54 protein-coding genes are annotated in these 57,340 nt (G+C 42.5%); 17 read left to right on the plus strand and 37 right to left on the minus strand.

Annotated elements, in window-relative coordinates; all coding sequences use genetic code 11:
• Positions 1-858 (minus strand): YifB family Mg chelatase-like AAA ATPase (locus GLP24_RS16725; protein WP_232577885.1); only part of this gene is annotated, 858 nt, incomplete at its 3' end.
• Between the two features lie 373 nt (positions 859-1,231).
• On the opposite strand from GLP24_RS16725, the gene ilvG reads away from it, so the two are divergent.
• The 5 genes from ilvG to ilvA all read left to right on the plus strand — a co-directional run bounded on the left by ilvG (position 1,232) and on the right by ilvA (position 7,555).
• Positions 1,232-2,878 carry an acetolactate synthase 2 catalytic subunit gene (gene ilvG, locus GLP24_RS16730; RefSeq protein WP_232616287.1) on the plus strand — a complete coding sequence of 549 codons (1,647 nt, stop codon included), beginning with the start codon at positions 1,232-1,234 and terminating at the stop codon, positions 2,876-2,878.
• Positions 2,879-2,881: 3 nt separating this feature from the next.
• Entirely contained in the window at positions 2,882-3,130 is a 249-nt protein-coding gene (ilvM, locus tag GLP24_RS16735; protein WP_152654195.1) for an acetolactate synthase 2 small subunit, read from the plus strand.
• Between the two features lie 21 nt (positions 3,131-3,151).
• Positions 3,152-4,084 (plus strand): branched-chain-amino-acid transaminase, encoded by a 933-nt coding sequence (gene ilvE / locus GLP24_RS16740; protein ID WP_152654196.1) that lies wholly within the window; start codon positions 3,152-3,154, stop codon positions 4,082-4,084.
• Between the two features lie 71 nt (positions 4,085-4,155).
• Positions 4,156-5,997, plus strand: a complete 1,842-nt coding sequence (gene ilvD, locus GLP24_RS16745; protein ID WP_232616288.1) for a dihydroxy-acid dehydratase — start codon at positions 4,156-4,158, stop codon at positions 5,995-5,997.
• Between the two features lie 4 nt (positions 5,998-6,001).
• Positions 6,002-7,555, plus strand: a complete 1,554-nt coding sequence (gene ilvA, locus GLP24_RS16750) for a threonine ammonia-lyase, biosynthetic (protein ID WP_232598940.1) — start codon at positions 6,002-6,004, stop codon at positions 7,553-7,555.
• A gap of 60 nt (positions 7,556-7,615) precedes the next feature.
• Here the strand turns inward: ilvA and GLP24_RS16755 are convergent, their stop codons facing one another.
• The 21 genes from GLP24_RS16755 to GLP24_RS16855 all read right to left on the minus strand — a co-directional run bounded on the left by GLP24_RS16755 (position 7,616) and on the right by GLP24_RS16855 (position 28,089).
• On the minus strand, positions 7,616-7,990 hold the full coding sequence (locus GLP24_RS16755; protein ID WP_152654199.1) for a helix-turn-helix transcriptional regulator: 375 nt from the start codon (positions 7,988-7,990) through the stop codon (positions 7,616-7,618).
• 293 nt (positions 7,991-8,283) lie between these two features.
• Positions 8,284-10,119 (minus strand): glutamine--fructose-6-phosphate transaminase (isomerizing), encoded by a 1,836-nt coding sequence (gene glmS, locus GLP24_RS16760; RefSeq protein WP_232616289.1) that lies wholly within the window; start codon positions 10,117-10,119, stop codon positions 8,284-8,286.
• Between the two features lie 36 nt (positions 10,120-10,155).
• A complete protein-coding gene (locus GLP24_RS16765; RefSeq protein ID WP_232576243.1) occupies positions 10,156-10,929 on the minus strand; it encodes a DeoR family transcriptional regulator in 774 nt (257 codons plus the stop codon).
• Positions 10,930-11,163: 234 nt separating this feature from the next.
• Positions 11,164-12,522 carry a bifunctional UDP-N-acetylglucosamine diphosphorylase/glucosamine-1-phosphate N-acetyltransferase GlmU gene (gene glmU, locus GLP24_RS16770; protein WP_232577890.1) on the minus strand — a complete coding sequence of 453 codons (1,359 nt, stop codon included), beginning with the start codon at positions 12,520-12,522 and terminating at the stop codon, positions 11,164-11,166.
• Between the two features lie 249 nt (positions 12,523-12,771).
• Entirely contained in the window at positions 12,772-13,194 is a 423-nt protein-coding gene (locus tag GLP24_RS16775; protein ID WP_101769692.1) for a F0F1 ATP synthase subunit epsilon, read from the minus strand.
• A gap of 17 nt (positions 13,195-13,211) precedes the next feature.
• Positions 13,212-14,618, minus strand: a complete 1,407-nt coding sequence (atpD, locus tag GLP24_RS16780; protein WP_101769693.1) for a F0F1 ATP synthase subunit beta — start codon at positions 14,616-14,618, stop codon at positions 13,212-13,214.
• A gap of 32 nt (positions 14,619-14,650) precedes the next feature.
• Positions 14,651-15,517 (minus strand): F0F1 ATP synthase subunit gamma, encoded by an 867-nt coding sequence (gene atpG, locus GLP24_RS16785; RefSeq protein WP_045037208.1) that lies wholly within the window; start codon positions 15,515-15,517, stop codon positions 14,651-14,653.
• Between the two features lie 45 nt (positions 15,518-15,562).
• Positions 15,563-17,104 carry a F0F1 ATP synthase subunit alpha gene (gene atpA, locus GLP24_RS16790; RefSeq protein WP_101769694.1) on the minus strand — a complete coding sequence of 514 codons (1,542 nt, stop codon included), beginning with the start codon at positions 17,102-17,104 and terminating at the stop codon, positions 15,563-15,565.
• Positions 17,105-17,120: 16 nt separating this feature from the next.
• Positions 17,121-17,654: a F0F1 ATP synthase subunit delta gene (atpH, locus tag GLP24_RS16795; RefSeq protein ID WP_101769695.1), complete on the minus strand. Its 534-nt coding sequence runs from the start codon at positions 17,652-17,654 to the stop codon at positions 17,121-17,123.
• Between the two features lie 16 nt (positions 17,655-17,670).
• Positions 17,671-18,141, minus strand: a complete 471-nt coding sequence (gene atpF / locus GLP24_RS16800) for a F0F1 ATP synthase subunit B (RefSeq protein WP_101769696.1) — start codon at positions 18,139-18,141, stop codon at positions 17,671-17,673.
• An 82-nt stretch (positions 18,142-18,223) separates the two neighbouring features.
• Positions 18,224-18,481: a F0F1 ATP synthase subunit C gene (atpE, locus tag GLP24_RS16805; protein ID WP_012551447.1), complete on the minus strand. Its 258-nt coding sequence runs from the start codon at positions 18,479-18,481 to the stop codon at positions 18,224-18,226.
• A 65-nt stretch (positions 18,482-18,546) separates the two neighbouring features.
• A complete protein-coding gene (gene atpB / locus GLP24_RS16810; RefSeq protein ID WP_152654202.1) occupies positions 18,547-19,350 on the minus strand; it encodes a F0F1 ATP synthase subunit A in 804 nt (267 codons plus the stop codon).
• An 8-nt stretch (positions 19,351-19,358) separates the two neighbouring features.
• A complete protein-coding gene (locus GLP24_RS16815; RefSeq protein WP_045029754.1) occupies positions 19,359-19,748 on the minus strand; it encodes a F0F1 ATP synthase subunit I in 390 nt (129 codons plus the stop codon).
• A 175-nt stretch (positions 19,749-19,923) separates the two neighbouring features.
• Positions 19,924-20,823, minus strand: a complete 900-nt coding sequence (locus GLP24_RS16820; protein WP_232616291.1) for a ParB/RepB/Spo0J family partition protein — start codon at positions 20,821-20,823, stop codon at positions 19,924-19,926.
• Between the two features lie 8 nt (positions 20,824-20,831).
• Entirely contained in the window at positions 20,832-21,626 is a 795-nt protein-coding gene (locus GLP24_RS16825) for a ParA family protein (RefSeq protein ID WP_232604355.1), read from the minus strand.
• Between the two features lie 16 nt (positions 21,627-21,642).
• Positions 21,643-22,263 (minus strand): 16S rRNA (guanine(527)-N(7))-methyltransferase RsmG, encoded by a 621-nt coding sequence (gene rsmG, locus GLP24_RS16830; RefSeq protein WP_045037246.1) that lies wholly within the window; start codon positions 22,261-22,263, stop codon positions 21,643-21,645.
• 10 nt (positions 22,264-22,273) lie between these two features.
• Positions 22,274-24,163 (minus strand): tRNA uridine-5-carboxymethylaminomethyl(34) synthesis enzyme MnmG, encoded by a 1,890-nt coding sequence (gene mnmG, locus GLP24_RS16835; protein ID WP_101769699.1) that lies wholly within the window; start codon positions 24,161-24,163, stop codon positions 22,274-22,276.
• Between the two features lie 426 nt (positions 24,164-24,589).
• The gene (gene mioC, locus GLP24_RS16840) at positions 24,590-25,036 is read right to left on the minus strand and encodes an FMN-binding protein MioC (RefSeq protein WP_101769700.1); all 447 of its coding nucleotides are present in this window, start codon (positions 25,034-25,036) and stop codon (positions 24,590-24,592) included.
• Positions 25,037-25,389: 353 nt separating this feature from the next.
• Positions 25,390-26,157 carry an ABC transporter ATP-binding protein gene (locus GLP24_RS16845; protein WP_221944853.1) on the minus strand — a complete coding sequence of 256 codons (768 nt, stop codon included), beginning with the start codon at positions 26,155-26,157 and terminating at the stop codon, positions 25,390-25,392.
• Positions 26,154-27,194 carry a FecCD family ABC transporter permease gene (locus GLP24_RS16850; protein ID WP_232584200.1) on the minus strand — a complete coding sequence of 347 codons (1,041 nt, stop codon included), beginning with the start codon at positions 27,192-27,194 and terminating at the stop codon, positions 26,154-26,156. The genes GLP24_RS16845 and GLP24_RS16850 overlap by 4 nt, the downstream gene beginning before the upstream one ends.
• Positions 27,172-28,089, minus strand: a complete 918-nt coding sequence (locus GLP24_RS16855) for an ABC transporter substrate-binding protein (RefSeq protein ID WP_101769703.1) — start codon at positions 28,087-28,089, stop codon at positions 27,172-27,174. The genes GLP24_RS16850 and GLP24_RS16855 overlap by 23 nt, the downstream gene beginning before the upstream one ends.
• Positions 28,090-28,229: 140 nt before the next feature.
• Between GLP24_RS16855 and GLP24_RS16860 the strand changes: the two genes are divergently transcribed.
• Entirely contained in the window at positions 28,230-28,769 is a 540-nt protein-coding gene (locus GLP24_RS16860; RefSeq protein ID WP_101769704.1) for a cobalamin adenosyltransferase, read from the plus strand.
• 65 nt (positions 28,770-28,834) lie between these two features.
• Here GLP24_RS16860 and mnmE read toward each other — a convergent pair whose 3' ends face one another.
• From mnmE to GLP24_RS16900, 8 genes are all read right to left on the minus strand, one after another.
• Positions 28,835-30,202, minus strand: coding sequence for a tRNA uridine-5-carboxymethylaminomethyl(34) synthesis GTPase MnmE (gene mnmE, locus GLP24_RS16865; protein ID WP_152654205.1), 1,368 nt, complete (start codon positions 30,200-30,202; stop codon positions 28,835-28,837).
• A 116-nt stretch (positions 30,203-30,318) separates the two neighbouring features.
• On the minus strand, positions 30,319-31,959 hold the full coding sequence (yidC, locus tag GLP24_RS16870) for a membrane protein insertase YidC (protein ID WP_101769706.1): 1,641 nt from the start codon (positions 31,957-31,959) through the stop codon (positions 30,319-30,321).
• Positions 31,960-31,961: 2 nt separating this feature from the next.
• Positions 31,962-32,219: a membrane protein insertion efficiency factor YidD gene (yidD, locus tag GLP24_RS16875; protein ID WP_082056862.1), complete on the minus strand. Its 258-nt coding sequence runs from the start codon at positions 32,217-32,219 to the stop codon at positions 31,962-31,964.
• Positions 32,186-32,542, minus strand: coding sequence for a ribonuclease P protein component (rnpA, locus tag GLP24_RS16880; protein ID WP_080159045.1), 357 nt, complete (start codon positions 32,540-32,542; stop codon positions 32,186-32,188). The genes yidD and rnpA overlap by 34 nt, the downstream gene beginning before the upstream one ends.
• A 15-nt stretch (positions 32,543-32,557) precedes the next feature.
• Positions 32,558-32,692, minus strand: a complete 135-nt coding sequence (gene rpmH / locus GLP24_RS16885) for a 50S ribosomal protein L34 (RefSeq protein ID WP_045037224.1) — start codon at positions 32,690-32,692, stop codon at positions 32,558-32,560.
• 186 nt (positions 32,693-32,878) lie between these two features.
• Positions 32,879-33,613: an amino acid ABC transporter ATP-binding protein gene (locus tag GLP24_RS16890; RefSeq protein ID WP_101769707.1), complete on the minus strand. Its 735-nt coding sequence runs from the start codon at positions 33,611-33,613 to the stop codon at positions 32,879-32,881.
• Positions 33,610-34,281 carry an amino acid ABC transporter permease gene (locus GLP24_RS16895; RefSeq protein ID WP_152654206.1) on the minus strand — a complete coding sequence of 224 codons (672 nt, stop codon included), beginning with the start codon at positions 34,279-34,281 and terminating at the stop codon, positions 33,610-33,612. The genes GLP24_RS16890 and GLP24_RS16895 overlap by 4 nt, the downstream gene beginning before the upstream one ends.
• Positions 34,282-34,361: 80 nt before the next feature.
• Complete coding sequence (locus GLP24_RS16900; protein ID WP_101769709.1) at positions 34,362-35,117, minus strand: amino acid ABC transporter substrate-binding protein; 756 nt, start codon at positions 35,115-35,117, stop codon at positions 34,362-34,364.
• Positions 35,118-35,591: 474 nt separating this feature from the next.
• Between GLP24_RS16900 and dnaA the strand changes: the two genes are divergently transcribed.
• The 4 genes from dnaA to gyrB are packed head-to-tail and all read left to right on the plus strand — an operon-like array spanning position 35,592 to position 41,612.
• Positions 35,592-36,989, plus strand: a complete 1,398-nt coding sequence (gene dnaA, locus GLP24_RS16905) for a chromosomal replication initiator protein DnaA (protein WP_101769710.1) — start codon at positions 35,592-35,594, stop codon at positions 36,987-36,989.
• Between the two features lies 1 nt (position 36,990).
• Complete coding sequence (dnaN, locus tag GLP24_RS16910; protein ID WP_101769711.1) at positions 36,991-38,091, plus strand: DNA polymerase III subunit beta; 1,101 nt, start codon at positions 36,991-36,993, stop codon at positions 38,089-38,091.
• Between the two features lie 2 nt (positions 38,092-38,093).
• Positions 38,094-39,176 (plus strand): DNA replication/repair protein RecF, encoded by a 1,083-nt coding sequence (gene recF, locus GLP24_RS16915; RefSeq protein WP_152654208.1) that lies wholly within the window; start codon positions 38,094-38,096, stop codon positions 39,174-39,176.
• Positions 39,177-39,191: 15 nt separating this feature from the next.
• Positions 39,192-41,612 (plus strand): DNA topoisomerase (ATP-hydrolyzing) subunit B, encoded by a 2,421-nt coding sequence (gyrB, locus tag GLP24_RS16920; protein ID WP_232616292.1) that lies wholly within the window; start codon positions 39,192-39,194, stop codon positions 41,610-41,612.
• A gap of 101 nt (positions 41,613-41,713) precedes the next feature.
• On the opposite strand, the gene GLP24_RS16925 is transcribed toward gyrB, so the two are convergent.
• The 3 genes from GLP24_RS16925 to glyQ all read right to left on the minus strand — a co-directional run bounded on the left by GLP24_RS16925 (position 41,714) and on the right by glyQ (position 46,191).
• Positions 41,714-42,964 carry a valine--pyruvate transaminase gene (locus GLP24_RS16925; RefSeq protein WP_232616293.1) on the minus strand — a complete coding sequence of 417 codons (1,251 nt, stop codon included), beginning with the start codon at positions 42,962-42,964 and terminating at the stop codon, positions 41,714-41,716.
• A gap of 236 nt (positions 42,965-43,200) precedes the next feature.
• Positions 43,201-45,270 carry a glycine--tRNA ligase subunit beta gene (gene glyS / locus GLP24_RS16930; protein ID WP_232616294.1) on the minus strand — a complete coding sequence of 690 codons (2,070 nt, stop codon included), beginning with the start codon at positions 45,268-45,270 and terminating at the stop codon, positions 43,201-43,203.
• 9 nt (positions 45,271-45,279) lie between these two features.
• Positions 45,280-46,191 carry a glycine--tRNA ligase subunit alpha gene (glyQ, locus tag GLP24_RS16935; protein WP_101769716.1) on the minus strand — a complete coding sequence of 304 codons (912 nt, stop codon included), beginning with the start codon at positions 46,189-46,191 and terminating at the stop codon, positions 45,280-45,282.
• Between the two features lie 293 nt (positions 46,192-46,484).
• Here glyQ and GLP24_RS16940 point away from each other — a divergent pair, with 293 nt between their 5' ends.
• Together GLP24_RS16940 and GLP24_RS16945 are read left to right on the plus strand one after the other, a co-directional pair.
• Positions 46,485-47,174 (plus strand): OmpA family protein, encoded by a 690-nt coding sequence (locus tag GLP24_RS16940; RefSeq protein WP_101769717.1) that lies wholly within the window; start codon positions 46,485-46,487, stop codon positions 47,172-47,174.
• 245 nt (positions 47,175-47,419) lie between these two features.
• Positions 47,420-47,665, plus strand: coding sequence for a hypothetical protein (locus tag GLP24_RS16945; RefSeq protein WP_101769718.1), 246 nt, complete (start codon positions 47,420-47,422; stop codon positions 47,663-47,665).
• 45 nt (positions 47,666-47,710) lie between these two features.
• On the opposite strand, the gene tusA is transcribed toward GLP24_RS16945, so the two are convergent.
• A complete protein-coding gene (tusA, locus tag GLP24_RS16950; protein WP_101769719.1) occupies positions 47,711-47,962 on the minus strand; it encodes a sulfurtransferase TusA in 252 nt (83 codons plus the stop codon).
• 139 nt (positions 47,963-48,101) lie between these two features.
• On the opposite strand from tusA, the gene GLP24_RS16955 reads away from it, so the two are divergent.
• Both GLP24_RS16955 and GLP24_RS16960 read left to right on the plus strand, forming a co-directional pair.
• Entirely contained in the window at positions 48,102-48,284 is a 183-nt protein-coding gene (locus GLP24_RS16955; RefSeq protein ID WP_101769720.1) for a hypothetical protein, read from the plus strand.
• Between the two features lie 125 nt (positions 48,285-48,409).
• On the plus strand, positions 48,410-49,351 hold the full coding sequence (locus tag GLP24_RS16960) for a LysR family transcriptional regulator (RefSeq protein ID WP_101769721.1): 942 nt from the start codon (positions 48,410-48,412) through the stop codon (positions 49,349-49,351).
• Between the two features lie 94 nt (positions 49,352-49,445).
• On the opposite strand, the gene acuI is transcribed toward GLP24_RS16960, so the two are convergent.
• The 3 genes from acuI to fadB all read right to left on the minus strand — a co-directional run bounded on the left by acuI (position 49,446) and on the right by fadB (position 53,933).
• Positions 49,446-50,426 carry an acrylyl-CoA reductase (NADPH) gene (acuI, locus tag GLP24_RS16965; protein ID WP_232579521.1) on the minus strand — a complete coding sequence of 327 codons (981 nt, stop codon included), beginning with the start codon at positions 50,424-50,426 and terminating at the stop codon, positions 49,446-49,448.
• A 163-nt stretch (positions 50,427-50,589) separates the two neighbouring features.
• Entirely contained in the window at positions 50,590-51,756 is a 1,167-nt protein-coding gene (gene fadA / locus GLP24_RS16970; protein ID WP_232616295.1) for an acetyl-CoA C-acyltransferase FadA, read from the minus strand.
• A 2-nt stretch (positions 51,757-51,758) separates the two neighbouring features.
• Positions 51,759-53,933 (minus strand): fatty acid oxidation complex subunit alpha FadB, encoded by a 2,175-nt coding sequence (gene fadB, locus GLP24_RS16975; RefSeq protein WP_232616296.1) that lies wholly within the window; start codon positions 53,931-53,933, stop codon positions 51,759-51,761.
• A gap of 264 nt (positions 53,934-54,197) precedes the next feature.
• Here fadB and GLP24_RS16980 point away from each other — a divergent pair, with 264 nt between their 5' ends.
• The 3 genes from GLP24_RS16980 to hemG are packed head-to-tail and all read left to right on the plus strand — an operon-like array spanning position 54,198 to position 56,865.
• The gene (locus GLP24_RS16980) at positions 54,198-54,824 is read left to right on the plus strand and encodes a YigZ family protein (RefSeq protein WP_232616297.1); all 627 of its coding nucleotides are present in this window, start codon (positions 54,198-54,200) and stop codon (positions 54,822-54,824) included.
• 48 nt (positions 54,825-54,872) lie between these two features.
• Positions 54,873-56,330, plus strand: a complete 1,458-nt coding sequence (locus GLP24_RS16985; RefSeq protein WP_221944867.1) for a TrkH family potassium uptake protein — start codon at positions 54,873-54,875, stop codon at positions 56,328-56,330.
• A 10-nt stretch (positions 56,331-56,340) separates the two neighbouring features.
• Positions 56,341-56,865 (plus strand): menaquinone-dependent protoporphyrinogen IX dehydrogenase, encoded by a 525-nt coding sequence (gene hemG / locus GLP24_RS16990; protein WP_101769727.1) that lies wholly within the window; start codon positions 56,341-56,343, stop codon positions 56,863-56,865.
• Positions 56,866-57,340: the final 475 nt, after the last annotated feature.

Below are 57,340 nucleotides of genomic sequence, written 5' to 3' on the forward strand. Positions count from 1 at the left end.
TCCTCCGCCAACTAAGGCTGCCATTGAACTTGAATGATGTGGCGTCCGAAAAGGACGATTAAGCCAATTACCTTGGTGCAAGGATTGCTGGGTCAAAGAAGCAACCGCTGCAGTTTCAATGGCTTCTTGATGAGTCATTGGTGGTAATAAATCTCGCAATCGAGATGCCAACATTGTTTTACCCGTACCTGGTGGGCCCAATAATAATAGATTATGACTACCTGCTGCCGCGATTTCTAACGCCCGTTTACCTTGTTGCTGACCAATTATATCTTGCATGTCACGTTGGTCATTAACCTCTACTGATGGGGTTATCACCCGTGGCTGAAGATGTAATTGCAACTGTTGCTGGCCACATAAAAAACCACAGACCGCTAACAAAGAAGGGGCTGATTTATGTTGTTTTTGTGCCACTAATGCCACCTGATCACCATTTTGATCCGGTACAATTAAACAACGTTTGGCTTTCAATACTGCCAATGCCGCAGGTAATGCGCCTTTCACTGCACGCAAATCGCCTGATAATGCTAACTCACCAATAAACTCATATTGTGCTAATCGATCAGTAGGAATTTGCCCAGAAGCGGCCAAGATACCAAGGGCAATAGGCAAATCAAATCGTCCTCCTTCTTTAGGTAAATCAGCAGGGGCTAAATTAACCGTAATACGCCGTGATGGAAATTCAAATTGGGCATTAATAATCGCACTACGAACCCGATCTTTGGCTTCTTTTACGGTCGTTTCAGGCAAACCAACCAATGTAAAACTTGGCATCCCATTACTTAAATGTACCTCAACGGTTACTGGTGGGGCTTCTACGCCCACACAAGCTCGACTATGAACAATAGCAAGTGTCATTGATGACTCCATTGACTGGCAACTTACACCATTGGGTTAATGAAATTTATATACGGTGTTACATCAAAGCACCATTAATGCTGCGAATTTACTAATAAAACCAGATTTTTTTCTTGTCATGTGACAGAGATCCGTGTTACCACTTATATATAGCAACAACTAAACAATAAAAGTTGGACAATTATGCGCATAACAGCAACATCCCTAATACTCATTATTAATGTCATCGTGGTGATTATTTCACCGCGCAGGGGATGTGCAGGCGTAAGTTAACGCGACCAAGACACAAAAAAGCCCCCGCACTGAAAAGTTCGGGGGCTTTTTTAAATCAACGAATTTAAATCCGCATTTTAACCACACACAAGGAGCAGCGATGACAGGGGCAGAGTTAGTCGTACAAGCGCTGCAGCAGCAGGGAATAACAACCATCTTTGGCTATCCGGGAGGCGCGATCATGCCCATCTATGATGCACTTTATGATGGTGATGTTGAGCATATTTTATGTCGCCATGAGCAAGGGGCAGCGATGGCGGCAATTGGTATGGCACGATCAACCCAAAGTGTTGCCGTCTGCATGGCAACATCAGGACCCGGTGCAACCAATTTGGTCACGGGCTTAGCCGATGCCTTAATGGACTCAGTGCCTTTAGTCGCCATTACAGGTCAAGTCGCCAGCTCACACATTGGTACTGATGCCTTCCAAGAAATGGATGTGATTGGAATGTCACTTTCATGTACTAAACACAGCTATTTGGTGACGGACATTAACGATCTTGCACCGACATTAGCAGAGGCTTTTGTGGTGGCCCAAAGTGGTCGTCCAGGGCCAGTAATTGTTGATATAGCTAAAGATGTACAGTTGGCTACGGCACCAACAACAGTATTGCCTAGCGTCACTCCGCCACCATTACCGATAGTCTCTGTTACCGCTATCGAAGTGGCACAACAGTTATTAGCTCAATGTCAGCGACCCGTTTTATATGTTGGCGGCGGTGTTCAAATTGCTAAGGCAACCGCAACCCTGCGCCAATTTCTAACCCTCAACCCAATGCCGTCAGTCAGCACCCTCAAAGGTTTAGGTTCAGTCGCCCGTCACGATCCGCATTACCTTGGAATGCTAGGAATGCATGGCACTAAAGCGGCAAATCTAGTTGTACAAGAGTCTGATTTATTGATCGTTGTTGGCGCGCGGTTTGATGATCGGGTTACCGGAAAATTGGATACCTTTGCCCCTCTCGCGAAGGTGATCCACATTGATATTGATGCAGCTGAATTTAATAAATTACGCTATGCCAACGCACCGTTGCGTGGTGATATTAATGTTATTTTACCGCAGCTTGAACTAGGACAAGACATCAGTCGCTGGTTAACCCATAGCGAACATTTACGCCACATTGGTAAATGGCGCTACGACCATCCGGGTGAATTAATTTATGCGCCACTATTACTAAAACAACTGTCAGACATGATGCCCGATAACAGCATAGTCTCGACCGATGTAGGGCAACACCAAATGTGGGCGGCACAACATATTCAACCGCGTGAGCCACAAAACTACATCACTTCGGCTGGACTTGGCACTATGGGCTTTGGCTTACCCGCCGCGATGGGAGCCAGTGTTGCACGCCCTGATTCTCAATCGATACTGATCTCCGGTGATGGCTCATTTATGATGAATGTACAGGAACTTGGCACTCTTAAACGCCGCCAAATTCCAGTCAAAATGGTACTGATTAATAACCAACGCTTAGGCATGGTGCGTCAATGGCAATCGCTGTTTTTTGATGGTCGCCATAGCGAGACGATTTTGGATGATAACCCTGACTTTGTAATGCTGGCGCGGGCGTTTGATATTCCTGGTAAAACCATCACCCGCAAAGAGGAAGTCGCACCAGCACTGGCTGAAATGCTCGCTAGCGACAGCGCCTATTTATTGCACGTGATGATTGATGAAGAACAAAATGTATGGCCATTAGTACCACCGGGCGCTGCCAATCAAGACATGCTGGAGAACACGTAAATCATGGATAGATATTTACTCGACATCAAAGCTAACGATAAACCAGTATTACTTGAACGTATTTTACGGGTGATTCGCCACCGTGGATTTGTGATCAAAAAAGTGGATGCGACCCAAAACCATCATAGCAATATCGCCACCATTGCAATTATTGTTGATAGTGATCGTCCGATTAGCATTCTGATCAATCAAATAGAAAAACTCTGGGATGTAACCACCGTTATCACCTCACAAATCGAAAATTTGGATTAAATTTTAAGAAAGGAACTCGTCATGGCAAACACAGCTGATTTTATTTGGTTTAACGGTAATATCGTTCCTTGGGCGGAAGCGAATGTTCACGTTCTTACCCATGCAATGCACTACGGCACTTCTGTTTTTGAAGGCATTCGTTGTTACAACACCCCCAAAGGACCGGCAATTTTCCGCCATCAAGAACACATGCAACGGTTACTTAATTCGGCCAAAATTTATCGCTTCCCAATTCCTTATCACTGCGATCAACTGATGGAAATTTGCCGTGAAACCATTCGCGTCAATAAACTCGATTCGGCCTATATTCGCCCATTAGGCTATGTTGGTAATGTAGGTTTAGGTGTCTGCCCTCCGGTTGATACCATTATGGATCTGATTGTAGCGGCCTTTCCATGGGGTTCATATTTAGGTGAAGAAGCGTTAGAAAATGGTGTCGATGCAATGATTTCAAGCTGGAACCGCGCGGCACCTAATACCATTCCAACCGCAGCTAAAGCTGGTGGTAACTACTTATCATCATTGCTTGTTGGCAGTGAAGCCCGTCGCCACGGTTATGCAGAAGGGATTGCGCTAAGTGTTGACGGTTACCTTTCAGAAGGTGCAGGTGAAAATATTTTCGTGGTCCGTAACGGCGTCCTTTCAACCCCACCAACCACCAGTGCAATCTTACCGGGTATTACTCGCGACACCATTATGGTGCTCGCCAAAGAACGTGGCTATGAAGTACGCGAAGAAAATATAGCTCGAGAAGCACTCTACCTTGCCGATGAAGTATTCATGACAGGCACCGCCGCTGAGATTGTCCCCGTACGCAGTGTTGATCAGATCTCGGTTGGAGCAGGTAAACGCGGACCAATCACTCACCAACTACAAACCGATTACTTTGGCTTATTTAATGGCGAAACTGACGACAAATGGGGTTGGTTAGACTACGTATACCCAGCTAAGTAACTGCGTCGATTAAATTAATTAATGACATCAGCCATCGCTATGATGGCTGAACTAAAAAGGATTTTATTGCTATGCCTACGTATCGTTCAGCAACAACAACCCATGGCCGAAATATGGCAGGCGCACGTGCATTATGGCGCGCAACTGGGGTTAAAGACGAAGATTTTGGTAAACCGATTATTGCGGTGGTGAACTCATTCACTCAATTTGTACCGGGCCACGTACACTTAAAAGATCTCGGGCAATTGGTGGCCAAGCAAATTGAACAAGCAGGCGGGATCGCCAAAGAATTCAATACCATCGCCGTTGATGACGGTATCGCAATGGGTCATGGCGGTATGCTGTATTCATTGCCATCCCGCGAACTCATTGCCGACTCAGTTGAATACATGGTCAATGCCCATTGTGCTGATGCAATGGTGTGTATTTCTAACTGTGACAAAATTACCCCCGGAATGCTAATGGCATCATTGCGATTAAACATTCCGGTGATTTTTGTTTCTGGTGGCCCAATGGAAGCAGGAAAAACTAAACTTTCAGATCAAGTGATCAAACTCGATTTAGTGGATGCGATGATCCAAGGTGCGGATCCTTCCGTTTCTGACGAACAAAGCGAACAGATCGAACGATCCGCCTGCCCAACCTGTGGTTCCTGTTCGGGAATGTTTACCGCTAACTCAATGAACTGTTTAACCGAAGCGTTAGGTTTAAGCCAACCGGGTAATGGTTCAATGTTAGCGACACACGCCGATCGTGAGCAACTATTCATTAATGCCGGTAAACGTATTGTTGCACTGACTAAACGTTATTACGAACAAGATGATACCACCGCATTACCACGTAATATTGCCAACAAATTAGCGTTTGAAAATGCGATGGCACTTGATATCGCGATGGGTGGTTCAAGTAATACCGTATTGCACTTATTGGCCGCGGCTCAAGAAGGTGGAATTGATTTCACCATGGCTGATATTGATCAAATGTCACGTCGCGTGCCACAACTGTGTAAAGTTGCGCCGTCAACGCCGAAATACCATATGGAAGATGTTCACCGAGCGGGTGGGGTGTACAGTATTTTAGGTGAACTTGATCGCGCCGGACTGTTCCACAACCAATGTCATAATATTTTGGGTGAAACCTTTGCCGAAAGCCTACGCCATTACGATATTGTCCAAACCCAATCCCAAGCAGTCAGAGATTTCTTCCGTGCAGGCCCTGCGGGTATTCGTACCACCAAAGCATTTTCACAAAATTGCCGCTGGGACACCTTGGATGATGATCGTCAACATGGGTGTATTCGTAGCCGAGAATTTGCCTTTAGCGACGAAGGTGGACTAGCAGTATTATCCGGCAATATGGCCCTTGATGGTTGTATCGTTAAAACCGCAGGCGTTGATGAAAACTGCTTAACCTTTACCGGACCCGCGGTGGTATTTGAAAGCCAAGACACTGCGGTTGAAGGTATTCTTGGTGGTAAAGTCAAAGCGGGTGATGTGGTTGTGATCCGCTATGAAGGACCAAAGGGTGGCCCTGGGATGCAAGAAATGTTGTATCCAACCACCTATTTAAAATCAATGGGACTCGGTAAAGAATGCGCTCTAATCACTGACGGACGTTTCTCTGGTGGTACTTCCGGTTTATCTATTGGTCACGTATCACCGGAAGCCGCCAGTGGCGGTACAATTGGCCTTATCAATAATGGCGATATGATCGCAATTGATATTCCTAATCGCAGTATCAACTTATTAATCGACGATGCCATCCTTGCTAGTCGTCGCGCTGATGCAGATCAACGAGGTTGGAAACCGGTTGATCGTGTCCGTCAGGTGTCATTAGCACTTAAAGCTTACGCGCTACTTGCGACCAGTGCTGATAAAGGCGCGGTACGTGATAAATCCAAGCTAGAAGGATAATATGATGGCCAATATCAAACTCGCTAGCGACCAATATTTACTTAGCGGTGCCGACTATTTACGTAATATTTTACGGGCGCCAGTCTATGAAGTCGCGCAAGTCACACCATTACAAAGCATGACTCGCCTCAGCGCTCGCATCAATAATCATGTTCAGCTCAAGCGTGAAGATCGCCAACCCGTACATTCTTTTAAACTGCGCGGTGCTTATAACATGATGACCCAACTGACAGAATCTCAGCGCCAAGCGGGAGTCATTGCGGCATCAGCGGGGAATCATGCACAAGGGTTGGCATTATCGAGTCAAAAACTCGGGGTCAATGCCACTATCGTCATGCCGCGTACTACGCCTGATATTAAAATTGATGCGGTGCGGGGTTTTGGCGGTAACGTAATTTTGCATGGTAACAACTTTGATGAAGCGAAAACTCACGCTGAAATGCTTGCCCAGCAACATGGCTATACCTTTATTCCACCCTTTGATCATCCGGCTATTATTGCTGGCCAAGGTACGATTGGGATTGAATTGGTACAACAAAATGGTCATTTAGACTATGTGTTTGTGCCTGTTGGCGGCGGCGGTTTAGCGGCGGGAGTGTCAGTATTACTCAAACAACTGTTACCGGAAATTAAAGTTATCGGTGTAGAAGCAGAAGATTCCGCTTGTTTAAAAGCAGCCCTAGATGCAGGACAACCTGTCACCCTTGATCAAGTAGGCATGTTTGCTGATGGCGTTGCTGTTAAACGCATCGGCAATGAAACTTTCCGTTTATGTGAACAATATCTTGATGATGTGATCACAGTAAGCAGTGATGAAATTTGTGCCGCAGTAAAAGATATCTTTGAAGACACACGCGCGATTGCTGAACCATCAGGAGCATTATCACTGGCGGGCTTAAAAAAATACGCTGAGCAGCAACAATTACAACAACGTCATTTAGCGGCAATTTTATCAGGGGCTAACCTTAACTTTCATGGTTTACGTTATGTTTCTGAGCGGTGTGAACTAAGTGAAAAACGTGAAGGGTTATTAGCGGTCACTATTCCTGAACGCCCTGGGGCCTTTCTTGAATTTTGTCACCTTATTGGCGGGCGAGCAGTCACCGAGTTTAACTATCGCTATAACGACAGTAAATTAGCCAATGTCTTTGTCGGGGTACGCTTACTGCAAGGACAACTTGAATTGGATCAAATAATTGCCGATCTACATCAAGGGGGTTATCCGGTGATGGATTTGTCTGATGATGAGGTAGCCAAAGTGCATGTGCGTTATATGATTGGTGGACGACCATCAAAACCCTTACAAGAACGCCTGTACAGTTTTGAATTTCCAGAATATCCCGGCGCTCTGGCTAAGTTTCTATCAACCTTAGGCAGCCAATGGAATATTAGTTTATTTAATTATCGTAACCATGGGGCTGATTATGGCCGAGTGTTATGTGGCTTTGAGTTAGCTGATCACGATTTACTCTCGTTTACCAGTCACCTACGTAAATTGGGTTATCATTGGCATGATGAGACTGACAGCACGGCATATAAGTTCTTTCTCGCCCAATAATATCAACATCTGCTATATATCAAGCAGCCTTAGTGCTGCTTTTTATTTAGCAATGGTTTATCAGCGACGATGGGTAATTGTACGCGTATATTCCGTCATAAATTGTGCTAATTGAATGCTTTGCTGTAAAATAATTTGCCGCGCAGAATGGGGTAAACAACCAAAACACTGCACTAATTTATCGATCTCTTCTTTGTACTCACTCTCAATAATATCTAATCCTAAATCACCATAAATAAACCACGTTAATGGTCTTTCTGTTAGCTCTGATATTTCCATTAAGAGACGTACTTTAGGTTCTGTTTTCCCTGTTTCTAAATCCAAATAGGTTTGGCGAGCCACTTTCAACTGCTGTGCCATATAGACTTGAGTTAAACCTTTCCATTCTCGCGCTTCTTTGATCCGTAGCGCCATCTCTTGTTTACTATCAACCATCATTTACTCCACAAAACCGTTGTTAGCATTAGTAACTACTACTAACAACCCTTGCAGATGATACGCCAAGTTTTTCAATCTATAACTAAACAAAAATCAGACAATTAACAGTTAAGTATCACGCTGATTTTTATTTTGAATTGCAGTTCGTGATTTTTAAGAGCGTTATTCCTATTTCGCAAAAAAATCGTTACTCATGCCAATATAACTAGACCTCACATATTAATTACAACCATAAAAAAAGGTGCCATTAATAGCACCTTCTTGATGACGAAAATTATAACTCAGTCGTTTTATTCAACAGTGACGGCTTTAGCCAGATTACGTGGTTGATCAACATCAGTACCTTTAATCAATGCAACGTGATAAGCCAGTAACTGCATTGGAATGGTGTAAAAAATAGGGGCAATAATCTCATCCACTTTAGGCATTGTAATGATCTTCATACCCTCACAATCATCAAAGCCGGCTTCGCTATCAGCAAATACATACAGTAACCCACCACGGGCGCGCACTTCTTCAATGTTTGATTTTAATTTCTCAAGCAAATCATTGGTCGGAGCCACCACAATCACTGGCATTTCAGCATCCACTAACGCTAACGGACCATGTTTAAGCTCACCCGCCGCATACGCTTCTGCATGAATGTAAGAAATTTCTTTAAGTTTCAATGACGCTTCAACTGCAATCGGATAAAACTCACCGCGACCTAAAAATAACGCATGCTGTTTATCAGCAAAATCTTCAGCTAACGCTTCAATCGGTTTATCAAATGCCAATGCTTTTTCAATTTGAGTCGGCAATTGCTGCAACGCAGTCACAATTTGTTGTTCTTTAACGCGATCAATACTACCTTGCTGTTTACCTAATGCTGTCACTAACATCAATAATGCCACCAGCTGAGTAGTAAAAGCTTTGGTCGATGCAACCCCAATTTCAGCACCAGCACGCGTCATAAAGGCTAAATCAGATTCACGCACTAATGATGAACCCGCGACATTACAAATCGTCATCGCTGCCATATAGCCTTTTTGTTTGGCTAAGCGCAATGCCGCTAAAGTATCTGCCGTTTCACCTGATTGAGACAAGGTGATCAACAGGCTATTGGGGCGAGTGACAAATTTACGGTAACGGAACTCTGAAGCTATCTCGACATCACAACTGACACCCGCAAGCGATTCAAACCAATACCGTGCTACCATGCCAGCATTGTATGAGGTGCCACAAGCAATGATCTGAATATGTTCTACTTTATCGAGGATCATAGTGGCATCACTACCAATACTTTCAACGATCACATGATCATTGCTAATTCGACCTTCCATGGTGTTGATCAATGCACTTGGCTGTTCAAAGATCTCTTTTTGCATATAGTGTCGATATTGGCCTTTATCAGCAGCATCATGCTCTACTGTCGATTCATTCACTACTCGTTCAACCGCTTGACCATTACCGTCAAAGACTGAAATTGTGCGACGTGTCACTTCAGCCACATCACCTTCTTCTAAGAACATAAAGCGGCGAGTAACGTTTAATAATGCCAATTGATCTGAGGCGATAAAGTTTTCACCCACGCCAAGCCCAATCACTAATGGACTGCCTGAGCGAGCAACAACAATCCGTTCCGGATCACGACTGTCCATCACTACGGTTCCGTATGCGCCTCGCAATTGCAATGCCGTTTTTTGAACAGCTTCAAGTAAAGTCTCAGCAGAGCGTAATTCCCAATCCACTAAATGCGCAATCACCTCAGTATCCGTTTGCGAGCTAAAGACATAACCACGCTCAAGCAATAATTCACGTAATGCTTGATGGTTTTCAATAATGCCATTATGGACTAAAGCAATATGTTGGCCTGAAATATGCGGGTGGGCGTTAGCTTCAGAAGGTTCGCCATGAGTCGCCCAGCGAGTATGTGCAATACCAGTACCGCCACTTAAAGGCATACTATCAACCGCATTAGCTAACTCTTGTACTTTGCCTAATCGACGTACACGCTGGAGTACATTATCAGTATCTACAATCGCAATCCCTGCAGAGTCATAACCGCGGTATTCTAAACGGCGTAAACCTTCAATTAGAATTTCAGCGACATCACGTTGCGCTACTGCACCCACTATTCCACACATAATAATTCCTTTACTGCTGCTTTGGTTATTCTGAGGTTATGCTTTTACGATGGCACGAATCACTCGTACCCCGTGTTGTTCAATACTTACTTTATCGTTATCACTTAAACCATCATCGGTGATCAAGGTGCTAACTCCTTGCCACGCGAGTTCAAGATTGGGGATCTTACGGCCTACCTTATTTGATTCGACCATCACCACCACTTCACGTGACACTTCTGCCATCACTCGACTTAAGCCCATTAATTCATTAAAGGTTGTAGTGCCACGCGCAACATCAATCCCATCAGCCCCAATAAAGAGCTGATCAAAATCATATGAACGTAATACGGATTCTGCGACTTGGCCTTGAAAGGATTCAGAATGGGGATCCCACGTACCACCAGTCATTAATAACGTTGGTTCGTTTTCAAGTTCATTAAGGGCATTAGCAACTTGCAGGGCATTGGTCATTACGATTAAACCTTGCTTGCTACCCAGCAAGGGAATTAATGCGACAGTGGTACTGCCACTATCAATAATAATTCGATGATGATCGCGAATTTGATCGGCAGCGGCTTGAGCGATAGCTAACTTACACACTGAAACTTGTTCTGTTTGCTCAGTGGTAACAATTTCAGTCGGCATCGCAATCGCGCCACCATAACGACGCAACAATGAGCCCGTTACCTCTAAGGCAGCGAGATCTTTACGAATAGTAACTTCTGAAGTGGAAAAGTGATGGGCTAAAACATCAACGCTAACTTCGCCTAGCTCAGTGACCATAACGGCAATAGCATGACGACGTTGCTGAGTATTACGTTTCGACATGAAGGTTAAACAACACAATAAATTTCGAATTGAAACTAGTATAACGCCACTAAAAAGGATCCTGCAATACTCTTTAAATAATTTTCATCACAAAATAACGCAGTGAATAAGTCATCCTGTTAGTACTAAAACATGAACTAACACCTAAAAATCAGCCATAAAAAAGCAGAGCTTAGGCTCTGCTTAATAATTTTTAAGGCGTTAAACTGACATATTTTCAGTTATAGAATAAGCCTATTTTTTGGTTGGTCGTTTCCAACCTTTAATCGTACGAGCGGGGACACGAGTGATCACAAGCTCATCTTCACCAACATTACGATTAATCGTTGCTCCTGCGCCAATGGTTGCGCCAGCTGCAACCTTAACTGGTGCAATTAGCTGAGTATCAGAGCCGATAAATACATTGTCACCAATCTCAGTCTTAAACTTATTCGCGCCGTCATAGTTACAAGTGATCGTACCGGCACCAATATTTACGTTAGCGCCAATTTCAGCATCACCTAAATAGCTCAGATGTCCCGCTTTTGAACCTAAACCTAACCGCGCTTGCTTCATTTCAACGAAATTGCCCACATGAGCGCCAGTCATTAATTCAGTACCTGGACGTAAACGTGCAAATGGACCAACAGTACAGGCTTCACCAACGATAGCACCTTCGATCACGCTATAAGGACTAATGATACTGTTATCATCAATTTCACAGTTCTTAAGCACACAGCCAGCACCGATAATCACGTTATCACCAATGCTAACGCTACCTTCAATGATCACGTTAACATCGATTTCAACATCAGTTCCACACTGTAGCGAACCACGTAGATCAAATCGAGCAGGGTCACGTAACATCACCCCTTGTTCTAATAATCGTTCAGCTTGCATGCCTTGGAATGCACGCTCAAGACGCGCTAATTGAACACGATTATTCACCCCTTCAACTTCAATCGCTAACGCAGGATGCACAGCTTCAACAGCGCGGCCTTCGTTATGGGCAATCTCAATAATATCAGTCAGGTAATATTCACCTTGGGCGTTTTCATTCTTAAGTGAAGATAACCAGCGTTTAAGATCGCCACTATTGGCAACCATCACCCCAGTATTGATTTCTTTAATTAGCTTTTGCTCTTCCGTGGCATCTTTTTCTTCAACAATCGCCACTACCGGACCATTACGACGCATAATACGACCATAGCCCGCTGGGTCAGCGAGTACAACAGTAAGTAGCGCAATACCACCACTAGGTTGAGCATCAAGGAGGTTTTCTAGTGTTTGTGCACTGATGAGCGGTACATCACCATATAAGATTAATGCTTTCTCATCATCAGCAAGGTTTGGTACTGCTTGATTAACCGCGTGCCCCGTACCAAGTTGTTCCGCTTGTAGTACCCAATTAACATTTTCGCTAGCTAACACTTGCTGCATGGCATCGCCGCCATGACCATAAACAAGGTTAATGCTGCTTACACCAATATCATTACAGGTATCGATAACATGTTTAACCATTGGCTTACCAGCAAGGGTATGAAGCACTTTAGGTAAGTTAGAGTACATACGGGTGCCTTTGCCCGCGGCAAGAATTACAGCACTAAAGCTCATGATGAATATTCCTCTGAATGCATATATGTTTATATATTCCTATTGTACCTGTAGATACACATAGGGTTAAGATGATCTGCATGTTTTAATTAAAAAATAACTCATTAAAAAATACGTTATAAATAACGTTTACTGCTGTCTATTTAAAAACAAACCAGAATATTTATCATCATAGCCTATTGTTATTATTATTTTTCATATAAAAAAAGCGACCCTAAGGTCGCTTTTTATAATGCGGCTATTAAATGACTAGCGGGCACGCTTGGTCAATTCAATAACGCGTAGCTGAGCAATTGCTTTTGCTAGATCACTGGCTGCTTGGGCAAAATCGATATCACCATGCTGATTATGAATTCTCTCTTCAGCTTGGCGCTTTGCTTCTTCAGCTTTCGCAGTATCTAAATCAATACCACGAATAGCAGTGTCAGCAAGTACGGTTACGATACCAGGTTGTACTTCAAGCATGCCGCCAGAAAGATAAATAACTTCTTCTTTGCCGCCTTGCTTAATAATACGCACCATACCGGGAGTAATCGCACTCAACAACGGCGTGTGACCGGCATGAATACCGAGTTCACCTTCGCTACCAGTTACCTGAATACTTTCAGCACGGCCAGAAAACAAACGTTTCTCAGCACTGACTACATCCAAGTGAAAGGTTATCGCTGCCATATTGCCTCCTAATTAGCTTACAGTTTTTTGGCGTTTTCTAATACGTCTTCAATCGCACCACAGTACATAAATGCCTGCTCAGGGATATCGTCGTATTCACCGCCTAAAATACCTTTAAAGCTACGTAACGTATCTTTAAGTGATACGTAAATACCAGGCGAACCGGTAAATACTTCTGCTACGTGGTAAGGCTGCGTTAGGAAACGTTCAATCTTACGCGCACGAGATACAGCTTGCTTATCTACTTCAGATAGCTCGTCCATACCAAGAATTGCGATGATATCTTTCAGCTCTTTATAGCGCTGTAGTAAACTTTGAACGCCACGCGCGATGTCGTAATGCTCTTGACCTACTACCAATGGATCAAGCATACGAGATGTTGAATCCAATGGATCGATCGCAGGGTATAGACCTAGCGATGCGATTTGACGCGAAAGTACAACCGTTGCATCTAAGTGAGCAAACGTTGTTGCTGGTGATGGGTCAGTCAAGTCATCAGCAGGTACGTATACCGCCTGCACAGAAGTGATAGAGCCTGACTTAGTTGATGTGATACGTTCTTGTAACACACCCATCTCTTCAGCAAGTGTTGGTTGGTAACCTACCGCAGAAGGCATACGACCCAAGAGTGCCGACACTTCAGTTCCCGCTAGGGTGTAACGGTAGATGTTATCGATAAATAACAGTACGTCACGACCTTCATCACGGAAACGCTCAGCCATTGTTAAACCTGTCAAAGCAACACGTAGACGGTTACCTGGAGGCTCGTTCATCTGACCGTAAACCATTGCTACTTTTGATTCTTCAGGCTTCTCAAGGTTAACAACCCCAGCGTCCTGCATTTCAAAGTAGAAATCGTTACCTTCACGCGTACGCTCACCTACACCAGCAAATACTGATAGGCCTGAGTGTTGAAGGGCGATGTTATTGATAAGCTCCATCATATTAACGGTCTTACCTACACCAGCACCACCAAATAGACCGATTTTACCACCTTTAGCGAACGGACAAATAAGGTCAATAACCTTAACGCCAGTCTCTAATAGTTCGGTTGCATTTGATTGCTCTTCGTAGCTTGGCGCTGGACGGTGAATAGCGTAACGCTCTTGCTCACCGATTTCACCACACTCATCAATGGGTTGGCCTAGAACGTTCATGATACGTCCTAGTGTTGCTATGCCCACTGGTACTTCAATAGGGTGGCCTGTATTTTCTACAGACAAACCACGACGTAAGCCATCAGAAGTACCCATTGCGATACAACGCACAACACCACCACCAAGTTGCTGCTGAACTTCCAGTACTAACGTACCTTTTTCCATCGCATCAACATGTAGGGCATCATATACTTTGGGTACAGAGCTCTGTGGAAACTCTACGTCGACTACTGCACCAATGATCTGGACGATCTTACCTGTAGCCATCGTTAATCCTCTAAACTTATTAATTCTTTGCCTTAAACAGCAGATGCACCAGAAACGATTTCTGATAATTCTTGTGTAATCGCCGCCTGACGGGCTTTGTTATACACAAGTTGCAAGTCATCAATCAGATCACCTGCGTTATCCGTTGCAGCTTTCATTGCCACCATTCGTGCCGCTTGCTCACTGGCAAGGTTCTCAACCACACCCTGATACACTTGTGATTCAACATAACGAATCAATAAGGCATCAAGTAATGGTTTTGGCTCGGGCTCATAAATATAATCCCAAGAATGGCTGCGCTGCATCGCTTCGTCTTCTGACTTAGGCAAAGGCAACAATTGATCAATCACCGGTTCTTGCACCATGGTATTTACAAACTTGTTGTATACCAGATACAAACGATCTAATTGACCTTCATCATATTTCTTCAGCATTACGCCAACAGTACCGATCAGTTCATCAACCGTTGGTGAATCACCAAGGCCAGAAACCTGAGCCGTTACGTTACCGCCGTAGTTATTAAAAAAGGCCGTTGCTTTCGCACCAATTAGCGCGAGATCAACCTCGGCACCTTTTTCAGTCCAAGTCTGAACATTATTAATGGCTTGTTTGAATAAGTTAATATTCAAACCACCACACAGACCACGGTCAGTAGAAACAATGATGTAACCGACGCGCTTGGCTTCACGCTCTTCGAGATAAGGATGTTTATACTCAAGGCTACCAAGGGCGAGGTGACCGATCACTTTGCGCATAGTTTGTGCGTATGGACGTGATGACTCCATAGCTTCTTGCGTTTTACGCATTTTAGAAGCTGCCACCATTTCCATCGCTTTGGTGATCTTCTGTGTATTTTGAACACTACCGATCTTATTACGAATCTCTTTTGCGCTGGCCATCGTCACTCTCCGTTAGAAGGTGATCGCTAAGCGATCACCAACCAATTACCAAGTTTGGGTCGCTTTGAAATCTTGCAGCAGTTTCGAGAACTGCGCTTCGATCTCATCGTTATAAGCACCCGTTTTATCAATTTGAGCTACTAACTCAGCAAATTGACCTTTGGCAAATGAAAGCAACGCAGCTTCAAAATCAGCTAGCTTGGCAATTTCAACATCGCCTAGGAAACCTTTTTCAGCAGCAAAAATAACAATAGCTTGCTCAAATACAGACATTGGCGAGTATTGCTTTTGCTTCATCAACTCAGTCACTTTTTGGCCGTGATCAAGTTGCTTCTTGGTTGCATCATCAAGGTCTGACGAGAACTGAGCAAACGCTGCTAGTTCACGGTACTGTGCTAGGGCAGTACGAATACCACCAGAAAGCTTCTTGATAACTTTAGTTTGGGCAGCACCACCTACACGCGATACAGAAATACCTGGATCAACCGCTGGACGAATACCCGCGTTGAACAATTCTGTTTGTAGGAAGATTTGACCATCGGTGATAGAGATAACGTTAGTCGGTACGAATGCCGATACGTCACCAGCTTGTGTTTCAATGATAGGTAACGCGGTTAAAGAACCTGTTTTACCTGTCACTTCACCGTTCGTAAATTTCTCAACATAGTGCACACTAACACGTGATGCACGCTCAAGAAGACGAGAGTGAAGGTAGAAAACATCACCAGGGAATGCTTCACGACCCGGTGGGCGTTTTAGCAATAGTGAGATTTGACGATAAGCAACGGCTTGTTTAGACAAGTCATCGTATACGATCAGTGCATCTTCGCCACGGTCACGGAAGTATTCACCCATTGCACAACCTGAGTAAGGTGCAAGGTATTGTAGTGCAGCCGCTTCAGAAGCAGATGCCACGACAACAATGGTGTTTTCTAACGCGCCGTGCTCTTCAAGTTTACGAACCACGTTCGCAATCGTTGAAGCTTTCTGGCCAATAGCCACATACACAGAGTAGATACCAGAATTTTTCTGGTTAATGATGGCATCGATAGCCATCGCGGTTTTACCCGTTTGACGGTCACCGATAATCAGCTCACGCTGACCACGACCGATTGGGATCATCGCATCGACTGCTTTGTAACCAGTTTGTACCGGTTGATCTACAGATTTACGATCGATTACACCTGGTGCAATTACTTCAACAGGAGAGAATATCTCTGTTTCAATTGAACCTTTACCATCGATAGGTTGACCAAGGGTGTTAACAACACGCCCAAGTAACGCCGGACCAACTGGTACTTCAAGAATACGACCAGTACCGGTTACCTTCATGCCTTCTTGTAGCGAAGCATAAGGGCCCATAACTACCGCACCTACAGAGTCACGCTCAAGGTTAAGTGCTAAAGCGAACAGGCCGCCGGGTAGTTCAATCATTTCACCTTGCATTACATCGGCAAGGCCATGGATTCGAATAATACCGTCGCTTACAGAAACGATAGTACCTTCGTTACGCGCTTCACTTACAACATTGAAGTTTTCAATACGTTGTTTGATCAGTGCGCTAATTTCCGTGGAATTAAGTTGCATGCTCCAATTCCCCAAATCAAGACAGCAAAGTATCGCTCAGACGGTTCAATTTTCCCCGTACAGAGTTATCGATAACAAGGTCTCCAGCTCTAATTACGACCCCAGCAATCAGGGTCTCGTCTACACTGCAGGTCAACATCACTTTACGTGCTAAACGCTGCTCAAGTTTGGCGCTAATCGCATCTAATTGGCTTTCATCAAGAGCAATGGCAGATATCACCATAGCTTCGATAGTTTTTTCATGCTCATGTTTCATCAGCATAAATTCACCATAGACATCAGGTAGCGCATTGAGGCGTCCATTTACGGCCATCACTTTAATTAAGTTATGGCCGAATTCGTCGAGTTGCTCACCGCACACTGAAACAAAAATTTCAGTGAGCTTATCAGCGGCATAGCCACTATCAAGAATATCTTGCATAGTGTCATTGGTTGCCACAGCGCTAGCAAAAGTTAGCATTTCTGCCCACGATGCTAGTTCGCCTTTCTCGACCGCAAAGTCAAATGCTGCTTTAGCGTAGGGGCGTGCGATAGTAGTCATATCCGACATGTGCTTGCCCCTTTAATTACAGTTCTGCAGTGAGTTTATTAAGAATATCAGTGTGCGCTTCCATATTGATGGAACGACCAATGATCTTCTCAGCGCCAATCACAGCTAGAGTTGCAACTTGTTTTCTTAACTCATCACGAGCACGATTACGTTCAGCGTCAATTTCAGCCAGACCTTGAGCAAGAATTTTCTCACGTTCAGCTTGGGCTTCAATTTTAGCCTCATCGACAATTTGAGCTTTACGCTTATTTGCCTGTTCAATCAGCTCACTCGCGGCGCGTTTCGCTTCTTTCAATTGATCAGAAGCATTAGCTTGTGCAAGGTTCAGGTCTTTGGCAGCGCGATCTGCAGCAGCCAAACCGTCAGCAATTTTCTTCTGACGTTCTTCAATCGCTTCCATAATTGGCGGCCATACATATTTCATGCAGAACACGACAAACAAGAAGAAAGCGATAGCCTGACCCAGCAAAGTTGCATTCATATTCACAACGCATCTCCTTAAAAAGGGTTGCTAGGGTCCATTTACTCTGGAGTCAGCCTTCTTGAGAAAGGCTGATCACAGCGGTTTATTAGCCAGCTAGTTGGCCAACAAATGGGTTTGCGAATGTGAATAGCAACGCGATTACGATACCGATCATTGGAACGGCGTCCAATAGACCTGCGATGATGAACATCTTAACTTGCAGCATTGGCGCCATTTCAGGTTGACGTGCAGCGCCTTCAAGGAATTTACCGCCAAGAATTGCGAAGCCGATCGCTGTACCAAGGGAAGCAAGACCTACAATGATGCCCACGGCAATTGCAGAAAAGCTTAGTAAAGTTTCCATCACTATCTCCAGTTTATAGTTTCGGCTAAAGTGCCAATAAAAAATCTAAAATTTACAAATAATCGTTAATGATTGTCTTCATGTGCCTGAGACAGGTACACGATAGTTAACATCATGAATACGAATGCTTGAATTGTAATGACTAGGATGTGGAAAATAGCCCACGGTACCGAGCCTAGCCATTGAGCCCACCACGGCATCAACGCCGCGATAAGAATAAACACCACTTCACCAGCAAACATGTTACCGAATAAACGCATACCTAATGAAATTGGCTTCGCAATCAACGAGACCACTTCAAGTAGTAGGTTAAACGGGATCATAATTGGGTGATTGAACGGGTGAAGAGCCAGTTCTTTTGCAAAGCCGAGCAGACCTTTCACTTTGATGCTGTAGTAAATCATCAATGCGAATACGCCTAACGCCATTGCCATAGTGATGTTAACGTCAGCACTTGGAACCACTTTTAAATAAGGGATCCCAACACTTTGTGCGGCATACGGAAGAAAATCAATGGGCAAAAGGTCCATGATATTCATCAGTAAAATCCAACAGAAAATAGTTAGTGCTAACGGAGCAACAAGTGGATTGCGGCCATGGAAAGTATCTTTAACGTTGGTATCAACGAATTCAACCACCATTTCAACAAAACATTGTAACTTACTTGGAACTCCTGATGACGCCTGTTTTGCTACCTTACGAAATACCCATAAAAAGAATAATCCGGTCAGAACAGAAAAAACAAGGCTGTCGATATTTACCGTCCAAAAACTTCCTTCACTCGCTAAACCAAGCTTATCTGTCGATAAGTTAGTTAAGTGGTGAGTGATGTAGCTTGACGGCGTTAGCGCTTCACCTGGCGCAGCCATAACTGATCCTATTTGTTGTTGTTAATGAATAAAACCGGTCCGAAAATATTAATACCAAGGACCAGCAAATAGGTTAGTTGGAGGGGAACAAGTTCCACCCCTTTATACAGGTAAGCCGCGGCAAAAAGGATGACTGTTATGAGGATTTTAAGCACTTCTCCGCCATAAAATGACGCCATGACTAATCGTGCCTTCCTGGCACCACTATACATAAACGCACACATAGCAAACACGGTATTGGCAATTATAAAAATGCCACCACCGATAAGTGCAGAGATTCCCCAGTCAACATTGACAGCGAAGACTGCCGTTAATGCCGTAGCTACTACGACGCCAGATTGTAGTAACAACAACCGTTTTGCCAATTGGCGTCCCGGTTTCACTAGCGCCGATACCATGTATTCGTTCCTCGAGTCCATTCCACGACACATGAGTGCAGGGGAAATACAGCGAAAATTATACGACTGAACAGATTGAATGCAATCTTATTGCAGCAAAAAAAACATTTATATTTTACAACAAAATAACCTAACAACTTGCGGTGATTTTTGAATTAAAATTACCGCGAGCAGATCACAGTTCGTGACCTAGCATTGCAAGAATTTGCGCTAATTTATCTTGTTGATCAAAATTAATAACGATTTTACCTTTACCATTTTTATTTTGGTTAACGGCAACTTTGGTACCAAAACGCTCACTCAAACTTAACTGTAATGCGACAGTCTGTGGTTGTGGTGCTAACTTAGCTGGCGTTTCAGTTGGATTTAACAGAGTTTTGACTAGCTTTTCAGCCTCACGCACAGTTAACAACTTATTGATGATAATTTGTGCTGCAGCTAACTGTTGTTGGTCATCTAAGGACAATAAAGCCCTTGCGTGACCCATTTCTAATTGTTTTTGTTCAACCAATTGTTTAACCGCATCAGACAATTGATTCAATCGTAGTAAATTAGAAACCGCGGCGCGAGATTTACCTACAGCATCAGCAACTTGTTGATGAGTTAATGAAAACTCTTGTTGTAAACGCTCTAAAGCACGCGCTTCTTCAATTGCATTCAGGTCTTCACGTTGAATATTTTCAATTAACGCGATTGCAACGGTAGCACGATCATCAACATTTTTAATGATACAAGGCACAACCTGTAACCCAGCTTGACGAGCCGCTTGCCAACGTCGCTCACCCGCAATAATTTCATAACTTTGGCTATCAATACGGCGTACAACAATTGGTTGAATCACACCTTGTGCACGAATTGAATTAGCGAGCTCAGTAAGAGCATCCGCCGCCATCACTTTTCGAGGTTGATATTGACCTGATCTAAGCGCAGTAACCGCAATTTGACGTAATTCGCCATCCATTGCCGCTTGTTGTGATGCATTATCATCACATTGTTGTTTTCTAGCTTGAGCAACATTGCTGGTGGCTAAGAGGGCATCAAGGCCTTTGCCTAAGCCTCGTTTATTGAAATTCATGTAAAACCTTACGCTTCAACCGAAGTGGCTTGTAATGCTAATTCATCACGGCGAATCATCTCACCGGCCAGCGCTAAATACGCCTTAGCACCACTAGAATATTTGTCATAATACATTGCTGGGCGACCATGACTTGGTGCTTCAGCAAGACGCACATTACGAGGAATAACAGTACGGTAGACTTTATCACCGAAATGTTTTTTAAGCTGTTGTGAGACTTCATTTGAAAGGCGGTTACGCGGATCAAACATCGTCCGTAATAAACCTTCAATTTTCAGTTCACTATTAACCACAGCGGTTAACTTACTGATGGTATCCATCAATGCAGTTAGGCCTTCAAGCGCAAAGTATTCGCACTGCATCGGGACTAAGACTGAATCAGCTGCCGTCATTGCATTGATAGTTAATAAATTTAAAGATGGCGGGCAATCGATAAAAATATAATCATAATTATCACGCACCGGTGCTAACGCATTACGTAACCGAGTTTCACGCGCAAACACTTCCATCAATTTAATTTCAGCTGCAGTAACATCACCATTAGCAGCTATCAGATGATAGCCACCAGTGGTTTCGTTGATAACAACTTGATTAAATGGAGTTTCATCGACTAAAAGATCATAAGCTGAGGATTCGATTTGGTATTTGTCGACCCCACTGGCCATGGTAGCATTACCTTGAGGATCTAGATCGATCACTAATACTTTACGCTGCGTAGCAGCCAATGAAGCAGCCAGATTGACGCATGATGTTGTTTTACCAACACCACCTTTCTGATTTGCAACAGCTATGATTCTTCCCACAAAAAAACCTCAACAATTAATCTTTTGCCGTTAAAACAACTAAATGACGTTCACCATCGAGCTCAGGTACTTGCAAAGATTTAACTTCAACAACGGTACACCATTCAGGTAGCTCTGATGCTTCATCCTGATGATACTGACCTTTAAGAGCAAAAAACTGACCGCCAGATTTAGGTAAATGATGACACCAATTGACCATGTCTGACATTGAAGCAAAAGCTCGACTTAATACCGCATCAAAACCTTCACCAGGATCAAATTCTTCAACTCGACTTTGAACCGCAGTAACATTGGTAATCTTTAACTCATGGATCACTTGGCGAATAAATCGAATTCGTTTACCTAAGCTATCAAGTAACGTAAATGATTTGTTCGGGCACATAATCGCTAATGGAATCCCGGGTAAACCAGGCCCAGTGCCAACATCAATGTAACGCTCACCATCTAAATATTGGCTGACAACAATGCTATCCATAATGTGTTTTACTAACATTTCATTAGGATCACGCACAGATGTTAAATTATACGCTTTATTCCACTTATCCAGCAGTTGCACATAACCAATCAATTGATCGAGTTGGTGTTCTGTGACCTGTAGGTCAGTTTGAGCGATAAGTTGTATTAAACGTTGTTTCATTACTTACCCCTTATTCGCCTTTTTTAAGCAAACCGTGTTTTTTCAAATATACCAATAGCAATGAGATTGCCGCAGGTGTAATACCTGAAATACGTGATGCCATACCCACCGATTCCGGTTTAGCATCATTCAGTTTGATGACCACTTCATTCGATAAGCCTTTCACTAACGAATAATCAAGATCAAACGGTAATTTAGTCGTTTCATGACGTAATGATTTTTCTACTTCATCATGTTGGCGATCAATATAACCTTGATATTTAATCTGCGTTTCAACTTGCTCACGCGCTTCGATGTCTTCGTGTGCTGGTGCAAACGTTTCGATCGTCGTTAATGATGCATAAGTTACTTCTGGGCGACGAAGAAGATCTTCACCATTTGCTTCACGCACGATCGGTGACTTAAGGATCTTATTTAAACTCTCAATGTGATCTGAATTTGGATTAACCCAAATATCTTTCAAACGTTGACGTTCTTGTTCCATATTTTCTAATTTTTGGTTAAAACGCGCCCAACGATCATCATCAACAAGTCCTAATTCACGTCCCATTGGCGTTAAACGTAAATCAGCATTATCTTCACGTAACAACAGGCGATATTCTGCGCGTGAAGTAAACATACGGTAGGGTTCTTTAGTACCGATGGTTGATAGATCATCAATCAATACGCCCATGTATGCTTGATCACGACGAGGACACCAGCCTTCTTTGTCTTGCGTTTGCAATGCTGCGTTCATACCCGCCATCAGGCCTTGAGCTGCCGCTTCTTCATAACCCGTTGTGCCGTTAATTTGGCCCGCAAAGAACAATCCATCAATGTGTTTATTTTCAAAGGTTTGTTTAAGATCGCGTGGGTCAAAGAAATCATACTCAATTGCATAACCAGGACGCATAATTGTGGCATTCTCAAAACCTTTCATTGAACGCACAATTTGGATTTGAACATCAAACGGTAAGCTTGTTGATATACCATTTGGATACAGTTCATTGGTGGTTAAGCCTTCAGGCTCAATGAAAATTTGGTGACTGTTTTTATCTGCAAAACGCATCACTTTATCTTCAATTGATGGGCAGTAGCGTGGGCCAATACCTTCAATTACACCGGCATACATTGGGCTACGATCAAGGTTATTACGAATAACCTCATGAGTACGCTCATTGGTGTAAGTAATAAAACATGGAATTTGACGAGGATGATCCGATTGTTTACCCATAAACGAGAATGTTGGGGTTGGATTATCACCATGTTGGGTTTCAAGCACGCTAAAATCGACACTACGCGCATCAATACGTGGCGGAGTCCCTGTTTTTAAACGATTAACGCGTAATGGAAGTTCTCGTAAACGATCCGCTAATGCAATCGATGCTGGATCACCAGTACGACCACCACTGTAGTTTTCTAAACCAATATGAATCTTACCGCCTAGGAATGTTCCTACGGTTAATACCACCGCTTTCGCGTGGAATTTTAAACCCATTTCAGTAACTACGCCTGTTGCGCGGTTGTTTTCAACAATCAAATCTGTCACAGCTTGTTGGAAAATCATTAAATTTGGCTGATTTTCTAATACATTACGTACTGCTGCTTTGTAAAGTGCACGGTCTGCTTGTGCACGGGTTGCCCGTACTGCTGGGCCTTTGGAAGAGTTGAGCGTACGGAATTGAATTCCGCCTTTATCGATAGCATGTGCCATCAAGCCACCAAGGGCGTCAACTTCTTTAACCAGGTGTCCTTTCCCGATCCCGCCGATAGCTGGGTTGCACGACATTTGGCCCAACGTATCGATATTATGGGTCAATAGTAAGGTTTTTTGTCCCATTCGGGCAGCTGCCAGTGCCGCTTCTGTACCGGCATGACCACCACCCACAACGATGACATCAAATTTTTCCTGGTAAAACATGGAACTTCCTCAGGTATTTAAATAGCCAGTGTGTTAACTAGAGCAAAGGGCGGACATTCTATCCTGTTTCTTGGCAAGAGAGAATCTTTCATCAAGATCATTTGATCACTGATTTACGTCGCTTAAATATATTTAAGATCTTTTTAAAGAGATCTTCTATTAGATCTACTATTAGGATCCACTGATCGTGTGGATAACCGATAAATGATCCTTATGATCATGCATTTAAGGACGATCATTTGCTGTGGAGTAGCTTGGATCTTCCAGAGGATAGGCTGGGATCAAAATGGCTACTTATGCACAGGGGCTTAGGAGGCCATAAGTTATTCAAGGGATAACTATGGGTTGATCACCGTTTAGATCTATAGTTATCCACAGATGAAAGTATTAAATAGGATTACTAATTGAGTAACTATTGAGCATTTTTTAATCATTAATTGAATGTTGCCACTCTTCAAACCATATTTCAGCGGCATCTTCAGGTACTGGTGTTATAGAAACATCAATATCAAGTCGTTCACCAAGTTGAGTTGCACCTAATGTGAGTAGTAGCGCTTGAATTTTTTTACCTGCAGCACAAAAAGTATCGTAGTTACTGTCCCCAAGCCCTATAACGGCGAATTTTAGCTGATTAAGAGTAGGTTTTTGATGGGTAAGCGCGTTAGCAAAGGCGACAAAGTTATCTGGATAATCACCGGCACCGTGAGTTGAGCAAATAATAAGCCAAATTGTGTCTTGGTTTAGTTGTGCTAACTGAGGTTGATTAGTGATATTTGCTTGATGACCTTGTGCTGTTAATAAATCAGCTAAATGATCGGCGACATATTCAGCACTACCAAGCGTGCTCCCAGTGATTAGGGTAATAGTTGACATAATTGGCCTCAGATTGGTGTTTGATGGGATCATTGTGATGAAACAGTGAATACCTAAATGAGATTGTACTGAGATCAAACCCTATAAAGATAGCTTTTATGGCATAACTCATGGCTTTTATTCACTAAAAATCGCTTTTTTTTATCCACTAACTAATGATGGGGATTAAAGAGGGAAAAAATGTGGGTATTTATACTAAAAAATGAAGGTTTAGAGTGGGTAAGAAGATCTTGGTGGTCGTTAATCATAAATGGAAGTCCATCTTAAATGATGATCTTACCCACATGATCCCCTTATTATTTACACAGGGTTATGATCTTCAATTATTTCGATCATAACCCTGATCAGGTTGATTAAATGATCTTATGTTGACGCGGCAAAATAATGATTTTTTGATTGTCTGGATGTTGAATAACACTAACATTATGATGATAAAGTTCAGTAATTTGATGTGGTGTTAATACTTTTTTAGGGCTATCAAAGGCAATTTGTTGACCGTGTTCAAGCAGTAATAAACGATCGCAAAATGTAATGGCAGTATTAAGGTTATGGATGGCAATCAGTGCACTTTTTCCTTGTTGGCAATGGTGACTAAGAATATTAAGTAATAGTGATTCATGGCCAATATCAAGGCTTGCTGTTGGTTCATCAAGTAGCATGATGGTGGCATTTTGAATTAATAATCGTGCAAAATGTACTCGTTGTTGCTCTCCACCTGAGAGTTGATTAATGGGGCGTTTTAATAATGGTGTTATTTCTAACTCACTAATAATATTGGTTATTTCTTGGTTTGATAACGATGTTGATTGATGATAACCATAATGAATAATATCTTGAACCAGAAATCCAAAGGCGGGTTCGGTGTGTTGGGGTAAATAACTTAAGTACTGTGCGCGCTGTTGATGACTGTAACTATTGAGGGGGCGTTCAAATAAAGAAATATTACCGCTATTAGGGGATATAAAACCGCTGAGGCATTTAAGTAAGGTACTTTTTCCTGCGCCGTTAGGACCAATAATACCGACGAGTTCTCCTGGATTAATGGCAAAGTTAATATTCTGCAATAATGGTTGTGATCCTTGGTAATAACTTAATTGGTTGATCACAAGTGGTGGGATCATGCTTGTAGGCCTTTATATTGGCTGCGTATTAGCAGAGCGATAAAATAGATCCCACCAATAATTGCAGTGATAATCCCTGTTTTTAATTCATTCGGTGCAATAACCGTTCGAGCAATAAGATCACATACAAGTAAGAACATAGCGCCAAATAATGCCGAAAAGGGTAATAAAATACGATTATTTGGTCCTACCAGTAACCGGGCTAAGTGCGGCACAATTAAACCAATAAAGCCGATTGGACCGGCAACAGCGATCGCCATCGCGGTAAGAAGGGTGGCTAGTAGTAATAATATTCGTCGGCTGTTGCGAACATTGATCCCCATTCCGTGGGCATTTTGTTCACCTAAAGCGAGTAAATTTAAGGTTTGACCATGGCGCAATAATATCCATGCTGCAATGATAATAATGGGGGTTGGCCATAATAATTGTTGCCATGTACGCCCATCTAAACCGCCCATGGTCCAGAATACAAACTCACTCACTTCATATTGCTGAGCAGTCAAAAGCACCCCCATAGTTAAGCCTCCCAATAAACTCGATACCGCCAATCCTGCGAGAATAATAAACAATCCATGTTGTTGAGTTTGACGGGCTATCAAATACACAATCGTGGCTGTTGTTAATGCGCCAATGGCAGTAACAAGAGGTAATAATGCGGGGTTGACGACGGTTAAACCACTGACTATTGCCACCACGGCAGCAAAACTACTGCCTGCACTAATGCCAAGGATATCTGGGCTTGCCAGAGGATTTCTAAATAAACCTTGAGTACAAGCACCCGCTAACGCTAACGCACTCCCTGCTAATATTGCCGCGCAAGCTCGTGGTAATCGAATCTGTAAAATAATGGCAGAAGCTAACGGATACTGCTGTTGTGCTAAGGCTTCTCCACCATGGATATAACTGACTAACATCGCAAAAATATCGTGAATGGGAATAGCGACTGAACCCAAGCTAAGATAAATCATTAGCAGTCCCAGTAACGCGATTAATGCTAACAATCCTTGGGCGGGTTTACTGTATTGATGAACTATCATGGGGTTGATAAACCTTATGATTAAGGTAGATGATCGCATCTGCAATATATTGGCTATCAGTTGAACGTAATGCGTGCGGTAAACTAATAATTTTTCGATCACGAATAGCGGTTAATGTTTGTAATGCGGGATCGTGTAATAACTGTTGTCTAAAGCCATCACTATCTGAGCCAGGAATAATAATTACATCAGGGTTAAGTGCTAACAGTTGCTCTTTAGCGATCGGGACTTGACCAAATTTATCGCCACTATTATACGCAATCACATTGTTGAGTTGTGCTTGGTTAATAATCGTATTAACGGTGGAATTATGGTTGCTGGATGCGCCCCATGGCGTGTATTCAATGGCTGTCAGTTGTTTTTCTGGAATAATAATTTGTTGTTTAAGTTTATCGTTCATTTTATCAACTAACGCGATTGCTGCTGTATTTTGATTAATGAGTTTGCCAACTAATAAAATATTTTTTTCAATATTCTTGAGGCTATAAACGGTTTTAATGACAAAAACGTTGATACCTGCAGCGCGCAACTGGGCTATTTTAGATCCATCACTCCAACTAGCGACAAATACTAAATCTGGGTGTTCAGCAATAATTTGTTCAACATTCAGGTCGCGTAATGGCAGGGTCGTTGGGATTTTATCGGCAATGATTGAATAAGTCGGGTCCTTACTTAAGCGACTTAAACTGGTGATGTTTTGTAATGGTAATAGCGCCATTAATACTTGATCACTGAACATGCTTTTAGAGTCAATGTGAGCGGGTATTTTCGTTAATGTCAGTGACTGCTGACTGGCATCGATGACGGTTATTGGATATGAGGTTTCGGCACTCAAACAGGCTGTACTGGTGCATAAGCAGCCTATAAAAAATAAGTTTTTAAGTCGTTGATACATAATTTTCCATATGCTGCTAATGGTAAGCTGGCATCATCTTTGGCAAGCAAATTTTGCGAACATAGTTAGTGATTTTTTGAGCGCTGTCAATGACCGTCTTCTGTTAGAATTGGGCTTATTTGTCGAGGAATAACAAAGCAATGGTATTAAAATTTTCAGGCGATATTGACGAGCTTGCTTATCCGTTTATTTTTGAAGATTCTTCTTTATGTGATTTTGAAATATTAACTGATGAATTATGTACTTATGTTGGATTGACTATTTCACAGTTAGCCGATGATGAAATACGCCAATCTTTATCATGGTTACAACCGCGTATTTTCAATCTTAATGGCTCTATTCGTGGTAAATGCGGTATTTTTGAGGCCGATATTATTAAACTTAAAGCGGATTATCATTATTTCCGTGCTCAAGTGACCGATAAGAATAAGCGCTTTGTGTTACCACGAGGGGTGGGGGCTGTGGTGCAATTACATCAATGTCGTAGTTTGTCCAAGAAAGTGGTTCGTCAATTAGTAAAAGTTGATGCAGAGGGGAAGAAGGTGCCTGAAACATTACCGCGATTTAGTAATTTATTGGTGAATTACTTTTTTGCTTTAACGCGAGTATTGAATCAGCATTCAGGTATTGAAGAACCTGAATATATCAGCATAAATTATCCTATGCCTAACGCTAAATAATAATAAAAAACGCCATATATCAAAGATGTATGGCGTTTTTTGTTACTAATGTATTGGGTTAGTATTTACTTACCAATACAGAACGAAGTAAAGATACGTCCGAGTAAATCATCCGATGTAAACTCACCAGTGATCTCACTTAAGTGCTGTTGAGCTAAACGTAATTCTTCAGCCAGAATCTCGCCTGCCATAAAGCCTTCTAATTGCTCTTTACCGATCACTAAATGTTCGGCGGCACGCTCAAGAGCATCTAAGTGACGACGACGCGCCATAAAGCCGCCTTCAGTCGTACCAGCAAATCCCATACATTGCTTTAGATGTTCGCGTAAGTCGTCCACACCGTCGCCTGTGCGCGCGGAAAGGCGAATAACCGTTGAACCGTTGGTTTCACTCATTCCCGTGACTTCACCGGTTAGTTCGGCTTTATTGCGAATAACGGTTAAACCCATATTTGTTGGTAAGCGTTCAATAAAGTCAGGCCAGATATCTTTGGGATCGGTAGCATCAGTGGTGGTGCTATCAACCATGAATAACACCCGATCAGCATGTTCAATTTCAGCCCAAGCACGTTCAATACCAATGCGCTCGACTTCATCCGTGGCTTCACGTAAACCTGCGGTATCAATAATGTGTAATGGCATTCCATCAATGTGGATATGTTCACGTAATACATCACGCGTTGTACCTGCAATATCGGTCACAATCGCACTGTCTTTACCTGATAAGGCATTTAATAGGCTCGATTTACCGGCGTTAGGGCGGCCAGCAATAACGACTTTCATGCCTTCACGTATGATAGCGCCTTGGTTGGCTTGTTTACGTACTTCTGCAAGATGATCCATGATGCGATTGAGATCACCACTGACTTTACCGTCAGAGAGAAAGTCTATTTCTTCTTCAGGGAAGTCAATCGCAGCTTCAACATAGATGCGTAAATGAATTAATGCTTCGACTAATTCATGGATCTTGTTTGAGAACACACCTTGTAGTGATTTAAAGGCACTTTTAGCGGCTTCTTCTGAGCTAGCATCGATTAAATCGGCAATGGCTTCAGCTTGGGCTAAATCAAGTTTGTCGTTCATAAAGGCGCGTTCAGAGAACTCACCCGGACGTGCTGGACGAATACCATCAATATTAAGAATGCGACGGATCATCATATCCATTAATACTGGGCCACCGTGGCCTTGTAGTTCTAATACATCTTCGCCCGTGAACGAGTTTGGACCTTTAAAAAATATCGCGATCCCTTGGTCAAGGGCGGTACCATCTTCATTTTTAAATGGCAGATACTCAGCGTAACGGGTTTTTAATTCACGACCAGCAACGGCAAGGGCTACTTCTTTCGCTTTAGGACCTGAAACGCGAATGATGCCGACGCCGCCACGGCCCGGTGGTGTTGCTTGTGCAACGATAGTATCGATATGTTGATTCATAACCTTGGCTTTGCTTAAAAATGACTTGATGATTGTAAACCACAGAGCGGGTTTACGCCTAATCGGCCCCATAAAAAAAGGCGACCCTAAGGTCGCCTCTTATTCACAGATACCGCTTATTTAGCTTTGCTGTGTAAACCTTTTTTCTCCAACGCGCGGAAAATAATGGTTTGTTGAATTAGAGTCACAAAGTTTGACACTAACCAGTACAGTACTAAGCCTGAAGGGAACCATAGGAAGAAGAAAGTAAACATAACCGGCATAAAGGTCATGATTTTCTGCTGCATAGGATCCGTTACAGTTGATGGGCTGTTCTTCTGGATAAGGAACATTGATACGCCCATTAGGACTGGCAAGATGTAGTACGGGTCTTGTGCAGATAGATCCGTAATCCAACCGAAGAATGGCGCATGACGCAATTCAACTGATCCCATTAGTGCCCAGTATAGCGCGATGAAAATTGGCATCTGTAGCATGATAGGTAAACAACCACCGAGTGGGTTTACTTTTTCTTTTTTGTACAGTTCCATCATTTCTTGGCTTTGACGTTGACGGTCATCACCTAAACGCTCACGCATTGCCTGAATCTTAGGCTGTAGCATGCGCATTTTAGCCATTGAGGTGTACTGTGCTTTTGTTAGTGGGTACATAGCACCACGAACAATTAGCGTTAGGATGATGATTGCTACACCCCAGTTGCCTACCATGCTGTGAATGAAAGAAAGTAATTTATGCAATGGACTTGCAATGAACCATAACCAACCGTAATCAACCGTTAGGTTTAGGTTAGTGGCTGTTGCTGCCATTTCTTTTTGCAACTTAGGACCAAGCCATAATGTTGCTTTGATTTCTTTTGTTTGACCAGCAGCCACAGTTTCTAACGGCATACGTACGCCGATATAGCCTATACCATTGTTATCGCTGCTGTAGAGTTGAGATGTTTGGTCTTTGCCATCACGAGGGATCCATGCTGATACGAAGTAGTTCTCCATAATCGCAACCCAACCGTCATTTGCTGACTGGTTAAGGTTCTTCTCTTTGATGTCATCAAAACTGTATTTTTTGTATTTAGTATCGTTAGCTGAATATGCGGCACCGTTGTAGGTGTGCATTGCCATACCTTTAATACCGCCGCCAGTTTTACTTGCTAGACGGTGACGCAGCTGCGCGTACATTTGTACCGTTGCTGGTTTGTCAGTTTTGTTGTCGATTGTGTAATCAACATTAACTGCATAATCGTTGCGTGTGAAAACGAATGTTTTGATGTAGCTAATGCCATCTTTAGTGAATGTCATTGGTACACGCAGTTCGTTTTGATCTGCTGCCATCACAAAGCTTTTCGCGGTCACAGCGTATTGTGCGCGGCCATGTGCTGGTGAATCAGAACCATTTGCTCCAATTAAGCCTGATTGCGCGACATAATCACGGCCATCAGCATCACTTAATAAAACATATGGGTCTTTAGAATCTAGGGTGTTGTCGTATTTAAGTAGTTTTGCATTGATAACATCACCACCAAGCGTATCGACTGTTAATTCCAGTACATCCGTTTTAATGGTAATTAAATTAGTTGAGGTTTTCTGGTCAATCAGTGGTTGATTATCACTTGAATGTGATGGAATACCACTGTTGTTATTGACTTGTTGCTCTACACCCTGCTTCGTTGGTTGCGGGTTTTTGTCGCCATGCCATTGCTGAAATAGCAAGAATGAGACAAACAGTAGGGCAATTAACAGAATATTACGTTGGGAACCCATGGTTAATGTTCTCTGTCGTTATGCTTGGTTGGCGGAACGGGGTCGTAACCACCGTCATTTAAAGGGTGACATCTTAATAGACGTTTCGCCGCTAACCAACAACCTTTTCGCGCTCCATGCGTTTTTACAGCTTCGATCGCATATTGAGAACATGTAGGGGTGAACCGACAGCGTGGTCCAAGAAGAGGACTGATTGCCAGTTGGTAAAAGCGGACTAGTCTTACGACTAGCCACGCGACGGGCGAGACAGGCGATGCCATAACTTATCTAACAACGTAAATAGTTCTTCGTTACTCAACCCATTGGCTGATTTCTTTGCGATGACTACGAAGTCACAGGCTGGAAGCTGATGTTGTTTTAAACGGAAACTTTCGCGAACAACGCGTTTGAAACGGTTTCTGTCGACAGCAGTTTTAATCTGTTTTTTTGGAACAGCCAGACCGAGACGGGGGTGGTCAAGTTCGTTAGAACGGGCAAGAATAGTCAAGTGGGGAGAGCCAGCACGATGAGCTTGCTGGAAGACAGTTTTATAATGTTCGGGAGTTAACAAACGTAACTCCCGAGAAAAAGCGAACTTATTCAAAATAATCGTCGATGATTACTTAGAAAGACGCTTACGGCCTTTAGCGCGACGTGCATTAATTGTTGCACGACCGTTCTTAGTTGCCATGCGAGCACGGAAGCCGTGATTACGCTTACGCTTAAGAACAGAAGGTTGGAATGTGCGTTTCATGGTTTTACCTTAAATTAACTGATCAGTTTTTAAGTTTGTTAGACGTAATTGGCCATAATTGGTCAATTACCACGAACAAAGAGGCGGAATTGTAATCACTGACTAACAAAGAGTCAATAATTATACCCACATCTAATGACGGGCGCTGCATTATACGTTTTACAGCGCGAAATTCAAGGATCCTTATTAGATCCCTATTTGAGTCAAAAAAGCCTTCAATCGCGGATCGTTAGGGTGATTAAAGATCTGCTCTGGTGGCCCTTGCTCTACAAATTGACCGTCGGCCATAAAGATCACTCTATCGGCGACTTCACGCGCAAATTGTAACTCATGAGTGACGATCAACATTGTTTGTTGTTGTGCTGCCAATTTTTTTATTAAGTTTAGCACTTCATTGACCCACAACGGGTCGAGTGCTGATGTGGGTTCATCAAGTAATAGTAGCTCAGCATCTAATGCCATTGCTCGGCCGATACCTACTCGTTGTTGCTGACCGCCAGAGAGGGCGGCGGGGTAGCTATTGGCTTTATCAGCCAAGCCAATATCGGTTAAAATATTCAGTGCGCGTTGTTGCGCTTGTTGTTTGTCGAGGCCTTTAACGATGCGTAAACCTTCACTGATATTTTGTTGCGCAGTAAGGTGATTAAATAACGCGTAGTTTTGAAAAACAAATCCGGTTTGGCGTCGAAGCGCTAAAATGTCACTTTTTTTAGGTTGCAGGCAGTCAACTTTCGCATCGTTAATGGTAATGGTGCCACTATTGGCACTTTCAAGATAATTAATACAACGTAAAAATGTTGATTTCCCTGTGCCTGATGGGCCAATAATCGCCACAATTTCACCTTGCTTTATGGTGAGATCAATATCGCTAAAAATGGTCTGTTCGCCAAAACGTTTAGTGAGTTTATTTATAGTAATCATCGTACGTAAGCCCTATCTAAGCGTGTTTCAGCTAATTGTTGTAAGCGAGTAAGCACTATCACTACACCCCAATATATAATAGCAACAGCAAGAAAAGCCTCAAAGAATTTAAAGCTAGATGATGCTTCCATTTGGGCTTTTGCCATAATTTCAGGTACACCGAGTGTAAAGGCCAACGATGTTGATTTGATCATATCAATGAAATAGTTCATTAACGAAGGTAAAGCGATACGACTTGCTTGCGGTAAAATAATTCGCCACATAGTTTGTGATTCTGTCATGCCTATCGAAAGGCTGGCTTCACGTTGACTACGATCAACACCCAGAATGGCGGCACGAATACTTTCTGCCATGTAAGCGGCAAAGTGGAGACTAAGACCAATAACAGCGGCATTAAATGCATCTAATCCGACTAAACTTGGCAGTACTTGCGGTAAGCCGTAATACAATAAAAATAGTTGCACTAAGAGTGGGGTGCCGCGGAAAAAGCTGATGTAAAGTTGAATTAGAGGGTTGAGTAACGGCAGCTTATAAATACGAATTAAAGCAATAATTAAACCGAGTAAAAGCGCAAAAATGGCACCAATAGAGGCCATGAGTAATGTCGTTGGCAGGTATTTCAACAAAATAGGAATCAACGACAACATATAATCAAAATCAAAACCCATAATGGTGATCCGTTATTCTAGCTGTGTAAGCGATATAAATAAATTCACCACCGCAAGGGTTGCGATGGTGAAAACGTTAATTATTGAGTGATATCAGTATGGAACCATTTGTTTGATATTGCTGCGAGCGTACCGTCTTTACGCATTGCGACTAAGGCTTGATTTACTTGTTGTTGGAGTAATTTACCTTTGGCGTTATTTAAAAATGGCCATGCACTTTCAACGGTCGCAAATGGTTTGCCTGCAAGTTGTAATGGTAAGTGTTTAGTATTAATAACTGCAACTGACGATAAACGATCCATCACAAAAGCATCGGTACGTCCTAAAGCGACATCTTGTTCAATACCACTGTCATAGGTTTTGATATTAATTTTATCGGCATTAGGCAGATTACGTAACAGTTGTGCATAGTTTGAACCGAGATTTACACCCACCGTTTTACCGTCTAAGTCAGCCGTTGAGTGGATGGTGTTATTGCCTTTACGAACAACTAATTGTGCACCGTCAATAACATAAGGCTGACTAAATAAAAATTTGGCTTGGCGGGCTGGGGTGATGGCAATTTGATTTGAAATGGTATCAATACGACCCGTTTCTAATTGACCAAATAAACCAGAAAAGCTGGCGGTAACAAACTCAACGTTATAATCATTATGTTTACCGATCGCATTCCAAAGATCAACTTCAAACCCTTGTAGCTTATCTTTACTTACAAAAGTAAACGGGAAATAACGACCAGACATTCCCACTTTGACGGTGGTAGCTGCCATGACACTGGCGGTTGTACTCGCAAATAATGTACCTGCGATCACTAATGTTTTTATCCAGTTTTTCATTCGGTATTTTCCTTACCTTTATAGGGCTTTATTTGGTGAAACCATCCTACCTCGATATTTAATCATAAAGATAATAATTAACAGTTATTTGAAATAACCATTTGTTTGGCTAGCGGCATATTGCGGCTTAATATCATGCCTTTTAAGGCATAGAAAAAACGGTGATTGTTATAAAAGGTTACCCACAGCGTGAGGTTTTCCCTGTGGATGATAATGGATGGCGATTTAATGGTCATTATTAAGTAAAAACAGCATTAAACGGGGAATGAAAGACTTATATTTGTGGTAGCTGTGTTAATATAGTTGTGGGTAAAGGTGGGTTAAATTGTGCTGATCTTGCATTTTATTGTGGGATCTATGTGCATAAGTTCGATCTTATTCACTGGATCTGCGATCTCTTTACTGGTGATCCTTGTTCAGCGAGTATAAAATTATCTTCCTTTTATGTTTTGTTTATTCAGTGTGGAGTCTACCTTGTCATCTTCGCTATGGTTGCAGTGCCTTCAACGCCTTCAGGAAGAACTCCCTGCGACAGAATTCAGCATGTGGCTGCGTCCGCTTCAGGCTGAGTTAAATGATCATACATTGACATTATTTGCTCCTAATCGATTTGTGCTTGATTGGGTACGTGATAAATATCTCAATAATATCAATCGTCTACTTAATGAATTTTGTGGTACTGATACACCGAGCCTGCATTTTGAGGTCGGTAGTAAACGCATTGTTATACCACCGCAACCTCTTGCACCACCTGTTTTTACGTTGCCACAATCAAGACCTCGCGTAGAGCCTGAGCCCATGCGCTATGAGCCAGCACCTTCTCCGGTACAAACAGAATCACCTGGTGGTTATCGCTCTAATGTAAACCCTAAACATAATTTTAATAATTTTGTTGAAGGTAAATCAAATCAATTAGGTCTTGCTGCTTGTCGTCAGGTATCAGATAACCCTGGCGCTGCTTATAATCCGTTATTTTTATATGGCGGTACTGGTTTAGGCAAAACACACTTATTGCACGCCGTCGGTAACGCGATTGCTAAACGAAAGCCAAACGCCAAAGTGGTTTACATGCACTCTGAACGTTTTGTGCAAGATATGGTGAAAGCGCTACAAAATAATGCCATCGAAGAATTTAAGCGTTATTACCGCAGTGTTGACGCATTATTGATTGATGACATTCAATTCTTTGCCAATAAAGAACGCTCTCAAGAAGAATTTTTTCATACCTTCAATGCATTGTTAGAAGGTAATCAACAAATTATTTTGACCTCAGATCGTTATCCGCGTGAAATTAATGGGGTTGAAGATCGCTTAAAATCTCGTTTTGGTTGGGGACTAACCGTCGCCATTGAGCCACCAGAACTAGAAACCCGCGTCGCTATTTTAATGAAGAAAGCCGAAGATCATAATATTCGTCTGGCAGATGAAGTGGCATTCTTTATTGCGAAGCGGTTACGTTCCAATGTCCGTGAATTAGAAGGTGCGTTGAATCGTGTGATTGCTAATGCTAACTTTACTGGTCGTGCGATCACGATTGATTTTGTACGTGAAGCGTTACGTGATTTATTAGCACTACAAGAAAAGTTGGTGACGATTGATAATATTCAGAAAACAGTTGCTGAATATTATAAAATAAAGATGGCTGATATGTTGTCTAAGCGTCGCTCACGTAGTGTTGCTCGTCCGCGTCAAATGGCAATGGCATTGGCTAAAGAACTGACAAACCACAGTCTTCCTGAGATTGGCGATGCCTTTGGTGGTCGCGATCATACTACCGTGCTCCATGCTTGTCGTAAGATTGAGCAGTTACGTGAAGAAAGCCACGATATTAAAGAAGATTATTCAAACCTAATTAGAACGTTGTCGTCTTAATATGAAATTTACTGTTGAACGTGAACATTTATTAAAACCTTTGCAGCAGGTGACTGGTGCATTAGGTGGTCGCCCATCATTACCCATTTTAGGTAACATTTTACTGCAAGTTGAGAATGGCTGCTTGTCGATGACGGGTACCGATCTTGAAGTCGAGTTAATTGCTAAAGTTGCATTAGAGGGCGATTTCGAAGCGGGTGCTGTTACGGTACCATCACGTAAATTTTTAGATATTTGTCGTGGTTTGCCTGATAGCGCAACTATCGCGGTTATCTATGAAGGTGATCGAGTGTTAATCCGCTCTGGTCGTAGTCGCTACACACTAACGACATTGCCTGCGGCTGATTTTCCTAATATTGAAGATTGGCAAAGTGAAGTTGAATTTACCATTGAACAAGGTCGTATGCGTCAGTTGATTGATAGCACTCAGTTTTCAATGGCAAACCAAGATGTGCGTTATTACCTTAATGGAATGTTGTTCGAAACCGATAGCCAACATTTACGTTCGGTAGCAACAGATGGCCACCGTATGGCTGTTTGTGCGATTGATACGGGTCATGATTTACCGACTAAACAAATTATAGTACCGCGTAAAGGGGTATTAGAATTAGTACGGTTGTTTGATAACCCTGAAGCCTTGGTTAATATTCAGATTGGTCATTCAAATTTACGTGCTACCGTTGGTAACTTTGTGTTTACCTCTAAGCTTGTTGATGGTCGTTTCCCTGATTACCGTCGTGTAATGCCACAAAATAGCACTAAGTTTGTTGAAGCAAACTGCGATGAGATGCGTAAAGCATTTGCGCGAGCGGCTATTTTATCTAATGAGAAATTCCGTGGTGTTAGAGTCGGTTTATCAAATGGTGAAATGCGCATTACAGCCAATAACCCTGAACAAGAAGAAGCAGAAGAGTTTCTTGATGTTGATTACGAGGGTGATAGCTTAGAAATTGGTTTTAATGTTAGCTATGTGCTTGATGTATTGAACACGCTAAAGTGTGATCAAGTACGATTGTCGTTATCAGATGCCAATGCACCGTCATTAATTGAAGATGCAACTAATGATGAAGCCATGTATGTAGTAATGCCAATTAGATTGTAATTATGGCACTTACTCGGTTATTGGTGCAGGATTTTCGCAATATTGCTAAGTGTGATATTGCGTTAGCCAGTGGTTTTAATTTTTTAGTTGGCGCTAATGGCAGCGGTAAAACCAGTGTCCTTGAAGCGATTCATTATTTAGGGCATGGCCGTTCTTTTCGTAGCCATTTAACCAGTCGCGTTATTCGCCATGAACAACAACAATTGTTTATTCATGGTCGAGTTACTGATAACAATAACCTTACTTTACCGTTGGGGATCAGTAAGCAGCGTGATGGTACGACTGAAGTTAAAATTGGTGGTGAAAGTAATCAAAAGTTAGCTCAGTTAGCCCAGATTTTACCGTTACAGTTAATTACCCCTGAAGGGTTTGATTTATTGATCGGTGGACCTAAATTTCGACGGTCTTTTATTGACTGGGGTGTGTTTCATGTTGAACCAAAGTTCTATAATGCATGGAGCCGCTTAAAACGACTGACTAAACAACGCAATGCATTATTAAAGCAGGCACGTAGCTACCGTGAACTCAGTTATTGGGATCAAGAGCTGGCGTTACTTGCTGAACAAATAAGTATATGGCGTCAAGAATACATTACAGCCGTTAAGATTAAAGCGGCTGAAATATGTCAGGTATTCTTACCTGAATTTGAAATCCAGCTCGGTTTTTATCGTGGCTGGGAAAAAGAAACACCGTATGCTGAGCTGCTGCAACGTAATTTTGAACGTGACTGTCAGCTTGGCTATACCGTAAGTGGGCCGCATAAGGCTGATTTACGGATCAAAGTTGCTGGAATACCGGTTGAGGACGTATTGTCCCGCGGTCAGCTAAAGTTAATGGTGTGTGCGTTGCGTTTAGCGCAAGGTTTACATCTGACTGAGGCCACCGGCAAACAGTGTATTTACCTAATTGATGATTTTGCTTCCGAATTGGATAGCCATAGGCGAGCGTTGCTTGCGCAGCGATTAAAGGAAACTAACGCCCAAGTATTCATTAGTGCTATCAGTCGCGAACAAGTGGTTGATATGCTTGATGATAATGGTAGGTTGTTCATGGTCGAAGACGGCAAGATAACGCAGGATAATTAAAGCGAGAGTAACTCAATGTCCAATAATTACGATTCATCAAGCATTAAGGTGCTTAAAGGCCTCGATGCGGTACGTAAGCGCCCAGGAATGTACATCGGTGATACTGATGATGGTACTGGCTTGCACCACATGGTTTTTGAGGTTGTCGATAACTCTATCGATGAAGCTCTTGCTGGTTACTGTGAAGATATCATTGTTACGATTCACGAAGATGGTTCGGTTTCAGTAAGCGATGATGGTCGTGGTATTCCGACTGAACTTCACGAAGAAGAAGGTGTGTCTGCGGCGGAAGTTATCATGACCGTCCTTCACGCCGGTGGTAAATTCGATGATAATTCTTACAAAGTGTCTGGCGGCCTCCATGGCGTAGGTGTTTCGGTTGTAAACGCCTTGTCTGAAAAAGTTGAGCTAACCATTAGCCGTAAAGGCCATGTCCATCAGCAAACGTATTGTCATGGCGTGCCTCAAGCACCGATTGCAATTGTTGGTGATACTGAGAAAACTGGTACCCGTTTACGTTTCTGGCCAAGTGAAGAAACATTTACTACCAACCTTGAGTTTCATTACGACATATTAGCAAAACGTCTACGTGAATTGTCATTCTTAAATTCTGTCGTATCAATTCGATTGATCGATGAACGCGAAGAAGGCAAGCAAGACCACTTTACCTATGAAGGTGGTATTCGTGCATTTGTTGAGCACTTAAACCGTAATAAAACCCCGATTCACCAGAAAGTATTCCATTTTGAGAGTGAACGTGAAGATGGCATTACTGTTGAAGTGGCAATGCAGTGGAATGATGGCTTCCAAGAAGGCGTTTATTGTTTCACTAACAACATTCCACAACGAGATGGTGGTACGCACTTAGCTGGTTTCCGTGGTGCATTGACTCGTACTTTAAATACCTTTATGGATAAAGAAGGTTATTCAAAGAAAGCGAAAGCAGCGACCTCTGGTGATGATGCACGTGAAGGTCTGATTGCGGTTGTTTCTGTTAAAGTACCTGATCCTAAGTTCTCTAGCCAAACTAAAGATAAACTGGTTTCAAGCGAAGTGAAAACCGCGGTTGAATCAGCAATGAACGAGAAGTTTGCTGAGTTCTTATTAGAAAATCCATCAGATGCTAAAATCATTTGTGGTAAAATTATTGATGCCTCTCGTGCTCGTGAAGCGGCGCGTAAAGCGCGTGAAATGACACGTCGTAAAGGTGCATTAGATTTAGCGGGTCTTCCAGGTAAACTTGCCGATTGTCAGGAAAAAGATCCTGCACTGTCTGAACTTTACATTGTGGAAGGGGACTCTGCGGGCGGTTCAGCCAAGCAGGGACGTAACCGTAAAAATCAGGCAATCCTACCGCTTAAAGGTAAGATCCTAAACGTTGAAAAAGCGCGTTTCGACAAGATGCTATCTTCACAAGAAGTAGCAACGCTTATTACCGCAATGGGCTGTGGTATTGGTCGTGACGAATACAACCCGGATAAGCTTCGTTACCATAACATCATCATCATGACCGATGCCGATGTCGATGGTTCGCACATTCGTACGTTATTATTGACCTTCTTCTACCGTCAAATGCCTGAGCTTATTGAGCGTGGTCATATTTATATTGCTCAGCCACCACTTTACAAAGTGAAGAAAGGTAAGCAAGAGCAATACATCAAAGATGACGAAGAGATGAACCAATACCAAACAGCGTTAGCATTAGATAATGCATCACTGTTTGCAAATGATGGTGCACCTGCAATGACAGGTACTGCACTTGAAGGTTTGGTGACTCAGTACAATGGCGCAATGAAACTGATTGAGCGTATGAGCCGTCGTTACCCTGTGTTATTACTCAATGAGTTGGTTTATCAACCGCGTTTAAGCACAGCAATGCTAGCAGAAAGTGCGCAAGTTGAAGCATGGCTAACACAGATCATTGCAGCGCTAAATGCCAAGCAAACAGGTGAAAGCCAGTTTACGTTTGAAATTTTACGCGATGAAGAGAATAACGTCTTCTTGCCTAAGGTTGTGGTTCGTACACACGGTGTTGACCATGAATATCCATTAAGCTTTGATTTACTTAATTCAAAAGAATACGGTAAGTTGGCTGATTTGTCTGAAGCATTAGACGGTCTATTGGATGAAACTGCTTTTGTTCAGCGTGGTGAGCGTAAGCAACCTATCGAAAGTTTCAAAGAAGCATTAGAGTGGCTTAATAAAGAATCACGTCGTGGTCTTTCTTTACAACGTTATAAAGGTCTGGGCGAAATGAACCCTAACCAGTTGTGGGAAACAACGATGGATCCTGAAGCTCGTCGTATGCTACAAGTTACTATTCATGATGCTGTTGCGGCAGATGAGTTGTTTACCTGTTTGATGGGTGATCAAGTAGAACCGCGTCGTAACTTCATTGAAGAGAACGCATTAAAAGTGGCTAACCTTGACGTCTAGTTTGTCATTAGATTAATACTTATAAAAACGCCGCTATCATTAGCGGCGTTTTTTTATGTGGCGATTTTATTCAGTAGACTAGAGGGGAGGGTAGAATTGGGCTAACCCATGGCATAAGCTCGAGTGATTTCTTCCGCAATAATTTTAATTCCTCGCTCCATTTGTTCATCACTTTGAACGTAGTTCATGCGTATACATTGCTGACTGTGTTGCCATGGTTGTTCTAAACCAATAAAGAAATATTCACCCGGAACAATCAATACTCCGCGCGTTTTTAAACGTTGATAAAGTTCTTTGGTGGCGATTGGTAACGCATCACACCACAACCATAAAAATATAGCGCCTTCTGGCTTATGAATTCGAAACCGTGGATCGGTAATATAATGCTGTAATCGGCTCACGGCATATTGTGCTTTACGTTGATAAAACGGTCGAATAACGTCATGACTTAATCGCAATAAATCATTACGCGCGATAAGCTTATCGGCAATTGTAGGACCTAAACTGCCCGGTGCAAGATTGATAATACCGTTGATATTGGTTAACGCAGTAATAATGTCGTCATTGGCAATTACAATTCCACAGCGAATGCCCGGCAAGCCAAGTTTGGATAAGCTCATACATAAAATAGTATTACTGTTCCAAAATGGGGTTACGTCCGCAAAGATAATATCAGGAAAAGGCATGCCATAAGCATTATCGATAATGAGTGGGATATTGTGTGCTTGGGCGAGAGTGTCGAGTTGCTTAACCTCATTATCAGTCAGTACGTTTCCTGTCGGATTGGTGGGGCGAGAAGCACAAATTGCACCAATGCTGTCATCAATAACCAACTTACTAAAATCAATATGGTATTTAAATAAACCATTATTCAATAAGCTGATCGTCGGTTGATAAGAGACAAACATATTCTTATCAAGTCCTGCATCGGCATAGCCAATATATTCAGGTGACAGCGGCAAGAGGATTCTTTTATGAGAACCATCTTGGCATTTACCGGCTAATAAATTAAACAAATTAAAGAAGGCACTTTGACTGCCGTTGGTGAGGGTGATGTTTTTACTGCTGATGTCCCAACCATAATGTTGTTTAAGTAAGGTCGCAAGGGCGCTAATAAATCGGTCTTTTCCCTGAGGACCATCATAGTTGGTGACCGACGCGGTTAATTCACCAGTGGCAGCCATTTCAACCAGTAACTGATTAAAATAATCGACCATCGCAGGTATTTGAGCTGGATTACCACCCCCGAGCATGATCGCATCAGGGTTGGTTAAACCATCATTTAAATCGTGCATTAATTGCGTAATGCCTGAATCACCAGCGAACTTATCGCCAAAGCTAGAAAATTCCATGGTGCTATCGACCTCTATATCAGTGCAGGGTTACGTGCTTGCGATGCCCGTTATATGATGGGCGATGGATCAAAGTACCTGATTGTCACCAGAAGCGAAACCCTTAGTTACCCTAAATGGTAGTGGTCGGCTGTGTCGAATGTTTCACGTGGAACAATGTTAAGTTACCAAGATTTAAGTTATAAAAAAACCACGCCGCAGCGTGGTTAGTCATTCTTATTTATTAGCGAGAATCGTTACTTTTGCAGTAATGAAATATCGGCTACTTGTAAGAACTGGTTACGTAGTAGGTTAAGCAAGGTTAGACGGTTAACTTTAAGTTGTTCGTCATCAGCCATTACCATTACGTTATCAAAGAACGCATCTACAGGTTCACGTAGTGATGCTAGCTCTGTTAATGCTTGTTGGTAATCACCGGCAGCGAATACTGGCGCTAGGGTTGCGACTACTGTCTCAACTTTCGCTGCTAGTTCTTTCTCTGCGGCTTCTACTAATAAGCTGTTATTAACAGTTGTTGGTAGTTCACCATCAAATTTAGCTAGAATATTACCCACACGCTTATTCGCAGCGGCTAGTGATTCTGCTGCATCTAACTCACGGAAATGACTTACGGCTTTAACACGCTTGTCAAAATCAGATGGTTGAGTAGGGTGCATTGCTAGTACAGCTTGAATAATATCAATGCTGAAGCCTGCGTCTTGATACCATGCACGGAAACGACCTAGCATGAATTCAATTACATCTGAATCAACCTTAGCGTTAGTTAGCTTATCACCAAATAGTGAATGCGCTTTAGCAACTAAATCGACAAGGTCAAGATCGTAACCATTTTCAACAATGATACGTAGTACACCTAGAGAGGCACGACGTAATGCAAACGGATCGCTACCTTTTGGTGCTTGGCCAATACCAAAAATACCAACGATAGTATCAAGTTTGTCAGCCATTGCGACAGCTGATGATACGCCAGTACTTGGTAATTGGTCGCCAGAAAAACGAGGCATGTACTGTTCGTTTAGTGCTAGTGCAACATCTTCTGCTTCGCCATCATGACGCGCATAGTGCATACCCATAACACCCTGGGTTTCAGTAAACTCAAATACCATTGAGGTCATTAAGTCACATTTCGCCAGTAGGCCAGCACGTTTAGCGTTAGTGACATCTGCGCCGATCTTCTCTGCAATGTAGCCCGCAAGCTCAGTGATACGATCGGTTTTATCTTTAATAGTACCCAATTGTTGTTGGAAGATAGCTGTCTCAAGTTGAGGCAGGCGATCAACTAACTTACTCTTAAGGTCAGTATTAAAGAAGAACTCAGCATCAGCCAAACGTGGACGAACCACTTTCTCGTTACCTGAGATAACTTGGCTTGGATCATTTGAGATGATGTTAGATACGAAGATGAACTTAGGGATTAGTTTGCCTTCAGCATCGTAAACAGGGAAGTACTTTTGGTCACCTTTCATGGTGTAAACCAAGGCTTCAGAAGGCACCTTAAGGAACTCTTCTTCAAATGAAGCTGTCAGCACGACTGGCCATTCAACAAGAGAGGTAACTTCTTCAACTAGCTCATCATCAAGATCTGCAATACCGCCAACGGCATCAGCTGCTTTCTTAGCATCGGCTAGAATGATTGCTTTACGTGCATCGTAGTCTGCCATTACCTTGCCGCGTTCTTCTAAGATCGCAGGGTATTGGTCAGCATTATCGATAGTAAATTCAGCTTCACCCATAAAGCGGTGACCACGAATAGTACGCGCAGAAGCAATACCTAAAATAGTGCCTTCGATAAGCTCTTCACCCAATAGCATCGTTAGTGTTTTTACTGGACGAATAAATTGAGTGTCTTTATTACCCCAACGCATTGGGCGTGGAATAGGAAGTTTAGCCAGTGCAGCTGCGGCAAGTTCAGGCAGTAATGTTTGGGCTGGTTGGCCTTTTACTTCTTGCTTGAACAGTAGCCATTCGCCTTTATCGGTAACCATGCGTTCAGCTTGATCAACCGTAATACCGTTACCGCGTGCCCAACCTTGAGCGGCTTTAGTCGCATTACCTTCTGCATCAAATGCTGCCGTAATCGCTGGGCCGCGCTTTTCTACAATTCTGTCAGGTTGATTTTCAGCAAGCGCTGTTACTTTAAGTGCTAGGCGACGCGGTGCTGCATACCACTTAATACCTTGGTGAGGTAAGTTAGCGGCTTTTAGTTCCGCTTCAAAGTTGGCTGCAAACGCTTCAGCTAGAGTGCGAAGTGCCTTGGGTGGCAACTCTTCAGTACCTAGCTCAATTAAGAAATTCTTATCTGTCATGGCTATCCCTTACTTATCTTTTTTACACATTGGGAAGCCAAGTGCTTCACGTGATGCATAGTAAGCTTCAGCGACTTGTTTAGTTACATTGCGAATACGTAGAATGTAACGTTGACGCTCAGTCACTGAGATTGCTTTACGAGCATCAAGTAGGTTGAAGGCATGTGCTGCTTTCAAAATACGCTCATAAGCAGGTAGTGGCAGTGGCTGCTCAAGTGCTAATAGCTTCAGTGATTCTTTCTCGCACTGGTCAAAGAAAGTAAATAGGAAATCAACATCAGCGTATTCAAAGTTGTAAGTTGATTGCTCAACTTCGTTTTGATGGAAGATATCACCGTAGGTTACTTTACCTAATGGGCCATCTGTCCAAACTAAGTCATAGACTGAATCAACGTTTTGAATGTACATCGCTAGACGTTCGATACCGTAAGTGATTTCACCTGTTACAGGTTTACACTCAATGCCGCCAACTTGTTGGAAGTAAGTAAACTGTGTTACTTCCATGCCGTTAAGCCAAACTTCCCAGCCAAGACCCCAAGCACCCAAGGTTGGGTTTTCCCAGTTGTCTTCTACAAAACGGATATCATGTACTTTTGTATCTACACCTAGTACTTCTAATGAGCCTAAGTACAGTTCCTGAATGTTATCTGGAGACGGCTTAAGCATTACCTGGAACTGATAGTAGTGCTGAAGACGGTTAGGGTTTTCACCGTAACGACCGTCGGTTGGACGGCGAGAAGGTTGTACATACGCTGCTGCCATTGGTTCTGGACCTAGAGCTCGTAGACATGTCATTGGGTGCGAGGTACCTGCGCCCACTTCCATGTCAAGAGGTTGCACAATAGTACAGCCTTGTTGGCCCCAGTAATCCTGCAGCGCGAGGATCATGCCCTGAAAGGTTTTAATATCGTATTTCTGCATTGTCAGCTTCGCGAGATTAGTGGATGAAATAATGAATTATCAAGTATACATTGCCAACCCAGAGGCGAGTAGGGGCTGTGGGTGTTTTTTATCCATCTATGGCTTGTTTTGAGATAATTCCTATTATTGGCTCTTATTAGCGTAGGAATTTCATGAATATTTGACATTATTTTGATGGCGTAAATGTATCTGTTGATTACAATAGCGCTAACAAATAACTCATTGGTATTATATTCAATGAGGTTTTATTCGATATGAAATATGCATATCAATAACATGGGTCTTTAAATTAAATGTCAAAAAATCAAGTGATGGCATCAAAAACTTGGGTACGTGCAGCAGTAATTTCTGTTGTTGCAGCAGTTACTCTTGCCGGTTGTTCAACTGTAAATCCTTATACGGGTGAAAGCCAGACTGCAAAAGGTACTGGTGGTTCAATCATTGGTGCATTAGCAGGTGCCGCAATTGGTATCGCATCTTCAAGTAAACACGATCGTGGTAAAGGCGCGCTTATTGGTGCAGCATCTGGTGCGGCATTAGGTGGCGGTATTGGTTATTACATGGATGTACAAGAAGCGAAACTGCGTCAGCAATTAGCCTCTTCAGGTATCAGTGTTACTCGTAATGGCAATAACATCATTTTAAATATGCCAAATGAAATTACGTTTGGTGTTGACCAATCTGCATTAAATAGCCGTGCGATGGAAGCATTACATAATGTAGCGTTAGTCGCGAAAGAATACCCTAAAACGCAGTTGAACGTTTTAGGCTTTACTGATAGTTCTGGTGCTGCTGCTTATAATCAACGTCTATCACAAGTACGTGCTGGCGAAGTAGGTAACTACCTTATTCGTCAAGGTGTAAACGCGAACCGTGTTGTTTCTCAAGGTCGTGGTGAAAATAGTCCTGTTGCAACAAACAGTACTACACAAGGTCGTGCTCAAAACCGTCGTGTAGAGATCATTCTATCTCCACTAGGTTAATCTTCTCGAATTGAGAATAATGACGTGGTGTCACGATATTAAAAACCATGGGCTTTGGCGCATGGTTTTTTTTGTTTCATGTGAAACTCGACGGTCATTGATCGGGGGATTAAAGCGTTATACAACATTCATTAATTTAAGTTTATAACTGTGATTTCAGCAAAAGATAATCACTATTTACCATGTTAGAGTCGAGATTAATTAATCGTTAACTCTAATTCTGTTGGGTGATGTAGGGGGGTTCTATGGCGCGCTTTTCAGCGATCTCACCGCAAAGTCAATGTTGGTTGTTTCATATTGCATTTGTATTGAATGTAGCGGGAATGATGTTAACTGACATGTGGTTACCGATGGTGGTTGGAACGATTATTACAACCTACTTGTCTGTTGATGCATGGGTTCGGTTACGTTATGTATTACCACTTAAAAAAGAGTTACGTCAGGTACAACATGAATTGGATAATTTACGCCAGCAACAGCGTGATCAGTAACAACTAAAAAGGCAGCGTTTATTAACGTTGCCTTTTTTATTGGTATTAGTTGCTAGCGCCTTTTTTGATTAGAAAGCGATAAGGGAGCGTTTCTATTTCTGCGGCGATTAAAGTGTGATCCATGAAGCGACAAAAGCTTGGTATATCGCGGGTCGTTGATGGGTCATCAGCTATAACTAATAAGGTTTCATCAGTTGCCATTCTTCTGACTGTCTTGCGCACCATCATTACGGGTTCTGGACAACGCAAGCCTTGAGCATCGAGGCTATGGGTCGGATTTTCAAAAATTGCGGTCATAATTTTCACGTATTATTGTAGACATTGTGATCATACTGATGGATAAGAATTAATCAATAAGGCTTGGCAAATCAAGATAAATTGCGTAACGTTGTTAACAAGACATTAACGTTTCTTGCTAAAGGATTAGGAGAATATTATGTTAACCTCAATTGATCGAGTAATGATTTATGCCGTGTTGTGTATTATTTCATTTAGTACCATTATGTTAACCAGTCATCATACAACAGGCTTATTTGCTATTGGCGGTTTACTGGCGACTATCCTTGGTTTATGGCTTGAACTCTCCAATAAAAACGAATTGGAACAACAAAAAAAATAGCAGTAGTGTTGATGATTAATACGATATGTTGAATATTCCCGTCTTAAAAAGGTGGGATTTTTTTTATCTATCCCGCCATACTGTTGCCATATCTGATTAATTTGTAGCGTTAGAGAAGTAAAACAATGGAGCTCGAAGATGTTTACCGTCGTGACTTAAATTTACTGGTTGCGTTAAAGGTGTTGTTGGATGAAGGTAGTGTAAGTCGCGCCGCTATCAGACTTAACTTGAGCCAATCGGCAATGAGTCGAGTTCTTGGCCGACTACGTGATTTAGTCGGTGATCCTTTGTTTACCCGTCAAGGGCAGTCATTACTACCGACGCAACGGGCATTAGAATTAAATGAACAGTTAAATGAACCGCTAGAGTCATTGCGACTATTACTGACGCCAAATGATTTTGATCCCGCTACCTGTGAGCAAACATTTAAGATTGCCACCACTGATTATGCAATGCAGACTATTTTGCCTTTTGCATTACCACGTATTTATCAAGAAGCGCCCCATATAGCATTAGAATTTAGTCCATTGCGGCATGATAACGTGTTATCCCAATTAACTACGGGTGGCTGTGATATGGCAATTTGTCGGCCAAGTTTTGGTATAGAACCGTTATGTCATCAGTTATTAGGCTTGGTGAGTGTGTTTTGTCTTGTTAGCCCTGATCATCCACTCGCTAATAAGCCGCTCACATTGCAGGATTATCTGACCTATCCTCATGCAATGATTGCAATAAGTGATGGTGTTAAGGCGTTAATTGATGAACAGTTACGTGGTTATTCGCCACCTAAAATGGTGTTACGGGCTTATCATTTAGAAGCGGCTTTAGCTATTATTGAACAAATGCCATTGATTATTACCGTACCCGCTGACTTAGCCTATTTAGTCGCAGAGCGTTATCAATTAATTGTGAAGCCATTACCGTTTGAATTTAAGCCATTTGATTATTCATTATTATGGCATGCGCGTTGTGAACATTCGGCATCACAAATATGGCTGCGAACTATTATTAAACAAGAATGTGGGCGGCTGATAGATTCACGTATTCATGATATCGGGTTGTTGTAGTGGTATGTTTGGGTCAATAAAAAGGCCAGCACATGGCTGACCTTATTCATTAATGACCATCACTCTGCGGTATTAATGCGGCATTATTTAGCTATTACAGTTTAATGACGACACGGCCGGTGATTTGACCATTAGTGATCGCTTCTGCACATTCAGCCACTTGTTCAAGTGTGACTTCACGACAAGCTTGTTCAAAGTAGCTTGTTGGTAAGAGTTCAGTCAGACGTTGCCATGCTTGTTGGCGTTTTTCAAATGGGCACATCACTGAATCAACACCCTGCAAACGTACATTACGCAGAATGAAAGGCATTACTGTCGTTGGTAAATCAAAGCCGCCAGCCAGACCACAAATCGCAACGGCACCGTTGTAACTAATTTGGCTCAATACTTTAGCCAGTACTTTGCTACCAACAGTATCAATAGCGCCAGCCCATAATTGTTTATCAAGTGCGCGAGCGGGTTCTTCAAACACACTACGTTCAATAATAGTCGTTGCGCCAAGTTGCTTGAGTAATGGACCATTGGTTTCAGCGCGACCTGTTACTGCGGCAACTTTATAGCCGAGTTGTGCCAGTAAAGTGACGGCAACTGAACCTACACCACCGCTAGCGCCTGTTACTAAAATCTCGCCATCTTCAGGTTTGACATTAGCATCAACAATCGCTTGTACACACAGCATCGCAGTTAAGCCCGCAGTACCGACCATCATCGCTTGTTTGCCATCAAGATTGGCAGGTAATGGTACTAACCAATCTGCATTTAGGCGGGCTTTTTCAGCCATGCCACCCCAGTGACCTTCACCAACGCCCCAGCCAGTCAATACCACTTTATCACCAACGTGGTAACGATCATCACTTGATTCAGCCACTGTGCCCGCTAAATCGACACCAGGAACCATAGGAAATTGACGTACGATACGACCTTTACCGGTAATTGCTAAGCCATCTTTATAGTTTAATGAAGAGTAATCAACATCAATTAATACATCACCTTCAGGCAATTCAGATGTTGCCACTTGGCGAATAGTTGCTAGTGTTTTTTTATCTTCTTGTTCTAGTACTAGTGCTTTAAACATTGCAATACTCCGGTAAATTCATGGTTAGCAATCAATATAGGATTGAGTGTAGACGGCTTATCTTCATGAATAAAATGAAACTTACTCATTGTATCTATGTGTAAGTTGCATGTTATGTATTTAATGATAGGACCAACAGCGACACGCTATATATTGAGTGTAATTATTCTATTCGTTCAAAGATAGTGGCAATGCCTTGCCCTAAACCAATACACATTGTTGCTAAACCAAAACGGGCTTGTTTTTGCTCCATAATATTAATTAGAGTAGTGGAGATACGCGCACCAGAACACCCTAATGGATGACCAAGGGCAATAGCACCGCCGTTAAGGTTAATTTTTTCATCAAAGTGATCCATTAACCCCAGCGCTTTAATGCAGGGCAATGTTTGTGCTGCAAAGGCTTCATTGAGTTCAATGACATCAATATCATCTAAATGTAACCCTGCGCGTTGTAATGCTTTTTGAGTGGCAGGGACAGGGCCAAATCCCATTAGTGAAGGTTCGCATCCGGCAATCGCCATTGCTTTGATTCGCGCGCGAATGGGTAAGCCTAATGCGCGTGCTTGGCGTTCATCCATGAGTAACATTGCCGCCGCGCCATCTGATAACGCTGATGATGTTCCCGCTGTTACCGTGCCATGGGTGGGATCAAAAATCGGGCGTAATTGGCTTAGTGCCGCCACGGTTGTTTCGGGGCGAATCACTTCATCGGTAGTATATTTAGTTAAAATTCCTTCATTATCATGACCTTCAGTAGCAAAAATCTCACGGGTGAATCGACCTTCAATCGTAGCGGCATGAGCGCGCTGGTGTGAGCGCGCGCCAAATTGATCTTGCAGCTCACGACTAATATCATATTTTCGCGCTAACATTTCTGCGGTTAATCCCATCATTCCCGCGGCTTTAGCGACAGTTTTCGATAGGCCAGGGTGGAAATCAACCCCGTGAGTCATCGGTATATGACCCATATGTTCTACGCCACCAATTAAACAGCTTTGTGCATCACCCACCATAATAGCGCGAGTGGCATCATGCAGCGCTTGCATGGATGAACCACATAAACGGTTAACGGTTGTTGCGCCGACAGTGGTTGGGATCCCTGCTAGTAGTGCTGCATTACGACCAATATTAAATCCTTGCTCTAAGGTTTGTTGCACACATCCCCAATAAATATCTTCTATATTATTCGCATCTAATTGAGGGTTACGGGTTAATAATCCTTTCATTAAATGTGCCGATAAATCTTCAGCACGTACATGGCGGAATGCACCGCCTTTTGAGCGTCCCATCGGGGTACGAATACAGTCAACAATCACCACATTATTCATAATCAACTCCTTAATGATGCCGCAGCAACGGTGGGGTAATAACACTCATCAGTCGTCGCTTTGGCGCGCAGACCGTCAGGTACTTGATATAAAGGGCCGAGTGATTGATGGCTATCGGCTAATGCGACGTAATTGGCTAAACCTAGGTTATCTAAATAACGGAATACCCCGCCTCTAAAAGGAGGAAAACCTAAGCCATAGACCAATGCCATATCCGCTTCAGCTGGCGTCGCAATAATGTTTTCTTCTAAACAGCGTACGACTTCATTAATCATTGGAATCATCATGCGATCGATAATGGTGGTGCTTGAAAATGAGGTCGACGTTGCTGCAATGGACGCAAGTAAACGGGCAGTGTGTGGATCAATTGTTTTTTTAGGTTTACCTTTTTTATCCAGATGATAATTAAAAAATCCCGCTCCTGTCTTCTGCCCAAAGCGTTGTTGCTCATATAACACATCAATAGCATCGGCATCGTGTTTAGCCATTCGTTGTGGGAATCCCTCTGCCATCACTTTTTGAGCATGATGGGCGGTATCAATACCCACGACATCGAGCAGATAAGCCGGTCCCATTGGCCACCCGAAATCTTGCTCCATAACATTATCAATCTGACGATAATCACCACCATCACGTAGTAGTAAACTAAATGCCGCTAGATAAGGAAATAAAACTCGATTAACAAAAAATCCCGGACAATCATTTACCACAATAGGGGTTTTGCGCATTTTAGCCGCATAAGCCACCACTTGATCGATGGTTTCATTTGAGGTGTGCTGGCCGCGAATGATCTCAACCAATGGCATTTTGTGTACCGGATTAAAAAAGTGCATGCCGCAAAAGTTTTGAGGGCGTTGTAATGAAGCCGCGAGTAAATTAATTGGGATTGTTGAGGTGTTTGAAGTGATGACCGTGGTATCGGTAACCTGTTGTTCGACGTCTGCGAGTACTGCGGCTTTTATTGTGGGGTTCTCAATTACCGCTTCTATAACAATATCAACGTGATTGGAATCAGAATAAGTCAGGGTTGGGGTGATGGTGGCTAATGTTGCCGCCATTTGTAAGCCGTCAATCCGCCCTCGAGTGAGCTTTTTATTGAGCAACTTAGCGGCTTGTTGCATGCCAAGAGTTAAGGCCTTGCTGGTGATATCTTTCATGACAACGGGGACATGGTTTGTTACTGATTGATAAGCAATGCCACCACCCATAATTCCTGCGCCCAGTACCATCGCTTGTTGTATCGGTTGGGCTGTTTTAATGGCTTGTTTAGCTTTGCTTTTTAAATATTGATCATTTAGGAAAATACCCACTAAAGCTTGAGCAACATCGGTTTTAGCAAGGGTGACAAAGTGAGTGTTTTCGATAGCCAAAGCTTGTGTGCGTTCGCAGGTTGCAGCGGTTTCGATTGCGGTCACTGCCGCCATTGGTGCAGGGTAATGTTTACCTGCGATATTAGCGACCATCGCTTTAGCCGTGGTAAAACTCATTAATGCTTCAGTAGCTGTTAGCTTTAATGGCATTTTTTTTTGAGATCGGCGTTGCTGCCAATCTAAATCACCCGCAATAGCTTGTTTAATAATACGTAATGCTGCTGTTGGTAAGAGATCTGTGGCAACCACCGCATCAATTAATCCTAGTTTTAAGGCTGAATCGGCTTTGTTATTTTTACCTGAGGTAATTATTTCCATTGCACTATCAGCGCCAATTAACCGTGGCAGGCGAACCGTCCCTCCAAATCCTGGCATGATCCCGAGTTTTGTTTCTGGTAATCCAATATGCGCTTGATGATCTGCAATTCTAAAATCAGTCGCGAGTACGCATTCGCAACCACCACCTAGGGCGTAACCATTAATGGCCGAGATGGTTGGAACGGGTAAATCTTCTAACTTATTAAAAATAGTATTGGCATGATGAAGCCACTTTGACAGTTGATCTGCTGGCAGGGCAAATAATCCTAGAAATTCAGTAATATCGGCACCAACGATAAATGCCGCTTTGGTTGAACGTAGGATTAAGCCTTTAAGGTTGGGTTGTTGGTAGAGTGCATCAAGCGCTCGATTAAAACTTTCAAGGGTAGCAAGATCGAATTTATTGATGGGGGCTGGTGCATCAAAAATGAGTTCAGCGATCCCTTCTTCAAGGTAGTGTACAGAGAGTGTTTCACCGTGGTAAATCATGTTCTATCTCCATATATTCCATGCTATGACGGATCTGGTGTGATTTAACTGGTTTGACCTGTAGTGGTTAATATTTAGTCTGAACTGCAATGACCACAAATTCAATAATTAATTTAAACATTTATTTAACATTGTCGGTTGATACATTATCTTAAAGGTGATTATTTGTAGAATGAGTGTCATTGTAAGCAATAATGAGCATTGCTTGGGTCATGATAGGAATATGTTATCCTGCCGTTGTTTTTTGATGATGGGGTATGTTTTATGTCAACCTTTGAGCCTTACTTGATCCCACTGCAATCAGTAACTTTGGAAGAAGAAATCAAGAAAAGCCATTTTATAACTTATTTGGCCCATACGGCGTCGATTGAAGCGGCTAAGCAGTTTATTAACGAAGTAAAGTTAGCCCATCCAAGTGCCAATCATCATTGTTGGGGCTTTGCTGCGGGTAGACCGACAGATTCAATGTTGTGGGGCTTTAGTGATGACGGCGAACCATCAGGTACAGCAGGGAAGCCGATATTAGCCCAATTAACCGGATCCGGTGTTGGTGAACTAACCGCCGTTGTTGTTCGTTATTTTGGCGGGATCCATTTAGGCACTGGTGGGTTAGTTAAGGCTTATGGTGGTGGCGTACAACAAGCATTAACGTTACTGACCACACAACAAAAGATCATCACCAGTGAGTTGTTTTTATGTTGTGATTATAATCAGATTTCATTAGTTGAATCATTATTAAGCGAATATAGCGGCACGCAATTGAAGGCTGATTATGCCCAACAAGTCAGTATGCATTTAGCACTTGATAGTCGCATTGTGGCTGAGTTTAGTACCAAGTTGGTTAATCGTAGTGGTGGGCGGATCGTCGCGACATCAACGTCAGAGAGTTAACCCTTATTTATTCTATTATGTACTTTCAGATGAGGGCCGATTAAGGCCATGCAGTTTCGTTCAATTATACGTATCGTCGGGCTGTTGCTCGCTTTATTTAGTGTCACGATGCTCATTCCCGCTCTAGTGGCTTTGATTTACCGTGATGGTGCTGGATTTCCTTTTGTTGTCACCTTCTTTTTATTACTAGCGGGTGGATCAGCGTTATGGTTTCCTAATCGCTATCATCGGCGTGAATTAAAAGCCCGTGATGGTTTTTTAATTGTAGTGTTGTTTTGGGCGGTTATTGGCAGCGCAGGTGCGGTGCCTTTTCTGTTGTCTAAAAATCCAGATTTGTCGGTTGCTGACTCCTTTTTTGAATCATTTTCTGCACTGACAACAACGGGGGCAACAGTCATTGTTGGTCTTGACCACTTACCAAAAGCGATTTTATTTTATCGTCAGTTATTACAGTGGTTTGGTGGTATGGGAATTATCGTGTTAGCCGTTGCTATATTACCCGTGCTAGGTATCGGTGGCATGCAGCTTTATCGCGCTGAAACGCCGGGGCCAGTAAAAGACAGCAAAATGACACCGCGTATTGCCGAAACAGCTAAGACGTTGTGGTATATATATTTAGTATTAACAATTGCTTGTGCATTAGCGTTTTGGCTTGCTGGAATGAGTGGTTTTGATGCGATATCACATAGTTTTTCAACGATCGCAATCGGTGGTTTTTCAACCCATGATGCCAGTATTGGTTATTTTAATAGTCCTACCATTAATATGATCACCGTAGTTTTTCTTCTAATCTCAGCCTGTAATTTTTCCCTTCACTTTGCTGCGTTTGGTAATGGCAATATAAACCTCAAAACGTATTGGCGAGATCCTGAATTTAGAGCATTCTTCGTGGTGCAACTTATTCTATTTGTGATTTGTTTTGGATTGCTATTAAAGCATCATTCTTATGACCATTCTTTTGATGCTTTTGATCAAGCGCTATTTCAAACGGTCTCTATTTCTACCACTGCCGGGTTTACCACCACAGGATTTTCTGACTGGCCATTATTTTTACCTGTTTTATTATTATTCTCCTCCTTTATAGGAGGCTGCGCAGGTTCAACGGGTGGCGGTATGAAAGTGATTCGAATGTTGTTACTTTCATTGCAAGGGGTACGAGAATTAAAACGCTTAGTACACCCGCGTGCGGTATACACCATTAAACTTGGGCATAAAGCGTTACCTCAACGAGTTGTTGATGCCGTGTGGGGTTTTTTCTCTGCTTATGCTTTGGTATTTGTGGTGTGTATGCTGGCACTTATTGCGACAGGTATCGATGAATTAACCGCATTTTCGGCTGTGGCGGCAACGCTTAATAATTTAGGCCCAGGTTTAGGCAAAGTTGCGGTTCATTTTGGTCAAATAAATGATTCAGCGAAATGGATCCTCATTATTGCTATGCTATTTGGCCGTTTAGAAGTATTTACATTATTAGTTTTATTTACGCCGACCTTTTGGCGTAATTAAAGGAGCTATCATGGAAAAGGTATTATTACTGCATTCTAGTTGTGAAGGACAAACGATTAAAATCCTTAACCATATAGAGCAGAATTTAGGTGAGCAGTATCAATGTGATTATGTTGATATTCATTTAGAGCCAAAAATTGATTTTAGTGCTTATGACCGAGTACTTGTTGGTGCCTCTGTACGTTATGGCCATTTAAATAAAAAGCTATATCAATTTATAGCGCGAAATCTTACAAGTCTTGAACAAGCAAAGGTCGCTTTCTTTTGTGTCAATTTAACTGCGCGTAAAGAAGGCAAAGATACACCAGCAACCAGTGCTTATATAAAGAAGTTTTTATTGAAGTCGCCATGGCATCCTAAAATGATGGCGGTCTTCGCCGGAGCATTACGTTATCCACGCTATAACTTTTTTGATCGCACTATGATTAAGCTGATTATGAAGTTAACAGATGGCGAAACAGATACGACTAAAGAAGTTGAATATACCGATTGGCAGAAAGTATCAAATTTTAGTCAGCAATTTAAAGCGTTGTAATTGTATTATTGATCGCTTTGTTTGCTTTTTGATCTAATGAACCCTTTTTATTGATAAAAAGCATAAAGTAGTTGCGATGGTAGCAGTTGTCTCTATACTGCTGCTCTATCGAAACGCAAGCAGCTTTATAAAAGAAGATGTTATGTAGTAATCGATTGGATGATACGCCTGATAAAAGAAATGAAAAAGTGGTTGACACTTTATGTTATTTCGCTAGAATGGCCGTCCACTTCAACGAAACGAATAAACAGTCAAATGTTTGATAATTCGAAGAAGATTGTTCTTTAACAATTTGACCATGCAATCTGTGTGGGCACTCACTGAATAGTTAAGTCGAAAGATTTATCAATAAACTGAGTGACCAATACAAAATGACCCAATCTATTTATAGAGAAGATTGTTTTGGCACAGTTATTTAATTATCATTTTTTAAATGATAAAAAGCTTTAAAATTACACTCTTTATTTATAAAGAG

Source organism: Photobacterium carnosum, from assembly GCF_021236965.1.
GTDB classification, from domain to species: domain Bacteria; phylum Pseudomonadota; class Gammaproteobacteria; order Enterobacterales; family Vibrionaceae; genus Photobacterium; species Photobacterium carnosum.

Bases quoted from the DNA above. Each gene is read 5' to 3' on its own strand.
- GLP24_RS16755 (WP_152654199.1), bottom strand. From the start codon at position 7,990: ATGGTTGATAGTAAACAAGAGATGGCGCTACGGATCAAAGAAGCGCGA.
- atpG (WP_045037208.1), bottom strand. From the start codon at position 15,517: ATGGCCAGCGCAAAAGAGATTCGTAATAAGATCGGTAGTGTTCAAAAT.
- mnmG (WP_101769699.1), bottom strand. From the start codon at position 24,163: ATGTTTTACCAGGAAAAATTTGATGTCATCGTTGTGGGTGGTGGTCAT.
- GLP24_RS16945 (WP_101769718.1), top strand. From the start codon at position 47,420: ATGGCGCGCTTTTCAGCGATCTCACCGCAAAGTCAATGTTGGTTGTTT.
- gyrB (WP_232616292.1), top strand. From the start codon at position 39,192: ATGTCCAATAATTACGATTCATCAAGCATTAAGGTGCTTAAAGGCCTC.
- ilvM (WP_152654195.1), top strand. From the start codon at position 2,882: ATGGATAGATATTTACTCGACATCAAAGCTAACGATAAACCAGTATTA.
- tusA (WP_101769719.1), bottom strand. From the start codon at position 47,962: ATGACCGCAATTTTTGAAAATCCGACCCATAGCCTCGATGCTCAAGGC.
- ilvE (WP_152654196.1), top strand. From the start codon at position 3,152: ATGGCAAACACAGCTGATTTTATTTGGTTTAACGGTAATATCGTTCCT.
- GLP24_RS16890 (WP_101769707.1), bottom strand. From the start codon at position 33,613: ATGATTACTATAAATAAACTCACTAAACGTTTTGGCGAACAGACCATT.
- acuI (WP_232579521.1), bottom strand. From the start codon at position 50,426: ATGTTTAAAGCACTAGTACTAGAACAAGAAGATAAAAAAACACTAGCA.
- rpmH (WP_045037224.1), bottom strand. From the start codon at position 32,692: ATGAAACGCACATTCCAACCTTCTGTTCTTAAGCGTAAGCGTAATCAC.
- mioC (WP_101769700.1), bottom strand. From the start codon at position 25,036: ATGTCAACTATTACCCTAATCACTGGGAGCACGCTTGGTAGTGCTGAA.
- GLP24_RS16775 (WP_101769692.1), bottom strand. From the start codon at position 13,194: ATGGCAGCGATAACCTTTCACTTGGATGTAGTCAGTGCTGAGAAACGT.
- glmS (WP_232616289.1), bottom strand. From the start codon at position 10,119: ATGTGTGGAATAGTGGGTGCAGTAGCGCAACGTGATGTCGCTGAAATT.
- GLP24_RS16955 (WP_101769720.1), top strand. From the start codon at position 48,102: ATGTTAACCTCAATTGATCGAGTAATGATTTATGCCGTGTTGTGTATT.
- GLP24_RS16820 (WP_232616291.1), bottom strand. From the start codon at position 20,823: ATGAATTTCAATAAACGAGGCTTAGGCAAAGGCCTTGATGCCCTCTTA.
- recF (WP_152654208.1), top strand. From the start codon at position 38,094: ATGGCACTTACTCGGTTATTGGTGCAGGATTTTCGCAATATTGCTAAG.
- GLP24_RS16960 (WP_101769721.1), top strand. From the start codon at position 48,410: ATGGAGCTCGAAGATGTTTACCGTCGTGACTTAAATTTACTGGTTGCG.
- GLP24_RS16900 (WP_101769709.1), bottom strand. From the start codon at position 35,117: ATGAAAAACTGGATAAAAACATTAGTGATCGCAGGTACATTATTTGCG.
- hemG (WP_101769727.1), top strand. From the start codon at position 56,341: ATGGAAAAGGTATTATTACTGCATTCTAGTTGTGAAGGACAAACGATT.
- glyS (WP_232616294.1), bottom strand. From the start codon at position 45,270: ATGACAGATAAGAATTTCTTAATTGAGCTAGGTACTGAAGAGTTGCCA.
- atpH (WP_101769695.1), bottom strand. From the start codon at position 17,654: ATGTCGGATATGACTACTATCGCACGCCCCTACGCTAAAGCAGCATTT.
- glyQ (WP_101769716.1), bottom strand. From the start codon at position 46,191: ATGCAGAAATACGATATTAAAACCTTTCAGGGCATGATCCTCGCGCTG.
- glmU (WP_232577890.1), bottom strand. From the start codon at position 12,522: ATGAGCTTTAGTGCTGTAATTCTTGCCGCGGGCAAAGGCACCCGTATG.
- GLP24_RS16940 (WP_101769717.1), top strand. From the start codon at position 46,485: ATGTCAAAAAATCAAGTGATGGCATCAAAAACTTGGGTACGTGCAGCA.
- ilvG (WP_232616287.1), top strand. From the start codon at position 1,232: ATGACAGGGGCAGAGTTAGTCGTACAAGCGCTGCAGCAGCAGGGAATA.
- yidC (WP_101769706.1), bottom strand. From the start codon at position 31,959: ATGGGTTCCCAACGTAATATTCTGTTAATTGCCCTACTGTTTGTCTCA.
- fadA (WP_232616295.1), bottom strand. From the start codon at position 51,756: ATGAATAATGTGGTGATTGTTGACTGTATTCGTACCCCGATGGGACGC.
- GLP24_RS16985 (WP_221944867.1), top strand. From the start codon at position 54,873: ATGCAGTTTCGTTCAATTATACGTATCGTCGGGCTGTTGCTCGCTTTA.
- ilvD (WP_232616288.1), top strand. From the start codon at position 4,156: ATGCCTACGTATCGTTCAGCAACAACAACCCATGGCCGAAATATGGCA.
- atpB (WP_152654202.1), bottom strand. From the start codon at position 19,350: ATGGCTGCGCCAGGTGAAGCGCTAACGCCGTCAAGCTACATCACTCAC.
- atpE (WP_012551447.1), bottom strand. From the start codon at position 18,481: ATGGAAACTTTACTAAGCTTTTCTGCAATTGCCGTGGGCATCATTGTA.
- GLP24_RS16895 (WP_152654206.1), bottom strand. From the start codon at position 34,281: ATGGGTTTTGATTTTGATTATATGTTGTCGTTGATTCCTATTTTGTTG.
- GLP24_RS16925 (WP_232616293.1), bottom strand. From the start codon at position 42,964: ATGGAATTTTCTAGCTTTGGCGATAAGTTCGCTGGTGATTCAGGCATT.
- GLP24_RS16765 (WP_232576243.1), bottom strand. From the start codon at position 10,929: ATGTCGAAACGTAATACTCAGCAACGTCGTCATGCTATTGCCGTTATG.
- fadB (WP_232616296.1), bottom strand. From the start codon at position 53,933: ATGATTTACCACGGTGAAACACTCTCTGTACACTACCTTGAAGAAGGG.
- GLP24_RS16860 (WP_101769704.1), top strand. From the start codon at position 28,230: ATGGTATTAAAATTTTCAGGCGATATTGACGAGCTTGCTTATCCGTTT.
- GLP24_RS16855 (WP_101769703.1), bottom strand. From the start codon at position 28,089: ATGTATCAACGACTTAAAAACTTATTTTTTATAGGCTGCTTATGCACC.
- atpA (WP_101769694.1), bottom strand. From the start codon at position 17,104: ATGCAACTTAATTCCACGGAAATTAGCGCACTGATCAAACAACGTATT.
- yidD (WP_082056862.1), bottom strand. From the start codon at position 32,219: ATGGCATCGCCTGTCTCGCCCGTCGCGTGGCTAGTCGTAAGACTAGTC.
- GLP24_RS16980 (WP_232616297.1), top strand. From the start codon at position 54,198: ATGTCAACCTTTGAGCCTTACTTGATCCCACTGCAATCAGTAACTTTG.
- GLP24_RS16850 (WP_232584200.1), bottom strand. From the start codon at position 27,194: ATGATAGTTCATCAATACAGTAAACCCGCCCAAGGATTGTTAGCATTA.
- GLP24_RS16845 (WP_221944853.1), bottom strand. From the start codon at position 26,157: ATGATCCCACCACTTGTGATCAACCAATTAAGTTATTACCAAGGATCA.
- ilvA (WP_232598940.1), top strand. From the start codon at position 6,002: ATGGCCAATATCAAACTCGCTAGCGACCAATATTTACTTAGCGGTGCC.
- dnaN (WP_101769711.1), top strand. From the start codon at position 36,991: ATGAAATTTACTGTTGAACGTGAACATTTATTAAAACCTTTGCAGCAG.
- mnmE (WP_152654205.1), bottom strand. From the start codon at position 30,202: ATGAATCAACATATCGATACTATCGTTGCACAAGCAACACCACCGGGC.
- rsmG (WP_045037246.1), bottom strand. From the start codon at position 22,263: ATGAAACAACGTTTAATACAACTTATCGCTCAAACTGACCTACAGGTC.
- GLP24_RS16815 (WP_045029754.1), bottom strand. From the start codon at position 19,748: ATGGTATCGGCGCTAGTGAAACCGGGACGCCAATTGGCAAAACGGTTG.
- atpD (WP_101769693.1), bottom strand. From the start codon at position 14,618: ATGGCTACAGGTAAGATCGTCCAGATCATTGGTGCAGTAGTCGACGTA.